The sequence below is a fragment of the Clostridium sp. AM49-4BH genome, from assembly GCF_003478335.1.
Lineage (GTDB): Bacteria > Bacillota > Clostridia > Lachnospirales > Lachnospiraceae > Butyribacter.
This window is the reverse complement of record NZ_QUFB01000005.1, coordinates 57672-104620: the sequence shown is the minus strand read 5'-3', so window position 1 is coordinate 104620 and position 46949 is coordinate 57672. Positions and strand designations below refer to the sequence as shown.

The 46949-nt window shown below is 41.3% G+C and carries 45 protein-coding genes and 2 pseudogenes; 8 read left to right on the top strand and 39 right to left on the bottom strand.

The window, feature by feature from the left end:
* Positions 1-232: 232 nt before the first annotated feature.
* From DW981_RS02920 to DW981_RS02730, 39 genes and pseudogenes are all read right to left on the bottom strand, one after another.
* The gene (locus tag DW981_RS02920) at positions 233-433 is read right to left on the bottom strand and encodes a CLI_3235 family bacteriocin precursor (protein ID WP_055196150.1); all 201 of its coding nucleotides are present in this window, start codon (positions 431-433) and stop codon (positions 233-235) included.
* A 39-nt stretch (positions 434-472) separates the two neighbouring features.
* A complete protein-coding gene (locus DW981_RS02915) occupies positions 473-949 on the bottom strand; it encodes a hypothetical protein (RefSeq protein ID WP_243034646.1) in 477 nt (158 codons plus the stop codon).
* A gap of 202 nt (positions 950-1151) precedes the next feature.
* Positions 1152-1886 (bottom strand): hypothetical protein, encoded by a 735-nt coding sequence (locus tag DW981_RS02910; protein ID WP_226948080.1) that lies wholly within the window; start codon positions 1884-1886, stop codon positions 1152-1154.
* Positions 1886-3385 (bottom strand): hypothetical protein, encoded by a 1500-nt coding sequence (locus DW981_RS02905; protein WP_118506705.1) that lies wholly within the window; start codon positions 3383-3385, stop codon positions 1886-1888. The genes DW981_RS02910 and DW981_RS02905 overlap by 1 nt, the downstream gene beginning before the upstream one ends.
* 311 nt (positions 3386-3696) lie before the next feature.
* Positions 3697-4593 carry a DUF6674 family protein gene (locus DW981_RS02900; protein ID WP_055225100.1) on the bottom strand — a complete coding sequence of 299 codons (897 nt, stop codon included), beginning with the start codon at positions 4591-4593 and terminating at the stop codon, positions 3697-3699.
* 51 nt (positions 4594-4644) lie between these two features.
* Positions 4645-5328 carry a SpoVG family protein gene (locus DW981_RS02895; protein WP_118506704.1) on the bottom strand — a complete coding sequence of 228 codons (684 nt, stop codon included), beginning with the start codon at positions 5326-5328 and terminating at the stop codon, positions 4645-4647.
* Between the two features lie 18 nt (positions 5329-5346).
* Positions 5347-5736, bottom strand: a complete 390-nt coding sequence (locus tag DW981_RS02890) for a hypothetical protein (RefSeq protein ID WP_118506703.1) — start codon at positions 5734-5736, stop codon at positions 5347-5349.
* A gap of 11 nt (positions 5737-5747) precedes the next feature.
* On the bottom strand, positions 5748-6089 hold the full coding sequence (locus DW981_RS02885) for a sortase (protein WP_118506702.1): 342 nt from the start codon (positions 6087-6089) through the stop codon (positions 5748-5750).
* Positions 6090-6101: 12 nt separating this feature from the next.
* Positions 6102-11915, bottom strand: a complete 5814-nt coding sequence (locus tag DW981_RS02880; protein WP_243034645.1) for a helicase-related protein — start codon at positions 11913-11915, stop codon at positions 6102-6104.
* Positions 11916-13560: 1645 nt separating this feature from the next.
* Positions 13561-13929 carry a hypothetical protein gene (locus tag DW981_RS02875; protein WP_009860904.1) on the bottom strand — a complete coding sequence of 123 codons (369 nt, stop codon included), beginning with the start codon at positions 13927-13929 and terminating at the stop codon, positions 13561-13563.
* Positions 13926-14144, bottom strand: a complete 219-nt coding sequence (locus tag DW981_RS02870; RefSeq protein WP_005602909.1) for a DpnD/PcfM family protein — start codon at positions 14142-14144, stop codon at positions 13926-13928. Before DW981_RS02870 ends, DW981_RS02875 begins: the two co-directional genes overlap by 4 nt.
* Before the next feature lie 29 nt (positions 14145-14173).
* Positions 14174-15064, bottom strand: coding sequence for a hypothetical protein (locus DW981_RS02865; protein WP_006859557.1), 891 nt, complete (start codon positions 15062-15064; stop codon positions 14174-14176).
* Between the two features lie 47 nt (positions 15065-15111).
* The gene (locus DW981_RS02860) at positions 15112-16371 is read right to left on the bottom strand and encodes an NlpC/P60 family protein (protein WP_347474494.1); all 1260 of its coding nucleotides are present in this window, start codon (positions 16369-16371) and stop codon (positions 15112-15114) included.
* Positions 16323-17048: a hypothetical protein gene (locus DW981_RS16085; protein WP_347474493.1), complete on the bottom strand. Its 726-nt coding sequence runs from the start codon at positions 17046-17048 to the stop codon at positions 16323-16325. Before DW981_RS16085 ends, DW981_RS02860 begins: the two co-directional genes overlap by 49 nt.
* 85 nt (positions 17049-17133) lie before the next feature.
* A pseudogene (locus tag DW981_RS02855) lies at positions 17134-17430 on the bottom strand (hypothetical protein); the annotation flags it as partial.
* Between the two features lie 116 nt (positions 17431-17546).
* Positions 17547-19340: a group II intron reverse transcriptase/maturase gene (gene ltrA, locus DW981_RS02850; RefSeq protein ID WP_118506701.1), complete on the bottom strand. Its 1794-nt coding sequence runs from the start codon at positions 19338-19340 to the stop codon at positions 17547-17549.
* A gap of 531 nt (positions 19341-19871) precedes the next feature.
* A pseudogene (locus DW981_RS02845) lies at positions 19872-21951 on the bottom strand (DUF87 domain-containing protein); the annotation flags it as partial.
* Positions 21952-22043: 92 nt separating this feature from the next.
* On the bottom strand, positions 22044-22556 hold the full coding sequence (locus tag DW981_RS02840) for a PrgI family protein (RefSeq protein WP_118506700.1): 513 nt from the start codon (positions 22554-22556) through the stop codon (positions 22044-22046).
* Between the two features lie 12 nt (positions 22557-22568).
* Positions 22569-22979, bottom strand: a complete 411-nt coding sequence (locus DW981_RS02835) for a DUF4313 domain-containing protein (protein WP_117831121.1) — start codon at positions 22977-22979, stop codon at positions 22569-22571.
* 12 nt (positions 22980-22991) lie between these two features.
* Positions 22992-23834, bottom strand: coding sequence for a hypothetical protein (locus tag DW981_RS02830; protein WP_117606312.1), 843 nt, complete (start codon positions 23832-23834; stop codon positions 22992-22994).
* Between the two features lie 54 nt (positions 23835-23888).
* Positions 23889-24269 carry an electron transporter RnfA gene (locus tag DW981_RS02825; RefSeq protein WP_117606311.1) on the bottom strand — a complete coding sequence of 127 codons (381 nt, stop codon included), beginning with the start codon at positions 24267-24269 and terminating at the stop codon, positions 23889-23891.
* Positions 24270-24535: 266 nt separating this feature from the next.
* A complete protein-coding gene (locus DW981_RS02820; RefSeq protein ID WP_242998380.1) occupies positions 24536-25075 on the bottom strand; it encodes a helix-turn-helix domain-containing protein in 540 nt (179 codons plus the stop codon).
* A 123-nt stretch (positions 25076-25198) separates the two neighbouring features.
* Positions 25199-27394, bottom strand: a complete 2196-nt coding sequence (locus tag DW981_RS02815; protein WP_117606309.1) for a VirD4-like conjugal transfer protein, CD1115 family — start codon at positions 27392-27394, stop codon at positions 25199-25201.
* A gap of 6 nt (positions 27395-27400) precedes the next feature.
* Positions 27401-28519, bottom strand: a complete 1119-nt coding sequence (locus DW981_RS02810; RefSeq protein WP_117606308.1) for a PcfB family protein — start codon at positions 28517-28519, stop codon at positions 27401-27403.
* Positions 28519-28923, bottom strand: a complete 405-nt coding sequence (locus tag DW981_RS02805; RefSeq protein WP_006858865.1) for a hypothetical protein — start codon at positions 28921-28923, stop codon at positions 28519-28521. The genes DW981_RS02810 and DW981_RS02805 overlap by 1 nt, the downstream gene beginning before the upstream one ends.
* Positions 28924-28932: 9 nt before the next feature.
* Complete coding sequence (locus DW981_RS02800; RefSeq protein WP_118506699.1) at positions 28933-30117, bottom strand: hypothetical protein; 1185 nt, start codon at positions 30115-30117, stop codon at positions 28933-28935.
* A 29-nt stretch (positions 30118-30146) separates the two neighbouring features.
* Entirely contained in the window at positions 30147-31589 is a 1443-nt protein-coding gene (locus DW981_RS02795; RefSeq protein WP_347474492.1) for a relaxase/mobilization nuclease domain-containing protein, read from the bottom strand.
* Positions 31576-31908, bottom strand: coding sequence for a plasmid mobilization relaxosome protein MobC (gene mobC, locus DW981_RS02790; protein WP_117606306.1), 333 nt, complete (start codon positions 31906-31908; stop codon positions 31576-31578). Before mobC ends, DW981_RS02795 begins: the two co-directional genes overlap by 14 nt.
* Positions 31909-31912: 4 nt before the next feature.
* The gene (locus tag DW981_RS02785) at positions 31913-32434 is read right to left on the bottom strand and encodes a multidrug transporter (RefSeq protein ID WP_117477939.1); all 522 of its coding nucleotides are present in this window, start codon (positions 32432-32434) and stop codon (positions 31913-31915) included.
* Between the two features lie 393 nt (positions 32435-32827).
* Positions 32828-33805 carry a DUF3991 and TOPRIM domain-containing protein gene (locus DW981_RS02775; protein ID WP_008117417.1) on the bottom strand — a complete coding sequence of 326 codons (978 nt, stop codon included), beginning with the start codon at positions 33803-33805 and terminating at the stop codon, positions 32828-32830.
* A gap of 4 nt (positions 33806-33809) precedes the next feature.
* Complete coding sequence (locus tag DW981_RS02770) at positions 33810-34349, bottom strand: JAB domain-containing protein (RefSeq protein ID WP_004611525.1); 540 nt, start codon at positions 34347-34349, stop codon at positions 33810-33812.
* Between the two features lie 109 nt (positions 34350-34458).
* Complete coding sequence (locus DW981_RS02765; protein ID WP_118506698.1) at positions 34459-35454, bottom strand: DUF5688 family protein; 996 nt, start codon at positions 35452-35454, stop codon at positions 34459-34461.
* 462 nt (positions 35455-35916) lie between these two features.
* Positions 35917-36090 carry a hypothetical protein gene (locus tag DW981_RS02755; protein ID WP_015516967.1) on the bottom strand — a complete coding sequence of 58 codons (174 nt, stop codon included), beginning with the start codon at positions 36088-36090 and terminating at the stop codon, positions 35917-35919.
* A 5-nt stretch (positions 36091-36095) separates the two neighbouring features.
* A complete protein-coding gene (locus DW981_RS02750; RefSeq protein WP_006859711.1) occupies positions 36096-36545 on the bottom strand; it encodes a hypothetical protein in 450 nt (149 codons plus the stop codon).
* A gap of 8 nt (positions 36546-36553) precedes the next feature.
* Entirely contained in the window at positions 36554-37474 is a 921-nt protein-coding gene (locus tag DW981_RS02745) for a ParM/StbA family protein (protein WP_117922569.1), read from the bottom strand.
* A gap of 58 nt (positions 37475-37532) precedes the next feature.
* Positions 37533-37712 carry a hypothetical protein gene (locus tag DW981_RS02740; protein WP_055225095.1) on the bottom strand — a complete coding sequence of 60 codons (180 nt, stop codon included), beginning with the start codon at positions 37710-37712 and terminating at the stop codon, positions 37533-37535.
* 229 nt (positions 37713-37941) lie between these two features.
* Positions 37942-38337, bottom strand: a complete 396-nt coding sequence (locus tag DW981_RS16080; protein WP_347474491.1) for a DEAD/DEAH box helicase family protein — start codon at positions 38335-38337, stop codon at positions 37942-37944.
* A gap of 80 nt (positions 38338-38417) precedes the next feature.
* Positions 38418-39017: a phospholipase D-like domain-containing protein gene (locus DW981_RS16075; protein WP_347474490.1), complete on the bottom strand. Its 600-nt coding sequence runs from the start codon at positions 39015-39017 to the stop codon at positions 38418-38420.
* Positions 38987-39589, bottom strand: a complete 603-nt coding sequence (locus tag DW981_RS02730; RefSeq protein ID WP_118506697.1) for a class I SAM-dependent methyltransferase — start codon at positions 39587-39589, stop codon at positions 38987-38989. Before DW981_RS02730 ends, DW981_RS16075 begins: the two co-directional genes overlap by 31 nt.
* Before the next feature lie 293 nt (positions 39590-39882).
* Between DW981_RS02730 and DW981_RS02725 the strand changes: the two genes are divergently transcribed.
* The 8 genes from DW981_RS02725 (at position 39883) to DW981_RS02685 (ending at position 46944) form a co-directional block, all read left to right on the top strand.
* Positions 39883-40419: a hypothetical protein gene (locus DW981_RS02725; RefSeq protein WP_118506696.1), complete on the top strand. Its 537-nt coding sequence runs from the start codon at positions 39883-39885 to the stop codon at positions 40417-40419.
* Positions 40420-40555: 136 nt separating this feature from the next.
* Positions 40556-41530, top strand: coding sequence for a Gfo/Idh/MocA family oxidoreductase (locus DW981_RS02720; protein ID WP_022025027.1), 975 nt, complete (start codon positions 40556-40558; stop codon positions 41528-41530).
* A gap of 4 nt (positions 41531-41534) precedes the next feature.
* A complete protein-coding gene (locus tag DW981_RS02715) occupies positions 41535-42164 on the top strand; it encodes a hypothetical protein (RefSeq protein ID WP_118506695.1) in 630 nt (209 codons plus the stop codon).
* Between the two features lie 600 nt (positions 42165-42764).
* On the top strand, positions 42765-43337 hold the full coding sequence (locus DW981_RS02705; RefSeq protein WP_022025025.1) for a M48 family metallopeptidase: 573 nt from the start codon (positions 42765-42767) through the stop codon (positions 43335-43337).
* Positions 43338-43351: 14 nt separating this feature from the next.
* Complete coding sequence (locus tag DW981_RS02700; RefSeq protein ID WP_118506712.1) at positions 43352-44038, top strand: response regulator transcription factor; 687 nt, start codon at positions 43352-43354, stop codon at positions 44036-44038.
* Positions 44039-44134: 96 nt separating this feature from the next.
* Entirely contained in the window at positions 44135-45055 is a 921-nt protein-coding gene (locus DW981_RS02695) for an ABC transporter ATP-binding protein (protein WP_118506693.1), read from the top strand.
* 24 nt (positions 45056-45079) lie between these two features.
* Positions 45080-46042: an ABC transporter permease subunit gene (locus tag DW981_RS02690; protein WP_118506692.1), complete on the top strand. Its 963-nt coding sequence runs from the start codon at positions 45080-45082 to the stop codon at positions 46040-46042.
* On the top strand, positions 46039-46944 hold the full coding sequence (locus DW981_RS02685; RefSeq protein ID WP_118506691.1) for a HAMP domain-containing sensor histidine kinase: 906 nt from the start codon (positions 46039-46041) through the stop codon (positions 46942-46944). The genes DW981_RS02690 and DW981_RS02685 overlap by 4 nt, the downstream gene beginning before the upstream one ends.
* The last annotated feature ends 5 nt before the right edge of the window (positions 46945-46949 follow it).

Sequence of the window (46949 nt, the reverse complement as noted above, 5' to 3'; positions counted from 1 at the left end):
TGCTGTAATTTCTTTTTCATCTTCTTTTCCCCATAATGAAAAAAATTCATACAATTCATATGGAATAGTAACAACTGCATTTATATTCACATCATATAAGTAATATTTTTTATGTTCAACAAAAATATGTATGTTAGGTTTTTTAATCTTCATTATTACATTCCTCTCCTCGACAAGAAAGCCTTGTACGAAAAATTAAATTCGACAAGGCTTTCCCGCTGTATACTTGGCATCAGTTATTCAATAATAAAATAGGTCCCCTGTTGGTCACGCCAGTTGTATTATACTGAGCGTCATTAGCGATCTGTGTGCCGTTCGCTTCCCCGATAGAATGACAGTTCTGGCACTTACATACGCAGAAGCAAGTACATGAACAAGAAGCATATGCCATAAATGTTCCTTTTTCAGTCTTTGTTTTCTTCCCTAATTTCATATGGAACTCCTCCTTTCTTCAAAATTATAGAAATTGATACTATGCATATGTATCAAAACCTACCTTATTTTTAGTTGTCGCTTCTACAGCAATCATATTTTCTGTTTTTTTATCTTCTTTTTCTTTATCCTCTTTCATTTTCTCCAGCCATTTGTCAATTTCTGAATCCGTACCAGTCTCTCCAAAAATGCCACAGGTTGTCATTTCGGTTCCATTATTCGTAAACTTAAACTCCACTGATATCAGTTTACTACCATGACTTATTGCCGCCTTCTGTGCATTTCGTATAACATCTGGCATAATTGCTAAATTTTCCTCAAGCCATTTCGCAGTTTTTTCATCTCCACATGCCTTTCGCATTACACTTCCGTCAATCAATACAGAAGCATTTTTGCATGGAGTCAAACATTTATACTTGTTAGTCAAATACTTTGAATAGTCTGATACATTTTTAAACTTATTGGCTGAATTCATAGCGTATCCTGCATAATAATTTGAATTTATCGCCACTGACATATTCTATCCCTCCTTTTCTTAGTTATTAAAACCTTTCCATAGCACATCAGGAACATTTTAGCGTCTACCGTTTTAATATAACATGAAATCTATACTTTTCAATCAGCATTGCAGAAAGTGACCTATTTTTGCAGAAAACGTCCAAATAAAGGAAAATACCTCCTTATTATTTCAATATTTCTCAAACATTTTAATGCCCGCATTAAACAATAAACCCAATTTTTTCAAACAGAAATTCACAATATTTATGCATATCCTGATTTCCGCTTCTTAAAACAGAAGAAAACAAAGACTTTATATCTATATTTCCTTCCGTTTTTTCATATTGCTCCAGATAAAGTGAACGGAACTCTAAATAAGAATCTTGAATATAGTCACATGCCTGATTTATATCAAAAGTATCAAACGATTCATTCAATTTTATATTCTGAAATTTCTGCTTATTTTCTGCATTTTGCTTTTGACTTTTGGCAACCATTTTATCCCATTTTATCAATTCCTCAAAACCTTTATTTAGCTTTTCCAATTCTTCATCCATTGACAGCAAACGTCTTTTTCCACTCTCTGAATCATCGCATACATACACTTCTCTTGTTCCATTACTGTATCCTTCTACAATTTTTTGATACATAGTAGAATAGGCATATGCAGCTCCCATTCCAATATCATCGAAACCATACCCATTTTTACTTTCACGGATACTCTTTAAATATTTAGCATTTTCATCCCATAATTCTCGAAGATAATCATTTGACCAAACAGTTTTAGGCACCGTTTCTCTGATATAATTTGCATAACCAGCGTCTAAGGCAAAACTATTATGTATATATGTGTTTTCCTGATTTCCCCCATCTACTTCATCTGAATGTCCTATCTTCCGCTGTTTCAGCTCACTACCCATATGGATATCTGCAACACGTTCTCCTACCCTTATCATCAATCATCTCCTCCATTTGGTTCTTTTCCATTCCAATAAGGATAATAATATTTCATGGTATAAGGTCTGGTAAAGGAAAGTCTATAATTTAAGTTCTCATAAAAATAATTGTACCATTCAATATCTATCACTTTACCTGTATCCGGATCAATATATAAATTTGCCATGTTCAAATCTTTCCAGCATGTCATGTCACTGGAACTTCCTGTCCCTCTAACATGAATCCAATAACAAGGCGTACTCCAGTCAAATACCGATAATGTTAAAACATACTTATCTTTTATTCCTGAAAATGATGAGTTTAAAACATATACCGCATCAGGAATTACCTGCTGATATTCTAATGGCAGTGATGTTCCTTCTGTTTGTAAAAGACAAACATTAAAATTTGATGTTCTTCTCAAAGAAATATCATAATTTACCGAGCTTGAACTTCTCTTGTAAGAATATGAGAAATCTATCTCATTTCCATTTACATAAAAATTTGTTCTGGCGGCATTAAATTGAAAAACTATATTTGCCCTATCACAAACGGCGTAGAATTTTGCAGTTGTATCTGTTGATATTGGCGCAATATTATGTATATATAAGGTATAACCTCTTGTTGCCGAATAACTGCCATCCGTACTTAAAACAACAAAATAATGAGTTCCTTCATCTAATGCGTATAGATTATCCTTGACTGCATACAGTGCATCGCCAGAATAATAATAGACCGCATACTTATCTGAAGTATATTTTAATTCGAACCTTACAGCACTAGCCTCTGAAAGAGTAATCTTATAAAAATCAACATCATATGGACTGTCAATAACACCGCATGTTCCATTTAAATCAAACACACCTGAAACTTCCGTTGCAGTTGAAGGAGAATCATTAAACTCATAGTCCACATCTCTTGTACTGGTATAAAGACCTAATGAAAAATTGCCGCTGCCTTCATACCCTCTTACCGCAATAAAATAAGTTCCTGCTTCAATCTTTCCAGCGATTGCCTCATCAACTCCAGTTCCTTCGTTCAAACTGTTTCCTATGATCGACAATTCTCCACTATCAGCATTTAAACTAAGCAAATATAAATCTGCATCAATTGTATCGTCCATTTCTAAATATATCGTTAATTTGCTTAATTGTTGTATGGTAAAATGATACCAACGAAACTCGTCTGTTATTAACGAATTTGTTTTCTTTTCACCATTCAGTATCTCTACCGCATTATTCGGATCAGTATTGTCCTCCTCATCATTCGTATCCAATGTCTGAATCCCTTCAAAGAAAAAGGTCTGTTCACATTTTTTATTTCCTTCAGCATTATAAGTAATTTCCGGCACTTCAACTGTCGGTATCTCGATTTCTTCTTTTTCAAAATTCTCAAATGTAGTTACAGGAGCTACACTTTCATCATTTTCTGTTGCTTGAACATTCATACTGCTACTAATACCTACTGTAAAAAAAACCGCTGCTGCCATTAACATTGCTAAAAGTTTTCTTTTTACCATTTTGTTTCCCACCTTTCCACTAAATTATTGATAAAGTAATTAAAATTTCAATTTTACAATAGCAAATTCAAATCGTATTTACAATGTACCTTGCGAAAATGACCTGTCTTTGCAGAAAATGACCATCCAAATAAAAAATCCCCTTGAATCACCCATAAATCAACCCTAAAGTTCAATCAAGGTATTTTTTACAAAGCAAATAAATCTATTGTTTTTAGTCCATTCTGGTTATTTCTTGAAACATCCTCCAGATCATAAACTGTTTCAGACAAATAAAAAGGACGCAGGATTTTACTCCCACGCCCCTAAACTTATCTGGCTTTATCTTCCCTGACTTTTGGCAGCTCCTTCCCCACCGTTTCCTGCTTTGCTTCCGATGTCTTTCTTGCCTCAAAAGCATCTGCATTATACTTGTACTCCTGTGGTTCAGCTACCATCGGTGAGTAGATGACCTCTCTTTCTGTATCCGGTGCTTTCTGTTCCTTATCCTTTGTGTGCTCCATACGCTTTTCCTTATCAAACTGCACAGTCATATCCAGATTATCCAGCTTATCAATCGAGGCGTCCAGATGCATCTCCATTGATACAAGCAGTTTTCTCACTGCTTTCATAGGGGCAAGTACAGCCTTTGTGAGATGGTGTTTCTGTTCTTTCTGTGAATAATCCACCTCCGGCTTATCTGCAAAGGTACGGAACGCATTGTTTACGGTCTGCCCGGCTTTTCGGAGTCCCTTTGCAAGAAGTGCTGTCCTTGCAATATCCCTGTCTGTAGATACAATCGTATCTTTTACCACTGTTCTGACATTGAGAAGTCTTTTCTTAATTCCTACAAATTCTGTCACCCTGTAAAGTGCCGCCCTGCCCTTTGCCTTTGTTTCATCAACAATATTCTTGGCAGTAGATTTTACCTGTACCTTTATCTCAGATACCTGTGACTTTATCTGCTCACATCTGGCATTGAGTCGCTCCTGTGCTTCTGTTAATGCTTTTTTTGCATTATTGATAAGGGTATCTTCCTGCATTTTCTTGATCTGGTCCTGCATACTGGTAAGTTCTTCTGTCATAGACACAATCTTTTTTTCCAGACCATCCACATAGGTGCATATCTCAAATACATCATTTGCCTGTTCTTTCATAGTATTCTTTTTTAATAAATCGAGAAGTTCTCTTATGATCTCCTCATTAGTAAGTGTCTTTTCTGCTTCCATCTGCTTTTCCTCCTTATAAACGGGGCAGCATATGCCGCCCCTTAGCCTTAATTATCGAAAAGGTGTATCCTTTTTATCCCTGTCGGGATTTCCGTGGTTCTGTCCGGCATTCTCCCTTGCTTTTTCGTTGCTCTTATCCTTTGCTTTCTCATATTCTGCAATAATCTCATTATAGAGCTTCTCCCTGAAATCCTTTGTGACCGGATAGCAGACATCCTGATAAATCGGTTTGCCGTGCTCGTCCACCTGCTTTGTTTTATAAGAAGGCATTGATACAAAGATTTTCTCTTTGCCCTGAAGGATGTTTACATTATTTACAATGAAGCTGTTTTCAAAGTAAATACGGGCAAGTCCCTTGATATTACTGCCTTCCCTTTCATAAGGTGTTACCGTCACAGAAAACTCCGGCATTTCCTGAGTTTTTCCCTGTGTCTGTGTTTCTGCTTTCTCCGGCTCCCTGATTTTTACATAAGCCTCAAGGATATTAGTATAGAGTTCCTCACGAAACTCTGCCGTGATAGGATTGCATACATCCTTATAAATCACGCTGTTTTTCTCATCACGCTCATTGGAACGGTATCTTGGCATTGATACAAAAAGCTCTCCCTTTTCCTTATTTTCAAGGATTGCGATATTGGTAATCTTGAATGAATCACCAAATACCACGGTCGCAAAACCCTTGATATTGCTGCCATCTTTTGCTCTTACCTCGTTTACCTTAATTGAATACTTCATACGCTGTTCCTCTCTTTCTTATACTTCTGAATTATCATTGTTTTCTGGTATGATAAGCTCACACCAAAGCTGTTCTATCTGTTCACAAGACAATCTGCCATTTAACCAGTTGCCAAGTGTAACAACCATTCCGTCCTGCTCATAGTAGAGCCATTCCTGTGTTTCGATGTTTCCCTCATACACGATAGTCACATCAAAATCAGGCATAAATAATCCTGCCTCCGTATCCCAGATACAGGCAACTCCCTGTCTGAGTGTCAGATTCAGGCTTTCGACATACACAGACCAGCCGCTTACGACAATCTGAAAGTCATCATCAATCTCTGCAATATCGTCCTGAGTGTCGATCAGCTCCTCCATTTCCGATACTGCTTCTTCTATCTCCCCCAGTCGGTATCTCTTATTCATCTGCCGCCTCCTTATATCTGCACCTGACAACAAAACGCATTGTTCCCTGTCCCGGCATTCAGCATTTCACTTCCGGTTTCTTCCATTACCGGGTATCTGATATCTATGCCCGGTATCTCAATAATGCCGATGACACTGCCTTCTTTAAGAATGGCTTCCTCCTCTTTACTAACGGTGGTTTGCTCTTTCTCAACCTCTGACCTTTCATCTTGCTTCTCCTCCAATGTCTGCTCAAATTCATTTATGAGCTGGTTCGTGTTTCTCTCTCCGGTTGTACCCCAGAAAAAAGGGACTGCCATAATGGCAATCCCTGCTGTAATCAGTAGTCCTGTGACCACTTTCCTTATGCTCATAGAGTTTCACTCCTATCTTTTCCTGTTTCTGTCTGGCATATAGATTCCCTTATCCTCTGCAACAATGCCCGCATTTTCTATTCTGTCCTCAGACTTTTCTTCGTCCGGTCCCCCAAGATCTGCGTCCATAGCTTTTGCATTCTCAAGGTCAAGCTGGGCATTTAATTCATACTGCCTTGCAAGTTTTTCTTCCAGTTCTGCACTATATGCAAACGGCTTGTCATACTCCGCCTTTGAAGCCTCAAGATCATTCTGGTACTGTTCAACCTTCTTTTCCAGAAAATCAACATTTTCGTGAAGTCCGTTGAACAGGTTCTCCAGCTTTACCATACTTCCCACCGGACTTGTGGAAAGTTCTGCCTTGTATTCCGTCTTTCCACGAAGCACCATATAGTTGATACTGAGGAAATTCTTTTCCACCAGAAGCTCAAAGCCGTGGAACTTACCGACTGGAGTGGTTTCGCCTGTCTTACATTTGCTGATTGCTTCAAGCATTACGGTTCCACCATCCACTCGCTCTGTATAAGTTGCATTGCCTATGGTAATGGCAAAATCCGGGTTATCAATCAATTCCTTATCCCTTGCCTTTATATCCTCCCTGACATTGGCAAGTTTCTCTGTCGCAGTTTTGATGAGTTTTGGATACTTGATCATAAAATTATCCTGCAATCCGTATCTCTGATTATCATAAGACGCCTTTAAGAGCTTTAATCTCTGGACATCATTGTCAACCTCCATCTTTTCCCTGATTAAAGGGTTGCCTGTAGCAACCGCCTTAATCTCCGCATAAGAAAGTGTTGCCTCATCAATGTCCTCACAGCTTCGGCTCACTGCCTTGCTTGTCATAACCTGACTGATGAAACGCTGCTTGTTTTCCACAAGTGACCAGTTGTATGCATCAAAGGTTTGTTTTGTAACATATCGGTAGATTGCCACCTCATCGTTTTTATTTCCCTGTCGGATACCTCTGCCTTCCCTCTGTTCAATGGAAGAAGGCTTCCACGGGCAATCGACATGGTGCATTGCAACAAGGTGTGTCTGTACATTAACTCCGGTTCCGCACTTATCTGTCGAACCGATAAGGACTTTTTTCTTACCTGTCCTCATTTCCTTAAAGAGTGCATCCCTCTGTGCGTCTGTTTTTGCATCGTGAATAAATGCTATCTCCTCCGCAGGGATACCATACTTGATAAGTGACTCCTTCAGATAATCATAAATCGTAAAGTCCTTGTCCGGTCCCGGTGTTCCAATATCCGAAAAAATAAGCTGACAGCCTATATGACCATCAGCATTTCCTTTTACATATTCTTTCCAGACATTTTCCGCTACCTTATTGAGCTTTCCGTCCGGGTTGTTCGGTGCGTCCTTATCAATCAGTCTTGCGTCTGTTCCAAGAAGTCTTGCTTCGTGCGTAATCTTTAAGAAGTTGTCAACACTTGGATCAACACCCCCGCCCCTTATCCTTTCTGCCCTTACAACAAATTCTTCCATTACCTGCTTCACATACCAGTCCGGCTCCGACTCCACGATAATAGGCTTGCCGCCACGGAGTGCAGGCACATCAAGGTCAAGCATATCCGCTGTCTGCACATCAGCAACCTCACGGAAGATGTTCATAAGTTCCGGCAGATTGGTAAACTTATTGAACCTGCTCTTGAAACGGAAACCACTGCCCTCAACCGTAAGCTCCAGTGCCGTTGTTACTTCTCCGAAGTTAGCCGCCCACGAGTCGAAATGATGAATTCCCATCTCCTCAAGTGCCGATTTCTGCAAATAAAGCTGCATAACATACATCTCACACATTGTGTTGCTTATCGGTGTACCTGTTGCAAATACAATTCCCCTGCCATCATTTATCTCTGATAAATACTGGCATTTAAGCTGCATATCCGTTGACTTTTTAGCCCCACTACTGCTGATTCCCGCCACATTATTCATCTTTGAAAATGTGGCAAGGTTCTTAAAATTGTGTGCTTCGTCTACCATAATAGAGTCAACACCCAGCTCCTCAAAGGTAATGAGGTCATCTTTCCTGCTCTCATCGGTCAGGGATTTAAGCTGTTCCTCCAGCTTTTTCTTCTGGCTTTCCATCTGCTTTACGGTCCAGCGTTCCCCGTTCCGCTCCTTCATATCATCAATCGCATAGGTGATCTCATTTATCTGTTCATTAAGCATTCGCTCCTTTCTCTCTGCCGAAATTGGAATTTTCTCAAATTGCGAGTGCGACATAATGATGCAGTCATAATCGCCTGTCGCAATCCTTGATACAAACTGCTTTCTTCGGCTCTTTTCAAAATCACGCTCCGTTGCAACCAAGATGTTTGCTGACGGGTAAAGCCTTAAAAATTCACTTGCTGTCTGCCCGATAAGCGGCTTTGGCACTACCATAATTGTCTTATTGGCAAGTCCGAGCCTTTTCTGCTCCATACACGCAGCCATCATTTCAAAGGACTTTCCGGCACCGACACAGTGGGCAAGCAGGGTATTTCCTCCCATAAGGATTCGTGCCACCGCATTTTTCTGGTGCGGCTTTAATTCAATCTCAGGGTTCATTCCCGGAAATTGCAAATGGCTTCCGTCATACTCACGCAGGCGGATATTATTGAAGGTTTCATTATAATATTCCACATACTTCTGTCGGCGTTCCGGTTCTGCAAATAACCATTCCTTGAACTTCTCCTTGATCATATTTTGCTTTTCCCTTGCAAGCATTGTCTCATTTTTGTTGACTTCATAATGGTACTTGCCCTCACCATCATCAATCCTGTCCCTGACAGTGACCGTTTTTAAGTTCAGGGTATCCTCAAAAATAGAATAAGCATCCATCCGGCTTGTACCATAGGTTTTCGTTGCCGCCACGGAATGTTTATCCATACTTTTGTTCTCAATGAACCATTCCATACTCATTTTATTCAAGTGTACCTGAATACCGGAATTATAATACTCCGTTCTGATTGCCCTTGCCCTTTTTGGTGTATTAAGCAGCTCATAGATAAACTGTTCATAATCAAGCGGTTCAATCCAAGTTGTACCAATCTTTACATCTATATCCGAGGCTTCAATCCATTCCGGCTGAACTTTCTCTAAGGCTGCGGCATTGGCGGCAAATCTTTCTGCCTGTGGATCGTCGGTATCAGCCGCCATTGCCTTTGCAACACGCAGCTTATCCCTTACATTGCCTGACAGATATTCATCTGCTGTCTCCCAGCCTGCGTCCGGGTTATTTTCATTGTAACGGTCAGGATTAAGAAAAATAATTCCATCGAGTTCCTTTATGAGAGTATCCCTGTCTGTTTCATAAATGGAGAGCATATAAGGAATATTTACATATCCAAACTCATTGACCGATACATTAAGAGCCTCAACTGCAGTTTCTACCCTGTCCACCACGGACTTTGCTTTAATCGTCTGCTTATAAAACATATCAGCCTTCTTCACCTCCCCGTCCTCATTTACTTCTTCCAGACTGCAAAGAAGCGGATAATCGCTGTCATCCCTGAACGCTGTACGGTTTGCTTTGGAAGTGATTGCTCCATACTTTCCAACGAATTTATCATATTTTACATTCAAAAGCTGCTGTTTGTCTGCAAGCTCCTCATCACTACAGCCCTCCATCTGGATATCAATCAGCTCTCTTGTTATCTGTCTGATTTCATCAAGGCTCTTAATACGCCCCTCCGCTGTCGGTGATACTTTCTGCCTTACCATCTCTGAATTTTCCCTGTAGTAAAGTTTTCCTTCAAAGAATGTGTAAGTATAATTTCTGACATCCGGATCAGCGGGAATGACTTCCTCTGTCTGTTCCTCATTATCTGCCAGTCTCTCAAAATCTGTCATCTGTGCTTTGATGTTACTGATTGCCTTATTGAGTGCTTCATACAGATTGAAGTTCTCATCATTATTCACACAGACGGTATATTTGCTGTCCTGTCCGAACATCCTTGTATCATACTGCATTGTACCAAGCATCATCTCCGGGTGCTCTGCAAAATAGGAATTGACTGCTATGCCATCACCTGTGACACCAAGATGTACCCAGTCAGGCTCTATATCAATTTTTCGCTCTCTTTTCTGTAAAAAAAGAATGTCCGCAGTCACCTCAGTTCCTGCATTATCCTTAAATGCAGTATTCGGAAGTCGGATTGCTCCCACAAGTTCTGCCCTCTCAGCCAGATACTTTCGTATAGTCGGATTGCTCTTATCCAGTGTTCCCTTTGTGGTAATCACTGCAACCATACCTCCCGGTCTTGCCTGATCGAGTGCTTTTGCCAGAAAATAATCGTGAATACGGAAGTTATACTTGTTGTACTTTGGATCGAATATCTTATAATCTCCAAATGGCACATTTCCCATAACAACATCAAAGAAGTTATCCGGATATGTGGTGTTTTCAAATCCTGTAATACTGATATTGGCATTCTGGTAAAGCTGTTTTGCTATTCTTCCCGATATGCTGTCCAGCTCCACTCCGTACAGCCTGCTTTGCTGCATTGGTGCTGGCATACTTCCGAAGAAATTACCGATACCCATAGACGGCTCCAAGACATTTCCGCCTTTAAACCCAAACTGCACAAGGGCTGAATTGATACACGTTGCAATCTCCGGCGAAGTGTAAAAGGCATTATTTACAGTTGCTCTTGCCGCACTGTATTCCTCATCGGAAAGAAGCTCTTTCAGTTCTGCATACTCTTTGCTCCACGCAGCATTATTCTCATCAAATGCCTGTGACAAGCCTCCCCAGCCGACAAACTTTGATAAAACAGTCTGCTCCTCCTGTGTTGCAAGTCTGTTTTCTGCTTCAATCTGCTTTAGTGTACAGATTGCATCAATGTTCCACTGGTATCTGGTCTTTGCACCACCCTTTTCTGTTTCCCACAGGTTATAATGGAAATTGAGTTTTGTCTGGTCTTGTGTTTTTTCTTTTCCACGCAGACCTTCCACTGGCGGTAATACTTCCTGTGCAGGTGTTTCAGGGGCAGCCTCCTGTGGTTCGGTATCCTTCTGTGGAATATCTGCCGATACATTCTTATCCTCATCAGAAATTATACGACCATCCGTGTCAATCTTGGTATTCAAGCCATATGCAATCGCCCGTTCTCTGGTTTTAAGACGGCTTTCTCTCACACTGTCCTCAATATCAAAGAACTTGCGGTAAACAGGATTCATCTTTTCCCTGTCAATCTTATTTTTTATGGTCTGATAGATTGCCTTCTGGTCCTCTCCACAGTAAAATGGCTGTTTTACCATATAGGATAAGATTTCATATACCTCACGCCATGATACGGTATCCCCTGCCCTCTCTCCATTTCTGTTTTTGTAGCTTACTTTCACATCTGCACTGCTTAAAGTGTATTCTGTGAGTCCATACTGATTATTGCAATATGCCTTTCTCTCACCCTGAACATTTCCCATCGCTATCTCACAGATCAGTTCCAGCTTATTCGGCATAAATGCAAAATCCGACTGCACCACATCCATAAGGAAAGCACGGAATGGTGTGTAACAGCTACATTCTGACACAAGTATCTCAATGGCATCTCTTAAATCTTTATCCATTGCAGCTACACGGTCAGCATAATCAATCGGCTTGATATACCGTAACTCAGCCGCCTTTCTGTTTACAGCATAACTGTCAGGCTCATCAGGAATAGCATAATCATCAATTTCTGATTTCTCCTCCTGCGTATCAACTTCACGGTACTCTGCGTCAATGACTTCATCATCTTCACGAAGTCCGTCCATTGCAAGCTCATCAATACGAGGTGTCTCCGACTGGTATTCTCCGGTAAGATAAGTACACCGATTTCCTTTTCGACATTCTTCCACGAAACGTATCCTTCTACTTCTCCATCTTCATCTTTCCATTGGATACGAAGTCCCGAACCGTGAAATGTGTCATACCCGTGCAAGCCCAGACCGTCAAGCGGCCAGCTTGCACCCCCCTGACCATATTCTGCCTTGATACGCTTTGCTCTGGTTCCTGCGTCTATCTCTGTCTGATAGATTTCACACACCCTGCCTTTTCCACCGACAAAGCCAGTTCCTTTCATAAGTATCTCTTTTACATACTCACTTGGTACACTCTCTGCTTTCTTTGGATTAAGGTAATTATATTTTCTGGCAAGGGCAGCCTTTTTATCCTCCTCGAACTGACGCATAAATTCATTGTGTCTGGTTTCCTCCGGCTGCTTCACACCAAAACTTGCCTGCCCGTTTTGGTCGAAAAAAAAGGAAGCCTGTGTATATTCGGCTTCCTTACTGACACCCAATGAGTTAATCTCATCAAGCTCTCTATTTAATTCTTCCTGTGTTTCTAATGAAACTTCATCACGATCTGGTGGAGCACTACTTCCTCTGCCTGCATCTTCGCCTGCTCTCTTATCTTCCACATCTCCATTGTCGATGACGGATTCTGTGGCTTGTGCTTCATTAGATACTGTTCCTCCAACTGATCGTAAAGCTGGTTTGCTTCCTCCTCTACTGCCGACATCTTCTCGTACATCTTCCCGAATCTCATCAGTGTCTTGTACCTTGCCGGTTCGTTCTCCAGAAGATACTTCATTGCCATTCTCCCGTATCTGCCCAGCTTCGTTAAATCCTCTGTCTCGTCCGGCATTGTCAGCTCCGGATACAGCAGTCCGTCCACTTCCTTGTAAGTCATTGCTTCTAACATATGATATTCTCCTTTCGCTCTCAATCGTTTGTAAATTCCTACTAAATTCTCTAAGAACACTACAGGAGACATCGCATACAAGGGAACCAAGACGGTAAACTATCTCCTCATCTTTGATATTTACAATCTGACTGAAATCCTGTTCTTGCACAGATAAGTCAAATCCACATCTCGTCCCTACAGCATACATAACACTGGAATATACTAACTGCTCCATATCGCTATCCTGCTGTAAGCCCTTGCGTTTTTCGTTGAATTCCTTTATCACACTACCTGATAGCTGCATTAGTTCGGACATTCTATCCCCGAACTCCTCTTTTATTATATTCCAAACATTTGTTCCTGTAAACTGTTTTAACGTATTTTTTAGTGATTCTCTGTCATCGCTTTTATACCGCTCCATCTGTCCTTCCGATACCAGAAAGTCTGCATAACTTTTCAGGTTTTCCCCCTCCAGATCCCAAGTCAGCTTCACATTCTTTCCGCCTGTATCACTGATATCGAAAATATATCTCATACGGGGATTAAGTGCCCTTGAGGGGAAGATAGCACAGCCCTTTGCTCCACGCTTTACATATCTTCCCACTTTCTTCCAAGTGTCATAATCTGCCATAAGGGTACTTTTCTCCGGTGATCTCTGAGCTGTTACCATAACGATATTATCAAATTCATAGCGATATAACTGACCAGCAACTTTTAATACATCTTTCCAGTTCTTTTCAGAACGGGTGATGTTGCTGATTTCTGAATCATATATCGCTTTGACCTTCATATCAACACTCATGTGTCACCCTCCTTTTACTTCAGTAATTCTGCAAACATTTCCTTAAAGAGCTTTGACTCCTCCCCGTCAAGCTCAATCACAAATTCTGCATCAACCGCCTGTCCATCACATTTGCCCTTTCCTTTTACAATCTTTCGCATAATCCTGAGAAGCACATAACACTGCTTTGACTTGGCTATGCTCTGCTTAAAGGCAAGTCCGTCGCTGTCAGCCGACTGCTGTGTCTCATAGACAATCACATTCAGCTTTCTGCTGATTTCCTCAACTTTCTCATATGGAATACTGACAGACGATTTTACCTCTCCCGGTCTTTCCCATTCCTTATGAAGTTCGTTTAATAAAAATTCCATATCCTTAATAACTGCTGTCTGCTCATTTTTCATCGTGTCTTTCCTCCATTTTCCTTTAATGAAGAAGGGAGCTGTTCTTCGCTGTATGGCGAAAAATCAACTCCCTTCATATCCTCCGCATCAAGGACTATCTGTTCTGAATAATACATATCCATTGCCTTGTTTATGGCATCGTCAAGTGACTCTGCCTTTACTGTCTCTACCCTTGAGAGAACTTCTTTTATCTCAATATCAAATTCTTTTTCCATTCGATATCAGCCTCCAATTCCATTTTTCCTCATCGGCTCTTTTTTTCTTTTACCTGTCTTTCCTTAAAACCTTCATCATACTTTCCATCTTCAAGCCTGTCATAAAAATATTCCTCCTCTATCGTTCCAAATTCCTTATACATCTGGTGCAGGAAATCATTCTGCATATTTTTTGGAATATCATCATCCTTTGACAAATCCTGATAAAAATAAAACTTCTGCTTGAGTTTCGCCCTGTAATCATAAACATCTTTTATCTTTTCAGGTGTCCCGTATTCTCTTTTATATGCCTTAAAGTTGGTCTGCGAAAGTGTGGAACCAAGATAAATCCCGTGCTCCCACGATACCCCAATCGTTGTGTTATCCTTAGTTGGCTCCTCGTCTTTCGGATATCGCTTATACTCTGTTGCTCCAAGAGCAATCGTGAGAGAGCCGCTTTTCATATCCATTACCACAAGATTGCGTGGAGATAATGCTTCAAGTACCATATAATCGTGGTCATTAAAATTATGAAATGTCTGCCCCCTTTCAAATGTCCTGTCGCATTTTTCATAATGCAGGATAAAGTCATCTATCCAGCCTCTATCCGTCATTCCAATCTCATCCATCTTTGTAATACACTCTGGGGAACTTGTTGCCTTATCAAAGTAAAATTTCTTTGAATCATTATAATATCCTTGCAAAAAGCGTCCCAGTTCCACATCATCTCTACAGAATTTTGCAAAAACTGTAACATTTGCTGCCCTGTAATACTCTGTAAAACCTTCCGCAAGCGTTCTTCCAAGAAGCAGCATCTGATCTGCAAGCTCTGACATATCATCAATGGCAACGAACTTCTTATAATCTTCCAAAGTCATAAGCATATTTCTTTCTGTTCCCTTATAATTCTCCATTACAAGAATCATATCCTTTAAATCCATTCTTACCTCCTGTCCCAGAGAGGACTTTCGCCCTCTCTGCCAATTTTCTATGGTCTGCCAATTACTACAATCTTTCCGACACTTGCCACATCACGGTAAACTACGCCAACTCTTTCATTCAGGGCTTCTACCACCTTGCCATTGCCGACATATACTGCCACATGGCTGATATTCTTATATCTTCCGTTGTTTGTGAAACTGTAAAAGATAAGATCACCAGGCTGCATTTCATCATAAGATACGGTCTTTCCTGCTTCATCAAGTCCCTGTGCTTCTGCCGCTGCTGTAGTTGCTCCTCCATAACTGATATTCACACCTGCATCCTTCCATGAATAATACGCAAGTGAACTGCAATCATAATAATTGCCACTATCTCTTAGTTCCTGACTGTAAGGATAACCCACTCTGTGAAGGGCATAAGAGCAGACTGCTTTCTGCCTGCTATCTGTAATACCACTGAGGATTGCATTTATTTCATCCTCTGTCATGGAACTTACTCCGGGGCTTCCACCGCCTCCACCGCTTCCACTTCCAGCATATCCAAGCTGTCCCATAAACTCAGGACTCATGATCTGCTCAAGCATTTCTACCTGATCAGAATTAAATCCATAAACGGAAATCATATCTCTGTATGATTTGAGCGTAACATTTACATACAGTACCGACTTCGTAACAGTTGTTACATTGCCATCTGCGTCTGTTTCCTCCACATCTTTTGTTCCACTACTTGTAGTATAAGAACACATATCATTTACTACAGTCTGCAACCACCCCTTTGATATATCATTCATAATTGTTGCAGTATCGCCTACACCATACTTAACCATGTAGACCGCCATAATGTCGTAGTAGTTACTTGGATTTTCATCCATTCCCTCATAATCTACATACACCAGTTCGCCAAAGTCATATCCGGTATGTTCATTCACTTTGGTATTCACATCACGGTTAAATTCAGACACATAAGCACTTGTAACTGTCTGCACTGTATCTCCTGACTCCAGCGGCGGTAAAAATAAGGCAAATGGTGAATTATAAAGAATCGCTATCACAGCAATAACCGGAACTGCAACGATTACCACTAAAAGAACCAACAGCAAAAGTACAAGTCCGATAATCGGAGCTGCCGCCTTTATCCAAAGAACTGCCTTTTTTACAATCAGATCTTTTACCAGTTTTACAACACTGTCCGTCTGATTTTCCTGTTCTTTCATCTTATCCAGAAAAAATTTAATCTTTCTGCTACGGTTCGCTGCTTTCACATCCTTCGCCTCGATAGATACACCTGTGGCATAGCCTGCCGCCATGCCGACTGCTGTACCTGCTCCCGGTGCAACCGCTGTACCTGCGCTGTGGTTGCCGCTTTTGCCGTAGTTTTGGCAGTTTCTTTTGCAGTGTTCTTAGCAGTTTCTTTCGCTGCTGTCTTTGTCGTGTCACCGGCAACCTTTTTTGCCGTATCACTGGCAGCTTTCTTTCCCATCTTTTTTGCCAGTTTCTTTCCTGTTTCTACCTTCTTGATACGCCTCTTTGCTTCGGCTGCCGCTTTCTTTCTGAAAAGTGACGCTCCCCTTGAAGCAGTTCCCGTAACCGGACGGCTTACTTCATATGCAAGATAAGCTGCCTGTGACACTTCCTGCCCGCCTTCCACCTGCTCTGTAACTGCTCCAGCCGCAAGTGCTCCCGTTCTTCCTGCTATATGAAGATTGGTATTCTTCGTCTTGATAGAAGTATTGGACTCCCGTATATTTCTCTTAAATTTTGAAGGTTCCTTTTCTTTCTTCTCTGCCTGATGAATGGTACTCTTACGATAAGACTTCTTTTTACCTGTATCATTTATCTTTGCACTGGCAATTTTCGGACCACGCTGTACGGTGTAAATGTTACTGCCCTTAATTTTAGCCTTCTTCGGTTCATGCATATGAATCTTAGCTTTTTTCTTAGTGTGAATGACCATAGGCTTGTCATCCACTTTTTTTATCTTCAATGTTCCCACCTTCTTTCTGTATCCTTAAAAAAGGTAAAAAAGTAGCCATCCGGAACTTAGTCCAAATGGCTGATACATTGCAATTCTAATCAGCAAATTTTGCCTCCCTTTTCTTCTGCTCCGCAATCTTTTCGTGGATATTGGTGTTATACAGTCTGTAAAGGTCAGTGTCCTTGCTGATCTGGTTATCAAACGGAATTACCACGGAACCACACTTGATAAGTCCCATTCCCGATGCAGTATTGGTTACGAAACGAAGCTGTGCCTCTGATACACCGATAACCTCTGCCATCTTGGAACTGTCTGTATTCGCCTGCTTTAAGAGTGCAACAAACTCAGAGTTTGCAAGCATTGTAGTGGCGGTGTAGTTCTGTAAAAGGTCGTAGGGTAGGGCAAAGGCGCCTTATTGCATAAACAACAGGTTTCCTACACCCTCCCTCGGAACCGGACTTACATGTCTCCATGTATCCGGCTCCCCATTAGTAATTTACATATCGCTTATTTATGGATTCTTCTATGACAATCACTACAAACCACTAACGTTTTTCTGCGCTTAGCTTTCATAGTCAATTCCCAATCAGAATTACCCAATTCGTTTAAGTTTCTTACTACATGCACCTCATATAAATCTGCATGCTTTTTCCCACATAGTTCACAAACGCCAGCATTTAACCTTTGTCTGATTGTGGATTTCCAATTGAATTTTGTTCTTTGGAACACGATGTCACTAGCCTCGCCTCTTTTGCAATCAGCGATTTTTACAGGTCGCACTCTCTTTGTTCCCTCTTTGGTTTCATAGGGAACAGACCATGTTTTTCCGTCCTTGTACTGTCTGATAATTTTGTGAATTGTAGATTTATGCTTATTGGCTATCGTTTTCAAACAGCTATATTCCATTAAATAACAGAAATAATCAAGGGTATGGTAATCAACCGCTAAATTATAATAATTCAACAATCCTCTCATTTCTGCATTGTACTGTTCCACTATCTCACTGTCGGACTGATTTAAAAGTGCTGTTCTGTGGACTGGCTTAAATTTGCCATCTTCTGTCTGAATAATGGCTTTCTTTGCAAACATAAATTTCTCTATCTTTTCCGTATGAGGAATTGTAAGAGCAACTTTGAGGTGTAAGGAACGTGACTTACGCCACTTTCCGTTTTTCATCTTATAGCCCTTTATTTCCTGACTTCTTCGGACACAAATATCATATCCTAAGAAGCGTACCTTTTCAGAGCTATGTGTTATCAGCGTTTTTTCTTCACTAAGTGTCAATTTCAGTTCATTATTCAGAAATTCCGCTATTTCCGCTTTGAGTGCAATGCACTCTTCCTTTGTTCCGCACACTCCTACCAACCAATCGTCGGCATAACGCACAAACGTAAATTTCTTGTTTGTCTGTGGGTGGCATGGTATCTTATGAATTTCCTTTTTCAGATGTTTATATCGGTCAATTAATTTTTGCCTTTCATTGACATCATCTGTGTGGTCAATCCAATAAGATATTTTCTTCATCTCATTATCCATTTCTCTGTATTCGGGTGTTTTTCGTTCTTCCGCTTTTCTTGGCTTATCAAATCTTTTCTTGATTTCCTCAAACTTTTGGTCTAATTCATTCAGATAGATATTTGCAAGTATCGGAGAACAAATACCGCCTTGTGGAGTACCGCTGTACGTTTTATTATATTTCCAATTCTCCACATATCCCGCTTTTAGAAACTGGCGAATAATGTTCAGAAACTTACTGTCTTTGATTTTTCTTGCAAGAATATCAATCAATATTTCGTGGTCGATATTATCAAAACAACCTGTTATATCGCCCTCTATAAACCATACAACGCCTGTGAAGTCAGAGGAAATCTGACGTAATGCTGTATGACAACTCCTGTTTGGTCTGAAACCATGGGAGTGGTCGTGAAAGACTGGCTCATAGATTGCTTCCAGTATCATTCTGACAGCTTCTTGCAATAGCTTGTCCCTAAAGGACGGTATTCCCAACGGACGCTTTTTCCCATTTTTCTTCGGGATATATTCACGCCTTACGGGATTTGCCCTGTAAGTTCCATTCTGTAAATCCTGGATTAGTTCCTTAATATATAATTCGCTGAATCCGTCTGCGGTATCATCATCAATACCTTTTGTTGTTGCACCTCTGTTTGCATAGAGTTTTTGATAGGCGGCATAATAAATATCTTCACGTAGCAAATATCTGTACAGCCTTGTGAATACACCGTCTTTGTGTTCTTTAGAACTTTTTGCGATACGCTCTAAAATCTCTGATGTTGGTTTCATTGAGGTTTCTCCTCCCTTTCATTCTTACAATTTTAGATGTTACTAACTAGCTCCCTTCGCCATGTAGACGCTATTAACGCCCTCGGACTACTACGGAGCTTCCGTTACCATATCAGACAAATGAGCCTGACTTAGGCAATCCCCAGTTAACACTGTGTATAGGTTTACGAAGATTGTCGGACCTGCTTCCAGTTCTTTATGACGTGTTCTCACGCCTGTCCCATAACATAATGATAGTTGCTTTATCGTAGTCGATGATAAAACAGTGTTATGGCATGGGTTTCAAGGCTTATTCCCATATCTGCAAAAAACAGAAACTCGAACCTCACATTCGATAAATACAATCTAATCCTCATATCTTCTTATCATTGGAGTACAGTCGCACCTAAAGCCTTTTGGTGACTAACCCCTTTCTCACCATGCGATGTTCCCGTATGGTGTTTCCACCAAGTCGGTAAGGTGAGTTGATTCGCTCACTATCATAAGCGGTAGCACCTACGCTACTTTACACAATGCCCTATCTGGGCGCACCACGACGTTCTGGGTGATACCCGTGCACAGTCCACCTTGTTTCCTCACCTTCTTCCAGAGCTGCTGTAAATATTTTGCAGAATACTCCGAATTAAGCAGGACATGGAACTCATCAATATAGAGCCAGGTTGCCTTGCCCTTCTGCCCGTTTTCTACAATTCTGTTTTGAATAGACTCCATCATAACAAGCATTGTGATAGGACTAAGCTCCGTGCCTAAGTCCCTGATACCATATACCGTGAATCGGTTATCTACATCAACATTTGTCTGGTGGTTAAAGATATTAAGGGAACCATTTACAAAAAGTTCCAAAGACAATGCGATATCCTTTGCTTCGTCCTCCGGCTGTTCCATAAGGATATCGTAGAAGTCACTCATTACCGGAATATACTTTTCCCTGCCCCTTGCAATGTCGATATACATCTTTCTCACGCAGCGGTCAATGATTGATTTCTGTCTGGAATTTAAGCTGTCCCCGATACACTGCTCACAAAGACCAAGCATAAATTCCCCTTTTTCCCTTATCATTCCCTTTGAATCATTCGGATCAAGACTCCACACATCCATCTCAAGCGGATTTACATAATTGTCCGTGTATGTGGACATATTTACCACGGTTCCACCATAAGTCTGTGCAATATCAAAATATTCGTTCATCGGATCAATGACGATAATCTCATCATCTCCCGACAAGAATACGCTGCCCATTTCCATCTTACAGAAGAATGATTTGCCGGAACCCGGCACTCCGAATACAAAGCCATTTCCGTTTATCAGCTTCTTTCTGTTACCGATATTTACATTCTTACTGATCTGGTTGATACCGTAATAATTACCTGTGCTGTCATTCAGTTCCTGCACATTAAACGGCATAAGCACCGCAAGCGACTGGGTAAGAAGGGTACGCATTGTTTCCACCTGTCTTACACCAATCGGAAGTGCCGTGTTGAGTGCTTCCCTCTGCTTTAAGTAGTGTGTATCAATCGTACAACTGTTACGCTTTCCGATAGTCTCCACTGTCTCACAGACGCTATCAAGCTCTTTTTTGCTCTCTGCCATAAGAATAATAGTAACTCCCACGAAGAAAAGGCACTGGTCATTCTCACGGACATCATCCATAATTGCCTCAATCTCTTTTTTCTCCGTTCTCTTTGCATAAGAGATTTCTGTGGAGAAGTCATTGTTCTTATTACGGACTCTCTGCTGCTTGATAATATCCGACTCAATACCAAGGTATTTCTTCTGAAGCACCTTTGTGGTCAAATCCTTTGGCACAGGCACTACATCAATACTGGTAATGGAGTGGACAGGAAGGGAAGTAATCTCATTGATAAATCTGTCAGATAAACTGCTGGGATACTTCTTAATGAAAAGTGCCTTGCAGTATTTACTCTCGTCCTCAAAATGGTCTGGGAAATATTTCACCATACCATTACATAAATCATTCTTAAAATCTGCTCCGACCTTCTTTGCCTTTTGATATCAAAATCAAAACTGCCCTCATCGCCAAGATGGTAATAGTCATAGAGCACTTTCAGCCTTTCATTGCCGTTAAGCGGCACAATCTCCGCCCCCAGTTCAATGAAAGCCTTGTGTATTGTTGCCTCAAGTGTGGCAAACTGTGCCTTTGCCTCCTCAAAGTTCTTTCTCTCAATCGTGATCGTCAGGTATCTTTCCTGTTCAATCCCCTGTCTGCCCTCAATAATCTTCTCCTCAATAATGTCATTGTAGATTCTTCGGTAATTATTGAAGCCATCGTTTTTCTCTGTAATAAGAACCTTATCACGAGGTCCTCCATATTTTTGTTCTTATTGTTAATCGTAATCTTATAATTACAGTCCAGCGAATTTAAGAATTTGCAGTATCTTTCAAAAATGCCGATCTGCTCATCCTCCGTTGCCGTTGTGTAATTGATGTCCTGAAAGCGGTAACACTTGGAATACTTATTCCTGCTTACTTCAAAAATACCGTTTTCAGCCACCGCCATAATCTCTATGGTTTCCTGAATGGATTTAGGTGTCTTATACAAAGGCTCACTCGCCTTCTTTAATAACTTAAATCCGTCTGTAAATAAACCCATGTCTCTAACCTCGCTTTCTTATAATGAAAGCCCGCCGGGAACTTCACCCTGCGGGCTGTGTTCCCGACCTTTCGGTCAGATACTATTCGTTTCTAATGCATTGCCTTATATACTGCAATGCCTGCTACTGCCGCCACGATGACTGCGACAAGTCCAAACAGCATGTTTCTCGTCTTTTTCTTCATTGCTTCAAACTCCTCCTGCTTCTTTACAGCCGAATCAGCTGTTACAGTCTCCGGTTCAGCCTTTCTGCCTTTCTTCTTTACCTGTTCATTCTGTTCTGCTTCTAACTGCTTTATTGCAGGCTCTCCCTCTGTTGATACATAGGTAAGTGCCCTGTTACCAAACATAAAATGCAGTTTCTTTCCCATATACTCGTAGAAATTCATCCCGTTAAAGGAATAGAATCCGCCAAGAGCAATCGGTGCCACACATGGAATTGCCACATAAGCAGAACCAGTAAGACCGATATATTTGTAAAGAAGAAGGACAATACCGCCACCAACCACTACACTTGCAATGGAAAATATAAGCTGCCTTGCAGTAAGTCCCATCGCAACCGATTCCTGATAGCGGTCAATATCCTTGTTTACTTCGATTACCATTGTCGCTTCCTCCTATCTTGATAAATCCTTTTTCTCCGGCTTTCTTGTCATTCCAATATTCGCCTCATACTTATCCATTCCATCCGGACACAGTTCCCTAAGCTTGTCTACATTGAACAGATAAAGAGGATATTCACAGAACCCGCTCCTTTGCGTGAATCCAGTAAACTCTCCAAGGTCGTTATCTGTAATAAACTTTTCAATATCCGGCATGTCATTCACATTCAGATATCCGCAGTAATTTGGTGCTGCAACCGACAAATTCACAGTCACATCCCCAAAAGGCTCCTCATATCCATCTTCATTACACATAAGACCGATAAACATTGCCCTGTTATTCATATACTGCTGGATATCAAATGTCACCTGCGTTTCTCCGGTTATACTTGAATTATAAGTAACCTGTTTCTTTTCATTATCCATTTCTACCTCCTTCTATAATCCAAATGCCTTGCTTGTAAGTGTCTGTGCACCCTTCACGCTTCCAACAGTCATTGCTATCGTAAATGTCATTTCACACAGATATATAAGTGTCTGTGCCCAGTCAGCATAACTTCCTGTAAATGCCGGAAGTCCTGCATTGATAAATGCATTACATACCACAATCGCAAGTGCCATCGTTACTGCCTCAAACACACATGACAAGAAATATTTACAGTAGGTAGCCATTGTATGACTGACCATTCTGTTTCCTGCCATCGTGGAGCAGGCAATCGCACCAAGCGGCACAATAATCAGAATCTTTAAGAACCTGAAATACACTGTGTAGATGATAAAAAATCCACAGATAATAATGATGATTGCAAGCAAAGCTGTAAGTATCAGCATTACCAGACTTTCACCAAATCCGAGTCCCTTAATGATGTCTGCCTGTGTACTGTCAATGGCAAGCTGCATCGTTGTCCCGGCAGATATAAGTCCCACCAGATTTCCTATGGAAGTAAAAAATGCTTTCATAATCGTGACATTATTTGCAACAAACCATTCTGCAAGTCCCAGTCGGATAAGCATACGCAGGATTGATTCAAACCTCATCTCATCTTTTACGTCTATGCTTTCCGAGCAGAAACCGATAACAAAGAACAGCACAACAAGGGAAGAGCCGACCGCTACAAAGACCGGCTCAATACCCTCAATGACTGCCCAGGGACCTCCGCCCTTGAAACTGACCGGTGACTGTCCAAGCATTGCAAAGACCAGGGATATCTGATTGTTCCAAAACCCAAACACCGCCTCAAGAAGTGCAAGGATCTTGTCTCCAAGCTTAAAAATATCCATACTTGTTATTCACCTCTTTCCTTTTACTAAAAGGGGAAATACATTTCCCCAATCTTAGAAGCCTAAGAATGTCAGAACTGTTGAAATACCAGCCATCATGACACCTGCCACAATCCCTTTCAGAGCGGAGTTCATGGTAGATGAATCCTGCTGCTGATATGCTTGTGCGAACTCCATGACATTCTTTGCAAGAATAATGACACCAACAGCACCAATGACTGCAATAATAAGTGTCTTTAAGTTCTCAAGTGGCTGTGTTACTGCGGAAGTACCTGTACCTGCTGCAAAACAAGTAGTGCTCATAAGCATTACTCCCATAAGTGCTCCGGATACTGCCGGAACGAATCTCTTTTTTAAGTGAATGAATCTACTCTTCATGCCTTTCTCCTCCATCTGATTGTTGTTTGTTGTTGAAATAACCTGTTCTTTTCTCATGTTGTTTAATCTCCTTTTTTGAAGTGACAGAAGCGGAAAAAGCCAGAAAGGAATACACATATTCCAATCCGGCTAGCTTTCCGAACGGAATATATGCATTCCTTTCTGTCCTGTTGATAGTTACTCTATGATAATCAGGCAATGCCTGTTGTACTGGTTAATCGGGCTTTCCCCGATGCGTTTTTGCTGTGACCATCTCCTTTCAAGGTATGAAAAAAAGCACCTTAACCATATGGCTAAAGTGCTAATTTACTCTCAAATTTGCTTTATTCTAAAAGCATTCCATCAATTATTGCAAACTTTGTCTTAAATATAGATCTATTCTGGCAATATCGTAATATGACATCCTGTACATAAGGTCTTGTACAATAACTGTCTACCACAATCTGTTTATCTTCCTCTTTCTCTATCCTCTTAAATATGCCTTTTTCATTCCAATCCGTCTTTACAGCATCTACTAAATCATTACTCATCTCAAGATGTGATAAAATCGTGGAATTCAACTCGGTTTCTTTAATTTCAGATATTTGTCCATAGTCATTAAGTTGCTTCAATTCTCTCTTAATTGCCTCCGTGTAACTTGTCATATTATTATCTCCTATCAATAAGTATTCAGGTGTTACATCTAGTGCCTTTGCTAGTTGTAAAAGATTATACGCACTTGGCTCTTCATTGAGTCTACCTTGTTCATAACGTCGTATACTCTGAACAGATATATTTGTTATCTTACCCAGCTCTTCCTGTGTATAGTTTCGTATATTACGCAACTCTTTTAATCTATCTGCAAAAGTCTTTTCCGTATTCATCCTGTACCTCCAATATAAAATAATTTCTGTCTTTTGTAACTGCTCACATGTTAGTAGTCCAATAAGCTGAAGCATACCATGTGAGCAAATTATATCATATACTCTGTAATATATCTAAAAACATTACTGCTTCTTTCGATATGAACTCATCTTCTCCACAGTAACCTCCGGATAAAAGTAAGTAAGAATCGTTGCCTTCGGAACTCCTGCCGCAAGTGCCTTCTTCACTTCCTCTTTCTGCTCCGGTGTATATGACCAGTGCAGCATTCGGTTTGTGATTGTATCCTCCCACTTAGGCTTTTCCCTCTCAGGATTCCTTACAGGCTTAGTACCAGCACTTCCATTAGAAGAGTTAGCACATTCTGTAGTATCAGACTTCTGTGACTCATCGACATACTCAAGCTCATTTGCCTGCTCCCTGTCAATCTTTGCTTTCTGCTCTGCCTCATCCTGCATGGAGAATCTTCTGCTTAACTCCGCATCACCAAGCATCATAAACTGCTCATAGGTAAGAGAATCTATATACACATTCTCGCCCTTATCCCTCAGCTTTTCATAATACTTAACTGCCTTGTCTGAAAGAATCTCAAATGGCGGACCGATAAGATTATCTGCTCCTCTTATCTGATGAACATAAGGCTCTCCCTTGCCATCTGCTGTCTGGTTAAACATCGAATGATTGAACGGTATGAACTTATTGTCCATGATAGGATCAAAACCACGGATAAAGATAATACATTTCTTATTATCCAGCTTTCTGACTTCATCGGGTGTAAACAATTCTCTGCCTAATACATCATAGTTTCTTGAAGAGCTTCCCTGTCTGCCCTTTGTTTCTCCACTTGACTTCTTATCAATCGTACCTTTTCCAAGCAGCTCTGACACATACTTATGCGTACTCTGCTCGTTTCCACCGAGATAGATGAACGTATCGCAGTTGCCGGGAATTGTCTCCCAGGTATCTTTAAAAAGTGCTTTTAACTGGGCAAAGTTCTGAATAATGATAATACTTGAAATCTCACGGCTTCGCATTGTCGATAACAGTGAACAGAAGTCATCTGGCAATGCGACATTCGCAAATTCATCTAACATAAATGTCACATGGATTGGCAGCCTTCCACCACAATTAAAGTCTGCCTGATAGTACAATTCCTGAAATATCTGCGTGTATAACATACCGATAATAAAGTTATAGGATTTGTCACTATCCGGGATTACACAAAAGAGTGCTGTCTTTGTCTCCCCATCTCCGTTTACACCAATACCGATATCGGACAGATTAAGCTCATCTTTGGAGAGTAATCGTAAAACCTGCTTATTTTCAAGAAATGCAAGTCTTGAGTTGGCACTGATGATAATGGAACGGACGGTATCTCCTGCACCTCTCATACATTTGTTGTACTGCTTGACTGCCGGATGATTGGCTCCGAGTGGGGAACTTTCCTCTAAAAACTTCATACGCACATCCAGCTTTGATGCCTTCCCCTGCTCTGTAACCTCTGCCTCTCCAAGAAGTTTAAGTACTGTCTCAAAGTTTCTCTTTGCCGGCTGTACCTCCAGCCACACATAATAAAAGATAGCCTGTAAGAACAATCCTTCCGCTTTTTCCCAGAACGGATCACTTGGTGTCGCTCCCTTTGGTGTCGTATTGCTGATAAGGTTTGTAATCAGCTTGACCACATCTGTTTCCTCTCTGATATAGGAAAATGGATTGTAACAGTCTGATTTATCCATCTCTAACAGATTAATGACTTTCAGGTTATATCCGTTATTTTTTAACATCTGCCCGCAGCTTCTAAGGATTTCTCCCTTTGGATCGGTACAGATAAAGGAACAGTTATGCGGCATCTGCATCAGATTCGGCTTTACTTCATAAAATGTTTTTCCTGCTCCGGAACCACCACAGATAAGGATATTTCCATTGAGCTTGAGTCTCCTGAAATCCAGCGACATCTTCACATTCTGGCTGAGTATCCGGTTGAAATTTTCATCCTTATCTGCAAGTATCTTGTTGACCTGCTTCGGATTTTCAAATCTTGCCGTACCAAATTCTTTGCCAGGCATATAGTTTCTCTGACTGGTGTAATACATGACAATAGCCATCGCATAGATACCTAATGCAATGGCTACTGCTTTTACTGTATTGGAATTGTAATAATTGGCAAAAGGAACAGCACATACCTCATTGAATCTGTCCATAAATTCATTAAAGGCAATCCCTTCCGTCCACGCACCATTTATCAGATAACCAAGATACCCTGCTAACACTGCACCCACAAGGATGAATATCAGTGACGGCATTTTCTTTGTTGTCTGCATAGGCTGCTACCTCGCTTTCTTTGTGGTAACAGTTTTCTTCTGTGTGGTCTTTTTCTGCTGCTTCTGCACTTTCTCGTAACGCTCCCTGACAGATGACTCCACCTTGTCGTAGTGAGTATAAAGCTCGGTTCCTTTCTGGGTTGTCACCACACGATTCTGCTCATCGTAGAGCTTATAATCCTTGGTTGAATCAAGGAAGGTAAGCATTGTCTTTCCACCATGAATCTCCATGATGTTTTCCTTACGGAGCCATACATATCTTGCCTCTTCTCCCCATGTGCCGGGAACTCTGGTCTTAACAGCATGGTCATTTTCTTCGATAATCAGCTTCTTGCTGATTGTCACATCTGACAGGTTCGCATTTTTTGATGCTGCAACTGCCCTCATTCTCTCAGCAAGGTCCTGATAGCCTCTGACACGGTTGATAAATGCATCCTTGTCCATCATGACTGTATGGGTGCCATCCTCATTCTTGCTGCCAAGCACACCGATTGTCTCAAGCTGTTTGATAACACTTTCAGCCTGCTCACCATTGATACTGAAATTCTCCTTGACCTGATCCACACTGATAGCTTTCTTTTCCATTGCAAACATTCCGACCTTTTCGATCAGTCCGTCAATAGCGGTATTAACCCTATCCCCTTCTATCGTGTGGCTTTTCTCGTTTCCCTGCTGTTTCTTCAAAAAATCCATCAGCTTGCCAAGGGATTTTTCATCTCCATTCTTCAGATAATCGTCAAATGTGGCAATCTTACCAAACTTGAGCTTCTGTATCATCATATTCACACGGGGAACTGCCTCAGTATGGAAGATAACCTCACTCAGTCCATCTTTCCTGTTACAGTCTGGAAGTACCGAATACAGGATTCCATACTTCTTTGCCATCTTTTCAACCTTTTTCATATCTTCGGTATTAAACTGCAACACCTGTAAATCGCCACCTTTTAAGATCAGCTTTCTCATGGATGTCTTGCCAAGTGACTTTTCATAATCAAGCATCCCTTTTAAGAAATCTATTGCCTTCTGCATGGCAGCAATGCCGCCGCTTCCTACCTTCATGGCAATCTCAATGCCATCATAAGCTACACGGATGATCTGCACCGCTTCCTGAATCTCTTCTGCCATTATCGCACCTCCACTTTCTCTCTGACTGTTGTTTTAAGTGTTTCTGTCTCTGTAGTACGGATTTCCTCGGCTGATACATCAATACCATAAGCAGTCAAAATATCTGCCAGATGATTGATTGCTTTCTCCTCCTCGATACGATACATTTCAAGTGCCACAAGCAGGTTTTCCACCTGTTCCACCCATGCAGGCTTCATATCATATTTAGACCTGTATGTGACCATAATCTCGTCCGACTCAGCCTTATCCGCTGAATGTGCCAAAGCTTCAATAAGAGAAATCGTGTCTTCCTTGCTGCCGCTTCTGAATGCGAACTGGACAACAAAGTTTTTCTCTTCCTCTGTAAATTGATGCTCCACACCATTCATCTCTGTTACTGCTTCATTTACTACTGCTAAATTCATAAGTTCCTCCTAATCTGCCATGCTGTTTTCAAGCACAGCAATCTCAATGATCTCCTTCATCTTTTCCGCTGAAATGTTGTTGTTTATAAGCTCTACAAGCTGTGACTCAGTAAGTCCCTTTTCTATTGCACTCTTAATCTGCACAAGCTGCGCCGGAACAAGGTCTCCCGATGCAACCAGCTTTACAATGTCTGCCCTTGACTTTTTCTTAAATGACAGTCTTGCAAAAAGGCTCACCACTCCGCTGTTGCTGCTCTTTCTCACACTTCTCTCAATCGGAAGTCTCTGCACCACATTTCCAGTACCATCAACTACCGGAATCTGATAATAGACCGGAATCCCGTTTGCCACAGCCTGCATATTCTGAGGAACTGCAACTGTATCAACCATCTTTTTATCTGCCTGTGATACGGACTGGCTTTCCTGCGGCTCTGCCTTACTTTCTGCTTCTTTTTTATTCTCTGTGGCAACACTTATGATCTTATCTTCCAATGACTCTATTCTGTCTCCCATACGCTTCATCTCCTTATCCTTTTTCTCAATATCATCCCTGAGTCTTGCAATCGTACTGCTTGCCTTATTCAGTTCATTCTGCTGACTGTTGATAAGAGCATCCTTATCCTGGTTCTCCTTGACCAGACGCTCCCTGACTTCCTCATCATCTTTGGAAGTTTCTATTTCAGAAAGCTTCTTATTCAAGGCATCATACCTTTCATTCTGGTGATTGATCTTTTCAACCACTTCATCCATCTGAGCTACAAGACTTTTCACATACTCTAAATCCTGTGGCATCTGCTCTTTGGCTTTATTAAGCTTTTCTAATACCACATCAAACATCCTGCGCATATTTACTGCTGTATCATCTTTTTGGACTACCTCTCTGATTGCATCAATCGGCACACCTTTTTCATAGTAATCCAATGCTGTCTGCATCTTAGGTGCTGCCATCCTGCTATCTTTCAGCAGCGTTAACAACTCTTCTGATACACCCTTATGCAGGCATTTTGATAACACCTTCATCTGTTCAATGTCATAACTTTTGTTAAGATACAGACCGATTTCATCATCAGTCAGTCCATATTCATAATCGCTTTTGACAAGAGCAATGACCTCACTGTCCATATGCTTATTACGAAGAATCTGTATCTTTCTCTCAATCGCCATTTCACTTAATGGCTCTCTTTTTTCTTCCATATATGCCTCCTAACCACTAAAAAAACAGCCTAACGTATCGGCTGTTCTTTTCTGTCTCTTATTGTTTCTTTGTCATACTGCTTCTCTTCTGCCGAAGCTGATACAGTAAGTTCCTTCCATATTGATTTTCCAAGGCTAAGTTCCTTTGATACCGCCCGTTCTGCCTTACAGTCCTGTGCATACTTGCTCTCATATTTCTTTCTAAGACTCTCGACCTCTTCCACACTGTATCCCTGTGCTAAAAGTTCAGTGTTAAGCCTTTCCCATGCATTGTGCTCATCTTCAAAGAAGGTATCCCCACTCTGATAACACGATTCCGCATCATCAAGCTCCCGGATCTGTTCAGCCTTGTCAAAAATATCTTTGAATCTTTCCTTAGCCTTATAGGTCTTACTCTTTTCCTTTGATGCTTCTTTCTTCTTATCCGTCAGATTATCAAGTACCGAAACAAGTTCTTCCGCACTCTCAATCTTATGCCTTACCAAAAATAGATACTGCTCCTGCAGCTTATGCATCTTTCGGATATCATCCCTATACTTCCATACCTGACTGTATGGCTTCTTTTTCAGCTTTCCAATCCGATAAAGCTTTGCATAATATCTTTTCTGCAAGCCTGACATCTTCGCCCTGCGGTATCTTTTGACATAGCACTTTACTATCGCTGCCTGTTTTTCCTCATTCTGTGACTGGTAAAAAGATAAATCTTCCTTAGCAATACGCTCCACAATAGCTTCCTGTGAATAATTCTCGCCAAGAGTCTTACATCTTCTGAATCTTGTCATCCCCTGTGGTCTGACTGCCAGATACTTTCCCTGCTTGACCTCATATCCTTTTTCCGACAGCAGTTCCAGAAATCCTCTGAAATCATTTGCCTGTAAAATGCAGGCATCCAAATCTCTTTTTATCATATCTGCCCACACAAAGCTGCCTTCACGATATTCGCTCCAATCCTTATAATTCTCGTGCTGTTTCTCTTTGCTGCCATCCTCCACATCTATAATGGAAAGACCATACTCCTGACACAGCTTATTGGTAATCGGCTGGATATACTTTGCCCAGTCACCTTTCTCGTAGCGATACTTTTTCCCATCCACAAAGCTTACACTGTTAAATACAATGTGTGAATGAACATGGTCTGTATTATCATGAACCACAAATACCGCTTCATAGGCATCGCCAAGATATTCTGCTACAAACTTCTGTGTTATCTCAAAAGCCCTGTCCGGTTCCACCTCATCCTCTTTGAAGGAAAGAATGATGTGATACCCCTGTCGCTTGTCTGTTTTTCCAAACTGCTTCTTTGTATCCATCATCTGTTCAAAAGCCATATCTGCCTGACAGTTAACAGCTCCCACAAGTCTTCCTCTCTGCGTTTTCTCAGGATTCATCACATAATCCAGTGCCCGTTTCAAATGCCTTGCATGAAAAGAATTCCCGCTGTCCTTCATGTGAAGTATCTTACTGATTGCCAATCTTTACCACCGCCTCGCTGACAGACTGATTCAGCTTTTTCATATATGCCACAAGCTGTTCCTTATCTTTCTTGGAATACAGCTGTGCATTGCTGTTAAATACAATCTGATTGATGTTAATGCCGATTCGGTTTATCTCATTGATAAGCTCTTTAAAAAGTTTCCTTACTTCCGGATAATCATTTGGTTTCTGACTGATTAGAAGCCTGATATATTCGGCTTCATTCATTCCATTTGCCTTTGCCTTATCAGAAAGTACCTTCGCTTCCTGTGGCATAAGTCTTAGTGTTTTCCTTATACAATGAACTTTATCCGCCATAGAATCACCTTCCTCTCTTACCCGTACTGTATTCTCTTACTCCTTCTGCTACTGTTACAGCAACTTTTTCCAGTTCTTTATTACCCAGCTGGGCAATAACCCTGTCTGCAAGCTCTGTGGCAACTTCTATAAGTTCCTTACCATAACAGGTTTTATCAAACAATCTGTCCAGTCTCTTTTCATCTGCTTTCAGACTTTCATACTTGCTCTGATACTCGTTATAGTCGTTAAAATCCTTTGGATCACTCCTGTGTGCTTCCGCATCAAGTATCAGTTCATAGTTCCATTCACAGACAATATCTATAACATCATCTATCGGGTATGGTTCAATTTCACCATTCTCCTCAGCTACATCCTGCCTGTACATCTTCCCATCTGAATCTATGCCAATGGCATAATCATGTCCTTCCATATAGTTAAGCAGAATTGCAGCATCTTCTATCGAAGGGTTTAGTAAGATATCAAATGTGTCTGCCCAGGCAATAAGTTCCTCTGGTTCTGCGATTATTGTAAGTTCTTTATCCATTGCTTTCCTGCACCTCCCTTATCCGTGTTTTGTATATCTCTTCCACCCACACGCCTGTCTGAATCTCTTAGGTTTACGGCTAGATACGCATTAGAGACATCTCTGTCCTAATGCCATCTAGTTAGGGAGAAAATCTCCCTAAAACCCTCTGTTTATGAAAGTGGGGGCGCTTTTTGCCCCCACTTTGCTACTTTGGGGGCGCTTTCTGCCCCCATTTTGTTATTTTGGGGGCGCTTTCTGCCCCCACTTTTATTTTTACTTCAGTCCGGATTTTGTCGTGTCCAAATTGTGGGGGCACTTTTTGCCCCCACTTTGACATTTTGGGGGCGCTTTCTGCCCCCACTTTGCTGTTTTGGGGGCACTTTCTGCCCCCACACATCAAAATCCGGTTTCTCATGCCCTGACTGGTTCATCTGCTCGCTTATTCATCCTGTTCAGATTAAGCTTTGCCGCTACAAGCCACTCGTTGTAATCCTTATATCCGGCTGGAGGCGGGCAGTCTTCTACCTCATATCCAAGCTCATAATATTTTCTCATAAGTTCAGCTGCTGCTTTTCTCCCCGGCTCATCTCCATCAAGGCAGAACCGGATGGAAGTAATCTGCGGATGTTCCCGAAGAAAAGTCTCAAGTGGTGCATCTGCAAGCATCCCAAGTGCCAGCTTATTCGATTCATAATCTGCGAAGATATCGACATAACTCATAAGGTCGATTGCAGCCTCAAATACTACAAGCTCTGTACTGTTAACATTTACCACATTAAATCCATAGTTTTTATCATTTCCTGTGACATCACACTTGAATGGCTTGCCCTGCTTATCAAACACTCCCCGCATACTTGCAAATCTTGTCACTCCATTTTTATCATTTCCTTTGAAAACAACATTGTGGTAATGCCTGCTCTCATAAATCAGTCCATCTTTTAAAAACAGATCTATGACAGTCCTGCTGATTCCTCTCTCCTGATTCAGATATGAAATAAGATAGGAATTATCTCCTGCCAGTTCCGGTAGGACAAATGGCTTTCTCTCCTCTGCCTGCTTCTGCGATACCTGATGAACAAGAGGCTGCTTTACAGGCTTCTCAATTCTTCTGTATCCTGCGAAATCTAAAAGCCAGAACACAGCCTCTTTTACACTCATTCCACAAAATACCCGTAAGAAATCTATCTGTGAGCCGCCATTGTTGCCTTTGTCAAACTGCCTTGACCATCTGTACCAATGGCTTCTGTTATAGATACGGATGGAATCCATCTCCTTTAAAGTGTGGTATTTGCCAATCCTCTTTACTGTATACCCAAGGCTTTCTGCTACTGCACACAGGTCAACACTCTTTGCTATGGCAAGCTCTTCATCCGTAAATCTTCCATCCATGCTTTCACCTTGCCTTTCCCTGCTCTGCTACAAGCGGTGACTTGATATCAAGTGTCCGGTAATCTGTGCTTAGTGTAATCTTAGGATTATCAATCATGCCTTTTTCCCTGAAACTGAAAAATTCACGATTGTCTCCACCGACTATGATATGGTCAATGAGCGGTATTCCCATCAGTTCACACAGCTTGTTCATGCGGTCTGTCATCATCGTGTCTGCCTTGCTTGGGAATACATTCCCGGATGGATGACAATGGATTAACATCATGCTTGCCGCATTGCTTAGGATACTTGATTTAAACAGCTCTCTCGGATGTGCCATTGCCTCATTTAAAGAACCCACACTTGCAAAATGCACATTGATAGGTTTTAAATCTGACCTTAGATTGACCACACACACTACTTCCCTGTCAAACTGGCACATACAGTCTCCCATGACAGCAGCTATATCCGCCGGATTGTTAAAGGTGTGCTCCGAATAAATCGGAGCATCCTTTACAAGTCTTACCGAAACCACATCAAGCTTGAAGTCATTCTTCTTTGGCATCAGACACCGCCTCCTCTCCAAACTCGACACGGATAACAAAGTCACCTTTCTGGCTATTTATGAGAGCAATGAGTTCTTCCATTGTAAGTTCCTGCTCCATAGCTGCCTCCTATCTGGACTTTTCCTTCGCGTCATATACAAGGGGAGGTTCTGCAACGATACCATCAAGTCTCTTGTTTGGTGTATCAGTTGCAAGGGTGAGTTTTCTTAAATCCTTATCATAGTGATATACCTGATTGGAAAGTCTCTCGTCCAAAGACACCTCCTGCATGTTTACCTCGACTACCATCTGTGCAAGCATCTCAGGGCTTCCCATATCTGAAAATACTGCAATAACCTCATGCACACTCGAAGGGAGAATATAAAGGTCACTCTCTAAACTCTCTGCCAGCTCATGAAGCTCATTCTCATAAAGCATGGATGCTGCACCATTGATACCCTTTTCATTGGAAATCACCCACATCGTCTGCTCCGGTGGAATCTCGGCTATCATCATATCTGCAATCTCCTGTGGCATCCCATCCCTTGCGAACATTTCTCTCATAATGTCATTCATGCTTCGTACTACAGGTGGGAAGAGTCTTCTTGTGTTTTCCGCTGCACACTTAAAGAGCTGTTCCTCACTCATTCCAAGTCTTTTTGCAAATTCATTTGTAATTTTTGAACTCTGCACCGCATCCTTATCTGCACTGATTATTACCTTATACACAATAGAAAGATCCTGGAACTCTCTGTGCGGCACCTGCTCCAAAAATGTCTTATTCTGCTCTGTATTGATGAGCTGGAATACAATCTTCTCGTTAGCATCCCTCATAATGCTGTCCACATCAACATCCGGAGCCTGCTCATATGCCCTTTCCATGAAGTCACATGCAGCCATAAGTGTTTCCTCAAGATCACCACAGTCCTGATACTTCTTATACATGTCATTGATATAAATCGTAGGCGAAATGTTCCTGCCTTCTTCTCTTAAGATGATGCCATCAAGAGTCACATTCACCTTTTCCACTGGCTCTGCCACAAGTTCCACTCCTTTGAACTTCTCAGGCATATAATCCATAAACTTTTCTTTTACTACTTCCTTAAAAATCTCATAATTCATCATATTACGGTTCCTCCTTAATCTAAAAAAGCAGGGAACATAAGTCACTGGCTTACATTCCCCGCAAGGTTAATTGTTACTGTTTATTCTTTTTCTTTCTTCCACGAAGTCCGACTCCAACACCTGTAATAAGTGCAAGTGCACCAATTCCAAGATAAAGAAGCGGATTTGCATTGTCTCCTGTCTGTGGAAGCTTAGGCTCTGTCGGTACATTGACAAGCTTAAGAGTTGCTACAACAACATCCGGTGCATTATCATCATATCGAAGTGTTACATCGTGCCATCCACCCTTGCAGTGAACTATTTATCTGTAATGCACGGGACACATAGGACTGTCCCGTATTCTGTGCATCTTAAACTCCTTTCATTATACCAGCTCTCTTATTTTAAAGAAATACTGCATAAGTCTTCTGTTTTTCTTATAATTTAAGAATAAACCCTTTACCTGCATACGCTCACCTCCTCTCAGAATGTGCCCATTCTTACGAATGAAAGAAATATCCTTGCCACCATAGCGAATAGAAGAAGAATTATTCTGGCAAGTCCTAAGACCAGCTTCAACGCTCCAAGAATTATCCTTAATATCCACTTGAGTATCTCTAAAATTACTGTTCCTACGGCTCCCATAACTCTTCTCATAATAATCAGTCTCCTTTCGACATCCATCCCATTGCAAGTCCTGCAACATCTGCATCGTCCATAACATCTTCTGTAGGTTCTTGTGCTTCACTATTGGCTGCCTGCATTATTACCGGCTGACCAACATTCATCCCGGATATCACTCCGCCTAACAGCCTTATGACCTCTTTCCTAGCCTCATTGGTTGCTACTTCAATGACTTCTTCCTTAATATCCTCAATATCTTCTGACCGGATATATTCAGCCCTCTCTTTTTCCTTCTTCTTGATAACAAAGGTTTCTTTTCCATAATTATCAATATAGAACTGAATCGCATCTATGATGAACTGGTTCTTAGATTTGAAAATCTTCGGATCAAGGTTCTGAATCACATCATTGATTTTCACATGCTGAGGATTGCTCATGTTGAGGCGGACAGAAGTTTTTACTTCATATTCAAGTCTTCTTCCCATCATCTGCCTCCTTATGATAATCGCTTAGTGCTTTTAAGTCCCATTGTGGCAAGCTGCTCATATCCTCTTGCATTTGCCTTTACATCAAGGTTATAGGAAATGTTCTTAGCATCATGACTACCAAAATTCTTCATCACAACTGCCCCGCCTCCGACAAATACAATCGGTGTAGTTTTTAAGTTATACCCAAACTCACGGATTGAGTTATATACCTTATCGACAAAATCCTCTATCTCTGCCTTGATAATGGCAAAGTATTCATCATCAATATCTGACCTGCCATATCGCATGATATTCTGTATCTCTGACTCGTCTACCTCTCCGTTAAGCTGTCTTACACACTGCTCATTGATAGAACGCATACAGGTAATAAGACCTTTTGGAATCGTCACACACTTTGATTCATCCGGTGACTTGTTGATTACCGGCATAATGTCGATTGTCCAGCTACCGATATCTACTATCAGCGTTTTCTTTGCCATTGTAGGAATCTTGTCCACTACTGCTGCATAGCACTGAGGAAATACTGCCACATCATCAATTTCAATATGATACGGCTCATTCTCATATTTGAAGCTTACACGCTTATTCTTTGTCAGGTACTTGATAAAATCATTCTTCTCAGCTCCAAATCTTGTAAGTGGAAGTCCTACAGCAAGGAATACTTTTGCCTCTTCAAGACCTCTTCTTTTAAGTTCCTTAGCAACTGTTGCAAGAGTGAGAAGATAAAAGCTGTCATCTTCAACCTTGGTATCCTTTACTTCCTGCCTCACAGTTCCAACCTTATAGAACTTTCCTTCATACTCAAGTACATCGCCGAAAAGTGCCGGAGTTGTTGTAATCTCCTTAACACCTGTGACAAATACCTGAGAGATTGTTTTCATCATTGACCAGCCATGATCAATGCCGATTACTTCTAACTTGTTATTCATGTTCCTTTCACTCCTTTTCTGTATTGTCTGCATTATTGTTTTGCAAAATTTCATATAATTACCCACACCCTTTCAAGTGCTCAGTTTTGTCAGATGCAGGAATATCATCAGACCTGCCATAAAAATGCTTTCTCACTAATTTCTCATACAGTTCATCACTCTCTGCCTTAACTTTCATAAGACAGTAGAGAACCACTGTACTAATAATGATTACGAACCAAATTAACACCTTGCCCATTCGACCACTCCTCTCAAATAAAAAGAGGACCAAATCAGCTGATGGAATATTCCATCTCAAGTGCTAATTTAGTCCTCACTAAATGTTTTTGATATAAAATTGTACCTAATCTAAGCGCACAGATTCACTCTCAGACTGATTGTGGACATCTGTGATGCTGACTTGAATTTTCGGTTTAATATTGCAGCGCTGCCCTATCTTTACCGCTAAAATGGTATAAAAATAAGGACTAAATTAGTGCTAACCCCTTGATTTTACTGGGTTTCTCTAACTTTGTCCTTATTATAACGCGCTCATCATCAATAATCAGGTAATCAAAATAATCCGGGGCAAAATAATTCTCCGTCAGATATTCACTCCTGCCAAGCGTGGCAACAGATGCAAATATTACAGACTTATCTTTATCTTTCTGCTTACCATAAAAGAATCCGTAGTCGTTTGATTGTCTGACATTTCTAAATGATATGGCAGCTTGCTTTAATATTTCTTCTCGGTGTGCAACAAATAAGACTTTCTGGTATTTAGCAGAATCAAATGCTGCCAAATACGTTTTTCCAATGCCCGTAGCGGCATGGACTAACCCCTTTGTGGCGCCTTCTGACCTGCTATCTGCTAAGGCGTACAAGGCTTCGATCTGTGGACCCCTTGGCTGGAATAGTTTTCTTACCGGCGTATCGGAATTATCCTCAACAGCATCATATCTTGCTAAATCTTTGGATACAGCCGCTTATGCCAATTTTTTGAATATCGTTTCAATTCATTATCATCAATTATGATAGAGTGATTTTCAAACAAATCCTGAAATGTGTCATAGAATAACACAAAATCTTTATGGTTGTCCTGGCTGTTAAGACGATAATTCCATTCAATTCCGGAAGTGAGGGCACTGCGTGATATGTTGGAAGAACCAATATATATGTCTTCGTAATTTTCGTAATGAAAAATGTATGCTTTCGGATGGAATGAACGATGTTTGTCGTTATAGAATCTCATGTCTACGCGATTTCCAAGTTCGTTTTTTAATAGATATAAGGCTGAGGGTTGCGTAATTCCGAGATAATTTCCGGTTAAGATCCGGATCTGCACACCCCTGTCAAGAGCTGTTTTTAGGTCATTTAAAATGAGCCTGACTCCGGACTCCATGAGAAAGGAAACGATAATATCAATTTTCTTAGCATGTAACATACTTAATTTTAACTGGTAATATAAATAGCGGTTTCTATTATTGTCACCGGTCATGACGTCGGTCTGTTCTATTTGCGTTTCGTCAATGTCTAGCTTTTTCGTAAAATTAAATTGAGCCATTTTTCATCACCTCTTCCTGGTCTGGCATCAGCAGTAATCCATTCTTCTTCTATCGTTAATTCTTTAAATTCTTGAATAAAAATATCAAAGGATTTTTTTGTCATATATGTAAAATATCTTCCATCTTTTACTCCTTCGAAAGTGCCATACTTAAATGATGTGTATATAACCCCTCCTTGTTTTAGGGCTTTGGTCATTTTCTTCAGCACGTCAGTCAGTTCATTGTGCGGCAAATGTAAAATTGATGAACACGCCCAAATGCCATCGTATTTATCGATTTCGGATAGTTCTTGAAAATACATTTGTTTCACTTCGATTCCCGTATATTTTTCTGCCAGCCGGCAGAGTTCTTCAGAACCATCAACGGCATCTACATGAAAACCGAGTTCGAGGAAGTATTTCGTGTCTCGACCTGATCCACAACCAAAATCCAGAATGTAAGAATTCTTTTCGAGTTTGGAAAGAAACAAATCCTGAATTTGAGTTATATTTGCGTTGACTGTGTTGTCGCAAAACTCAGCGGCATTGCGATTATAGTATAAAATTGTTGAATCATAATAATTGTTTTTCATTGATTCCACCATACTTTCTATAGCTTGTATCATGTACCATAATGGAAGTTGATATAATAAAAATATTATATTCTATAATTAGAACAATGACAATCGGATAGTCTGTTTTTTGGATGCGCAATGGTAGTGCCACTAGATTTTCATTTGCTAATCCTCCGCCTGCCTGTTAATATATAACTATAATTACTGTGTATGGATTTTCGTACGATCCACACAATAATAGAGCAAGCAACAAAGCAAACAGTATGCCCTGGGATTCGCTCTAAGCGGATCTGGGAGAATGGAGGTTCACCATGAACAAACAAATTTCTAAGATTTTGACAATGCTGGTGATCGTATGTATTTGCGTGACAACAGTTGGAGCGGAAGCTTCTGCATCTGCGTACAAGATGTTTATGTACAAGAAGGGTGTGAAAGTGTATCGGGAGGCATCGCTTACGAAGGGAAAGAAGCATTATACGAAAGGAACCAATCGCAAGGATGAAGCTACGCAATATCAAATTGTGAAGATGACGGGTGAGCGCATTGTGGTTCGTCCGCAAAAAGGATATTTCGACAGTGCCGATCCTTATTTTTTGAAGAAAAAGATTACGTTGAAGTTATCGAAAAAATGCCGATTTTATTACACAGATGTATTGTTTCCGTTAGATGGGGAGAAACGAAAATATCGTCGTGTGTCCAAGAAATCGGTCAAGAAGTACATGAAGGAGTTAAAGATTTACTATTCACAGATAGAGAATGTCGGCAAGTATTACAATGGTGGATATGCCGGTGAAATTTATATGAAGAATGGGAAAGTGGTGGCTGTACTCAGTAACGGCGGTGACTGATGTTGCAGTGTCTGTGGTGACTGACGCTGTGGTGTCTGTGGTAACTGGTGCTGCGACGTGTGGTGGCTGATGCTGCAGTGTCTGTGGTGACTGGTGCCACAACATACATTGAGGATTCAAAGGAAAGAGAGAACTTATGGCAGAGATTAAGTGGGCGGTTCTTGGGACAGGTGTGATTGCAAATGAGATGGCGGCTGCGTTGGCAAAGGGTGGACGCAACATTTATGCGGTGGGCAACCGCACGCACTCGAAAGCTGTTGCGTTTGCTGAGAAGTATGGGATCGAGAAAGTGTATGATGATTTTGAGGAAATGTTTACCGATCCGGATGTGGACGTGATATACATTACAACGCCCCACAATACGCATTTGCCGTTTATGGAGAAAGCCTTACGTGGCGGCAAGCATGTTTTGGCGGAGAAATCGATCACATTAAATAGCGCAGAGCTGGAACGAGTACGTGCGTTAGCAAAGGAAAAGAAGCTGATCTTGGCGGAGGCAATGACGATCTATCATATGCCGCTGTATCGTAAATTACGTGAGATTTTGGCTTCCGGACGTCTTGGCAAGGTGAATCTTATAACGATGAACTTTGGCAGTTTTAAGGAATACGATATGCAAAATCGATTTTTCAATCGTAATCTTGCTGGCGGTGCGATGCTTGATATCGGTGTATATGCTTTGTCGTTTGTGCGGTGGTTTATGGAGTCTAAACCGGACGTCGTGCTTTCGCAGTATAATCCGGCACCGACCGGAGTGGACGAGTCATCGGTTTTCGTACTCAAAAATGCAGAAGCGCAAATGGCAACAGTGGCATTGAGTTTGCATTCGAAGCAGCCCAAAAGGGGAATGATTTCCTGCGAAAAAGGTTATATTGAGATCATGGAGTATCCGCGCGCAGAGGAAGCGGTGATCACTTATGTTGACGGAACGAAGGAGACAGTGCGTGCCGGTGCGCATGAGGATGCACTTATGTATGAATTGCAGGATATGGAAATGGCGATCCAAGGAGATACATCGCACATATATGCAGAGTATACGGAAGAGGTCATGGAGATCATGACAAGTTTGCGCCGCGAGTGGGGAATTGTTTATCCGGAAGAGGAGGCATGATTTCATGGAAGAGCGATTGAAGGTTGAGGTGCAGATTTCCTCGTATGATGCAAAAGGGCTGCAATGTTTTGTTGCAGAGCAGATACAGAAGTATCGGCCGGAGGAATCCGGTCCTAAGAAAATGTTCAAAAAGGTTGCGGGCTCTTTGGTTAAGAGAATACCATGCCAGGCAGAATTGCAGCTTGCATTGAATGTGCTTAGTGTCCCGGCGGTCAATCGTAATTTATCTCGTGAAGCGACGGAGGCGGTCAATCATTGGCTGGCAGGTGTTGCAGGTACAGATGGGAAAGAAGACGAGAGCGTTTTGACGATCGACAGATTTTCCTGTCAATTGCACGGTGAGAAGATGGATTTGCAGGCAGATGTGAGTGGATTTAACCTGGAACGGTTATTGGACTGTCTGTTTCCCCAAGGAGACAGCGTGGGAATCCGGGTTTTGCAAGGAATCCGTAACAACATTTCCGAACAGGAATCTTACCAATTACTGGAATATATAGTGTGGTGGGCGAATGAACATCGAGTGTATCAACTTGCCCTGGATGCATTGCAGCAAGAAGAGGCTCCACAATATAAAGCGCTTCGCCAGATTCAACCGCATATTGAATATGTGCACGTGATCAGAGACAACACTTAAGTGCCTCAAACTTCCCATACCGGAAGTTATTGCACAACCACATATTGCTTATTATGTCAATGACTATATAGCATTTTGCAGCCACCAAGGAGCGATTTCTGCCATCAGAGAGCTATAGTAATTGCCTTGCCGCATTTTCGTTTTTAGTGATTTCTAGATTTTGTTGTCTCTGATGATTGATTTACATGCCTTTCGGAAACTTGAAGTCCCGGAAGCAAGGTAATCATCATTTTTGAAAGGGACTTTGCGCTCGTCGTTACTTATGTCTCGTATTTCAGAGACATTAAGTAACGTAACGTAGCGCATCGTAGCGAAAGCGTCCCGTCCAAAAATGGATGATACCTTGCTAAACCGGGACATCTCAGACATTCCTTCAGGCATGTATTTATCAGAGACATAACAAAATAAGAAATCACATAAAAACTCTGCGTTCTTTGGCAATTATCTTAGTTCTCTGATGACAGAACAATTTAATATATTGGCTGCAAAATAGTTTTTTAATGCTGACATAATAAGCAATATGTGGTCGCGGCGGATTTGAGGTATGGGAAGTTTGAGTAGGCGAAATGAGAGGTTAAAGGAAGAAAGGAATATCGGCTTATGATGTATCAAATAGGAAATATTCCGGTGCAAATTGTCCGCTCCCGGCGTAAAACGATTTCATTGGAGATCAAAAAAGACTGCCGGGTGGTGTTACGTGTGCCAAATCGGATGCCGAAGCGGGACATTGTTCGATTTTTGAACGAGAAACAAAGCTGGCTGGAAGAAAATTATGCAAAGATGGTGCAGCGAAATAAAGTGCGAATGGCGGCTAAGGCAAAGTACCATTTATCGGACAGTAAAATTCATGAGCTTGCAGAGCAGGCGGTTGAGGTGGTGCCAAAGCGCGTGGCGCATTATGCGGCCCGGATGGGTGTGACTTATGGACGCATTACGATCCGTCATCAGAGAACCCGTTGGGGAAGTTGCAGCAGCAATGGCAATTTGAACTTTAATTGTTTGTTGATGTTAGCACCGCCGGAAGTGCTGGATTATGTTGTGGTGCATGAATTATGTCACCGCAAATACATGAATCATTCGAAGCAGTTTTGGGCAGAAGTGGCAAAGGTGATGCCGGATTATAAAAAATGCGAGCGCTGGTTAAAAGAGGAAGGCAGCTTGCTGATTGGGTAATATTGGAGAGAAAAATGTATACTATTTTGACCGTGGAAGACGATTTACATATTAATAATTTATTGAAGGAAGCGCTTGGCAAGGCGGGGTATGCCTGTAGTCAGGCGTTTTCTGGGACAGAGGCTTTGTTGTGGTTAGAACACAATGAATGTCAGTTGATCTTGCTGGATCTTATGTTGCCGGGATTATCCGGCGAAGAAGTGCTGCAGCAGATCCGGCAAACAAGTAATGTGCCGGTCATTGTGTTGACGGCAAAGGGTGAGATGGAAGAAAAATTGGATCTGTTGACAAGTGGTGCAGATGATTATATGACAAAGCCTTTTGACGTGAAGGAAGTCATTGCCAGAGTGCAGATTCAATTGAGACATTTGCAGCATGGCGCAGGTGAAGAGTCCACACATTTAAAATGTCGAGGGATGGATTTGGATAAGGAAACGCATCGAGTGATGATTGATGGTCAAGAATTGGGACACTTGACGCGACAGGAATTTGCAATTTTGGAATTGTTATTGGAACATCCGGGGCAGGTATTTAGTAAAGAGGCAGTGTTTACTTATGCTTGGCAGGAGGAGTATATGGGGGAAACCAAAACATTGGATGTTCATATCAGCAATATTCGCAAAAAGATTAAGAAAATTACAGAGCAGGAATATATACAAACGGTATGGGGAATCGGTTATTGTATGGTCGCGCATTTATAAATCTTTACTATTTCTTTACTATTTCTTAGCGATATATTCGGAAATGGCAGTTATGATAGTCTATGTAAAACAAGAGAGAGCACAGAAAGGATGAATATGAGCGAAGGCAATAGAGAAATGTTATTGAAAACGAGAGGTTTGACGAAGCAGTTTGGCAAACATGTTGCAGTTGACCACGTGGATATGCACATACGGCGGGGTGCGATATATGGATTTATCGGCAGGAATGGTGCAGGCAAAACGACGGTTTTAAAGATGATCGCGGGATTAGCGGACCCAACTGCTGGCGAGTATGAGATATTTGGCTGTTCCGGAAAATCATTAGCGAAAGTACGGTCGAGAGTGGGATGCCTTATTGAGCAGCCGGGATTGTATCCGAATATGTCAGCGCAGGACAATCTTATGATTAAGGCAGAGTTGTTTGGAATCCGTGATAAAAAATATGCAGAAGAATTGTTGGAATTAGTCGGTCTGGTACATGCCGGGCGCAAAAAGACAAAGCATTTTTCGCTTGGTATGAAACAGCGGCTTGGTATTGCTTTGGCTTTGGTAGGCAACCCGGATTTTTTGGTGTTAGATGAGCCGATCAATGGGTTGGATCCGCAAGGCATTGTGGAGATCCGTGATATGTTGCAGTGTTTGTCTGAGGAACGAAATATTACAATATTGATTTCCAGCCATATCTTGGAAGAATTATCAAAGCTGTGTACGGATTTTGGGATTATTCACAATGGTGTGTTACTACAGGAGATTTCGCAGGAACAGTTGATACAGCAATGCAGCAAACGATTGGAACTTACATTAGATCAGCCGGAGCAGGCGATGCCGATTTTGGATCGACTGGGAATAACTCGTTATGAGATGATCGATGTCAACCATTTGTATTTGTATGAACGGCTGGAGGATAGCGCGCAGATCAATGCACAGTTGGTTGAAGCGGGGGTGTTTCCGAGGGAATTACGGATTTACCAGGAAGAATTGGAACGTTATTTTTTGAATATGACAGCAGAAAAATAGGTTGTCGGTGAAAGGAGCAATAATATGTGGAATAGTATTCGCATGGAATTATATAAAATATTTCGGATGAGATCTTTTTGGGTGATCAGTATTATTATGATCGGCTTGGTTTTTATGACAACAGAGTTTAACTGTGATGATATGAAGGCTGCGAGACAGGAACAAAGTGCATCAGAGGGGAATATTTCGGGACAGGAACAAAGTACATCAGAGGGGAATGTTTCGGGACAGCAGAACAAAGATGGTCTGCAGACAAGTGAATCGAAGAAAAAGGACCAGGCAAATCTGGAAATAGAGTCAGCGAACGATAATAACGCTACAATATTTTTTGGTGTTTCCGAGGACACCAGCGAGATGGATGCAGAGTCAGTAGAAGTCTTAGATATGTTTTTATTGCATTTGAAATCGGGTATTTTGACAATGATGGCGCTTATTTTTGCGATAATGTTTGTGATGTTAGATATCAAAAATGGATATATCAAAAATATTGGCGGGCAGATGGAACATAGGCGTCACCTTGTGTATGCAAAGTGGATCGCCATGGCGATATATACAGTCGTATTTGATCTGATCAGCTTGGCTGTGCAGAGCATTGCGGTATACAAAACATTTCATTATATAAAATGGGGTGATGTGACAAAATATTTGCCGGAGATTTTACTGGGAATGGCATTGCAGTATGTGTTTTTGATCCTTTGTATGACGATCGCAATGCTTATTCGAAGTATGGCATTTAGCATGACATTGGGAATGTGTTTGATCATGGGGGCGGCACCGGTTGCCTGCATGGGGATTTCTGCGGTGATAAAGAAATTGTTTGACAGAAGTGTAGACTTGCAGCCGTATTTGCTGACGACCAAAATGAAAACATTGCAGATTGACATGACTGCAACAGAAATTCGCAATGTGTGCTTGTTAGTGGTCGGCTATTTCATAGTGATGTCTTTGATAAATATAATACAGATAGAAAAGAGGGATTTGGTATGACGTGGTATGTGGCAGTATCGTTGTCCGCGTTGGTGGTAATGTCCTATTTGTTGGTCAAGGTGCGGTGGCAGATGCGCAAGCTGGAGGAACAACTCCGGTTTGTGCAGGACAAGCAAAGTGATGGGATATTGGTCAGTGATATTCGTATATTGGGGATTGGCAAATTAACGGATTCATTGAATGAGATCTTGCAAAAGCAGCGCAGCAACAGGCAGGAGTGGGTGCAAAAGGAGAAAAGACTTGTGCAGACGTATACCAATCTGTCACATGACATTCGCACACCGTTAACCTCCTTGGATGGGTATTTTCAGTTGTTGGAGGATACAGAGGATGCAAAGGAGCGAACACGTTATTTGCAAATTATTCAAGAACGCATTCATGCGTTGCGGGATATGTTAGAAGAGTTGTTTACTTACACAAAATTGGAAAGCAGAAGTTATGAGGTTCCTTTGACAAAATGCGATTTTGGAGCATTGGTCAAAGAAGCCTTGTTTTCGTATTATAATGAGTGGCAAAAACAACAGATGGAACCGCAATTACAGCTTGAGGAGGGCGCATTATGGGTGCTTGGCAATGATCAGGCAATGCGCAGAGTGCTGCAAAATGTGATTAAAAATGTATGGGAACATGGTGGCAGACATGTAAAGATCGTTTTGTCAGAGCAGGAGGGAGAGGCATGCCTGCTTGTACAAAATGAAGTGATGCACCCGGAATATATTGATGTGGAGCGGATATTTGAACGGTTTTATAAGGCAGATCTGGCGAGGAGTACCACGTCGAGCGGACTTGGAATGGCAATTGCACGTCAGCTTGTAGAACAGATGAATGGACAGATCACAGCAGATCTGCAGGAAATATATTTTCTATTTGCTTGCAGTTTGTATGTATACGGTCATAAATAACGGCA

Coding starts and splice junctions, on each gene's coding strand:
- DW981_RS02920 (WP_055196150.1), bottom strand. CDS start 433: ATGAAATTAGGGAAGAAAACAAAGACTGAAAAAGGAACATTTATGGCA.
- DW981_RS02915 (WP_243034646.1), bottom strand. CDS start 949: ATGTCAGTGGCGATAAATTCAAATTATTATGCAGGATACGCTATGAAT.
- DW981_RS02910 (WP_226948080.1), bottom strand. CDS start 1,886: ATGATAAGGGTAGGAGAACGTGTTGCAGATATCCATATGGGTAGTGAG.
- DW981_RS02905 (WP_118506705.1), bottom strand. CDS start 3,385: ATGGTAAAAAGAAAACTTTTAGCAATGTTAATGGCAGCAGCGGTTTTT.
- DW981_RS02900 (WP_055225100.1), bottom strand. CDS start 4,593: ATGGAAGCAGAAAAGACACTTACTAATGAGGAGATCATAAGAGAACTT.
- DW981_RS02895 (WP_118506704.1), bottom strand. CDS start 5,328: ATGAAGTATTCAATTAAGGTAAACGAGGTAAGAGCAAAAGATGGCAGC.
- DW981_RS02890 (WP_118506703.1), bottom strand. CDS start 5,736: ATGAATAAGAGATACCGACTGGGGGAGATAGAAGAAGCAGTATCGGAA.
- DW981_RS02885 (WP_118506702.1), bottom strand. CDS start 6,089: ATGAGCATAAGGAAAGTGGTCACAGGACTACTGATTACAGCAGGGATT.
- DW981_RS02875 (WP_009860904.1), bottom strand. CDS start 13,929: ATGAAAAATGAGCAGACAGCAGTTATTAAGGATATGGAATTTTTATTA.
- DW981_RS02870 (WP_005602909.1), bottom strand. CDS start 14,144: ATGGAAAAAGAATTTGATATTGAGATAAAAGAAGTTCTCTCAAGGGTA.
- DW981_RS02865 (WP_006859557.1), bottom strand. CDS start 15,064: ATGGATTTAAAGGATATGATTCTTGTAATGGAGAATTATAAGGGAACA.
- DW981_RS02860 (WP_347474494.1), bottom strand. CDS start 16,371: ATGGCGGCAGGCTATGCCACAGGTGTATCTATCGAGGCGAAGGATGTG.
- ltrA (WP_118506701.1), bottom strand. CDS start 19,340: ATGAAACCAACATCAGAGATTTTAGAGCGTATCGCAAAAAGTTCTAAA.
- DW981_RS02840 (WP_118506700.1), bottom strand. CDS start 22,556: ATGGTAATCGAAGTAAACAAGGATATTGACCGCTATCAGGAATCGGTT.
- DW981_RS02835 (WP_117831121.1), bottom strand. CDS start 22,979: ATGGATAATGAAAAGAAACAGGTTACTTATAATTCAAGTATAACCGGA.
- DW981_RS02830 (WP_117606312.1), bottom strand. CDS start 23,834: ATGGATATTTTTAAGCTTGGAGACAAGATCCTTGCACTTCTTGAGGCG.
- DW981_RS02825 (WP_117606311.1), bottom strand. CDS start 24,269: ATGAGAAAAGAACAGGTTATTTCAACAACAAACAACAATCAGATGGAG.
- DW981_RS02820 (WP_242998380.1), bottom strand. CDS start 25,075: ATGAATACGGAAAAGACTTTTGCAGATAGATTAAAAGAGTTGCGTAAT.
- DW981_RS02815 (WP_117606309.1), bottom strand. CDS start 27,394: ATGCAGACAACAAAGAAAATGCCGTCACTGATATTCATCCTTGTGGGT.
- DW981_RS02810 (WP_117606308.1), bottom strand. CDS start 28,519: ATGGCAGAAGAGATTCAGGAAGCGGTGCAGATCATCCGTGTAGCTTAT.
- DW981_RS02805 (WP_006858865.1), bottom strand. CDS start 28,923: ATGAATTTAGCAGTAGTAAATGAAGCAGTAACAGAGATGAATGGTGTG.
- DW981_RS02800 (WP_118506699.1), bottom strand. CDS start 30,117: ATGGAAGAAAAAAGAGAGCCATTAAGTGAAATGGCGATTGAGAGAAAG.
- mobC (WP_117606306.1), bottom strand. CDS start 31,908: ATGGCGGATAAAGTTCATTGTATAAGGAAAACACTAAGACTTATGCCA.
- DW981_RS02785 (WP_117477939.1), bottom strand. CDS start 32,434: ATGGATAAAGAACTTACAATAATCGCAGAACCAGAGGAACTTATTGCC.
- DW981_RS02775 (WP_008117417.1), bottom strand. CDS start 33,805: ATGGATGGAAGATTTACGGATGAAGAGCTTGCCATAGCAAAGAGTGTT.
- DW981_RS02770 (WP_004611525.1), bottom strand. CDS start 34,349: ATGCCAAAGAAGAATGACTTCAAGCTTGATGTGGTTTCGGTAAGACTT.
- DW981_RS02765 (WP_118506698.1), bottom strand. CDS start 35,454: ATGATGAATTATGAGATTTTTAAGGAAGTAGTAAAAGAAAAGTTTATG.
- DW981_RS02755 (WP_015516967.1), bottom strand. CDS start 36,090: ATGAGAAGAGTTATGGGAGCCGTAGGAACAGTAATTTTAGAGATACTC.
- DW981_RS02750 (WP_006859711.1), bottom strand. CDS start 36,545: ATGATGGGAAGAAGACTTGAATATGAAGTAAAAACTTCTGTCCGCCTC.
- DW981_RS02745 (WP_117922569.1), bottom strand. CDS start 37,474: ATGAATAACAAGTTAGAAGTAATCGGCATTGATCATGGCTGGTCAATG.
- DW981_RS02740 (WP_055225095.1), bottom strand. CDS start 37,712: ATGGGCAAGGTGTTAATTTGGTTCGTAATCATTATTAGTACAGTGGTT.
- DW981_RS16075 (WP_347474490.1), bottom strand. CDS start 39,017: ATGGCTCAATTTAATTTTACGAAAAAGCTAGACATTGACGAAACGCAA.
- DW981_RS02730 (WP_118506697.1), bottom strand. CDS start 39,589: ATGAAAAACAATTATTATGATTCAACAATTTTATACTATAATCGCAAT.
- DW981_RS02725 (WP_118506696.1), top strand. CDS start 39,883: ATGAACAAACAAATTTCTAAGATTTTGACAATGCTGGTGATCGTATGT.
- DW981_RS02720 (WP_022025027.1), top strand. CDS start 40,556: ATGGCAGAGATTAAGTGGGCGGTTCTTGGGACAGGTGTGATTGCAAAT.
- DW981_RS02715 (WP_118506695.1), top strand. CDS start 41,535: ATGGAAGAGCGATTGAAGGTTGAGGTGCAGATTTCCTCGTATGATGCA.
- DW981_RS02705 (WP_022025025.1), top strand. CDS start 42,765: ATGATGTATCAAATAGGAAATATTCCGGTGCAAATTGTCCGCTCCCGG.
- DW981_RS02700 (WP_118506712.1), top strand. CDS start 43,352: ATGTATACTATTTTGACCGTGGAAGACGATTTACATATTAATAATTTA.
- DW981_RS02695 (WP_118506693.1), top strand. CDS start 44,135: ATGAGCGAAGGCAATAGAGAAATGTTATTGAAAACGAGAGGTTTGACG.
- DW981_RS02690 (WP_118506692.1), top strand. CDS start 45,080: ATGTGGAATAGTATTCGCATGGAATTATATAAAATATTTCGGATGAGA.
- DW981_RS02685 (WP_118506691.1), top strand. CDS start 46,039: ATGACGTGGTATGTGGCAGTATCGTTGTCCGCGTTGGTGGTAATGTCC.